This window comes from Rheinheimera tilapiae, from assembly GCF_042432165.1.
GTDB lineage: Bacteria > Pseudomonadota > Gammaproteobacteria > Enterobacterales > Alteromonadaceae > Pararheinheimera > Pararheinheimera tilapiae.
Window position 1 is genome coordinate 1837163 of sequence record NZ_JBHLXP010000001.1, and the last position, 57671, is coordinate 1894833.

Annotated in this window: 50 protein-coding genes, 6 tRNA genes and 1 pseudogene (1 of these 57 cut by a window edge); 27 read left to right on the plus strand and 30 right to left on the minus strand. The window is 50.6% G+C overall.

Annotation, left to right across the window (positions count from 1 at the left end; all coding sequences use genetic code 11):
* The 8 genes and pseudogenes from ACFFJP_RS07935 to ACFFJP_RS07970 form a co-directional block, all read right to left on the minus strand.
* Nucleotides 1-285: pseudogene (locus tag ACFFJP_RS07935) on the minus strand (hypothetical protein); the annotation flags it as partial.
* Nucleotides 282-1484, minus strand: a complete 1203-nt coding sequence (locus ACFFJP_RS07940; RefSeq protein ID WP_377242195.1) for a TIGR04063 family PEP-CTERM/XrtA system glycosyltransferase — start codon at nucleotides 1482-1484, stop codon at nucleotides 282-284. The gene ACFFJP_RS07940 and the pseudogene ACFFJP_RS07935, both read right to left, overlap by 4 nt.
* Nucleotides 1485-1496: 12 nt before the next feature.
* Nucleotides 1497-3383, minus strand: coding sequence for an XrtA/PEP-CTERM system amidotransferase (locus tag ACFFJP_RS07945; protein ID WP_377242197.1), 1887 nt, complete (start codon nucleotides 3381-3383; stop codon nucleotides 1497-1499).
* 9 nt (nucleotides 3384-3392) lie between these two features.
* Nucleotides 3393-4487, minus strand: a complete 1095-nt coding sequence (locus tag ACFFJP_RS07950) for a TIGR03088 family PEP-CTERM/XrtA system glycosyltransferase (RefSeq protein ID WP_377242199.1) — start codon at nucleotides 4485-4487, stop codon at nucleotides 3393-3395.
* On the minus strand, nucleotides 4487-5911 hold the full coding sequence (gene xrtA / locus ACFFJP_RS07955) for an exosortase A (protein ID WP_377242201.1): 1425 nt from the start codon (nucleotides 5909-5911) through the stop codon (nucleotides 4487-4489). Before xrtA ends, ACFFJP_RS07950 begins: the two co-directional genes overlap by 1 nt.
* Nucleotides 5898-7109, minus strand: coding sequence for a TIGR03087 family PEP-CTERM/XrtA system glycosyltransferase (locus tag ACFFJP_RS07960; RefSeq protein WP_377242203.1), 1212 nt, complete (start codon nucleotides 7107-7109; stop codon nucleotides 5898-5900). Before ACFFJP_RS07960 ends, xrtA begins: the two co-directional genes overlap by 14 nt.
* A 157-nt stretch (nucleotides 7110-7266) precedes the next feature.
* Complete coding sequence (locus tag ACFFJP_RS07965; RefSeq protein ID WP_377243405.1) at nucleotides 7267-8127, minus strand: XrtA system polysaccharide deacetylase; 861 nt, start codon at nucleotides 8125-8127, stop codon at nucleotides 7267-7269.
* Between the two features lie 2 nt (nucleotides 8128-8129).
* The gene (locus tag ACFFJP_RS07970) at nucleotides 8130-9536 is read right to left on the minus strand and encodes a TIGR03013 family XrtA/PEP-CTERM system glycosyltransferase (RefSeq protein WP_377242205.1); all 1407 of its coding nucleotides are present in this window, start codon (nucleotides 9534-9536) and stop codon (nucleotides 8130-8132) included.
* A gap of 231 nt (nucleotides 9537-9767) precedes the next feature.
* On the opposite strand from ACFFJP_RS07970, the gene ACFFJP_RS07975 reads away from it, so the two are divergent.
* Genes ACFFJP_RS07975 through ACFFJP_RS07990 form a run of 4 tightly spaced genes read left to right on the plus strand, consistent with a single transcriptional unit; the run spans nucleotide 9768 to nucleotide 14446 of the window.
* Complete coding sequence (locus ACFFJP_RS07975; protein ID WP_377242207.1) at nucleotides 9768-10355, plus strand: XrtA/PEP-CTERM system exopolysaccharide export protein; 588 nt, start codon at nucleotides 9768-9770, stop codon at nucleotides 10353-10355.
* Nucleotides 10356-10378: 23 nt separating this feature from the next.
* A complete protein-coding gene (locus ACFFJP_RS07980; RefSeq protein ID WP_377242209.1) occupies nucleotides 10379-11965 on the plus strand; it encodes an XrtA system polysaccharide chain length determinant in 1587 nt (528 codons plus the stop codon).
* Nucleotides 11962-12825 carry an XrtA-associated tyrosine autokinase gene (locus ACFFJP_RS07985; protein WP_377242211.1) on the plus strand — a complete coding sequence of 288 codons (864 nt, stop codon included), beginning with the start codon at nucleotides 11962-11964 and terminating at the stop codon, nucleotides 12823-12825. Before ACFFJP_RS07980 ends, ACFFJP_RS07985 begins: the two co-directional genes overlap by 4 nt.
* Entirely contained in the window at nucleotides 12815-14446 is a 1632-nt protein-coding gene (locus tag ACFFJP_RS07990) for a hypothetical protein (RefSeq protein WP_377242213.1), read from the plus strand. Before ACFFJP_RS07985 ends, ACFFJP_RS07990 begins: the two co-directional genes overlap by 11 nt.
* Nucleotides 14447-14484: 38 nt before the next feature.
* Here the strand turns inward: ACFFJP_RS07990 and ACFFJP_RS07995 are convergent, their stop codons facing one another.
* Complete coding sequence (locus tag ACFFJP_RS07995) at nucleotides 14485-15549, minus strand: XrtA/PEP-CTERM system-associated ATPase (RefSeq protein WP_377242215.1); 1065 nt, start codon at nucleotides 15547-15549, stop codon at nucleotides 14485-14487.
* A gap of 291 nt (nucleotides 15550-15840) precedes the next feature.
* Here ACFFJP_RS07995 and ACFFJP_RS08000 point away from each other — a divergent pair.
* The 6 genes from ACFFJP_RS08000 (at nucleotide 15841) to ACFFJP_RS08025 (ending at nucleotide 16413) form a co-directional block, all read left to right on the plus strand.
* Nucleotides 15841-15916: transfer RNA gene (locus ACFFJP_RS08000), tRNA-Ala, on the plus strand.
* Nucleotides 15917-15930: 14 nt separating this feature from the next.
* Nucleotides 15931-16006: transfer RNA gene (locus ACFFJP_RS08005), tRNA-Glu, on the plus strand.
* A 29-nt stretch (nucleotides 16007-16035) separates the two neighbouring features.
* A tRNA-Glu gene (locus ACFFJP_RS08010) sits at nucleotides 16036-16111 on the plus strand.
* Nucleotides 16112-16135: 24 nt separating this feature from the next.
* Nucleotides 16136-16211, plus strand: a tRNA-Glu gene (locus ACFFJP_RS08015).
* 25 nt (nucleotides 16212-16236) lie between these two features.
* Nucleotides 16237-16312, plus strand: a tRNA-Glu gene (locus ACFFJP_RS08020).
* A gap of 25 nt (nucleotides 16313-16337) precedes the next feature.
* Nucleotides 16338-16413: transfer RNA gene (locus tag ACFFJP_RS08025), tRNA-Ala, on the plus strand.
* A gap of 127 nt (nucleotides 16414-16540) precedes the next feature.
* Here ACFFJP_RS08025 and ACFFJP_RS08030 read toward each other — a convergent pair.
* Nucleotides 16541-17152: an arylesterase gene (locus tag ACFFJP_RS08030; RefSeq protein WP_377242217.1), complete on the minus strand. Its 612-nt coding sequence runs from the start codon at nucleotides 17150-17152 to the stop codon at nucleotides 16541-16543.
* Between ACFFJP_RS08030 and ACFFJP_RS08035 the strand changes: the two genes are divergently transcribed.
* A complete protein-coding gene (locus tag ACFFJP_RS08035) occupies nucleotides 17151-17873 on the plus strand; it encodes an ABC transporter ATP-binding protein (protein WP_377242219.1) in 723 nt (240 codons plus the stop codon). The two genes, ACFFJP_RS08030 and ACFFJP_RS08035, sit on opposite strands and share 2 nt — an antisense overlap.
* Nucleotides 17863-20388: an ABC transporter permease gene (locus ACFFJP_RS08040; protein WP_377242221.1), complete on the plus strand. Its 2526-nt coding sequence runs from the start codon at nucleotides 17863-17865 to the stop codon at nucleotides 20386-20388. Before ACFFJP_RS08035 ends, ACFFJP_RS08040 begins: the two co-directional genes overlap by 11 nt.
* Nucleotides 20389-20401: 13 nt before the next feature.
* Here the strand turns inward: ACFFJP_RS08040 and ACFFJP_RS08045 are convergent, their stop codons facing one another.
* The 4 genes from ACFFJP_RS08045 to ACFFJP_RS08060 form a co-directional block, all read right to left on the minus strand.
* Nucleotides 20402-21295, minus strand: coding sequence for a TIGR01777 family oxidoreductase (locus tag ACFFJP_RS08045; protein ID WP_377242223.1), 894 nt, complete (start codon nucleotides 21293-21295; stop codon nucleotides 20402-20404).
* A 163-nt stretch (nucleotides 21296-21458) separates the two neighbouring features.
* A complete protein-coding gene (locus ACFFJP_RS08050) occupies nucleotides 21459-22778 on the minus strand; it encodes an ATP-binding protein (RefSeq protein WP_377242226.1) in 1320 nt (439 codons plus the stop codon).
* Nucleotides 22775-23455 carry a response regulator transcription factor gene (locus ACFFJP_RS08055; RefSeq protein WP_377242228.1) on the minus strand — a complete coding sequence of 227 codons (681 nt, stop codon included), beginning with the start codon at nucleotides 23453-23455 and terminating at the stop codon, nucleotides 22775-22777. Before ACFFJP_RS08055 ends, ACFFJP_RS08050 begins: the two co-directional genes overlap by 4 nt.
* A 78-nt stretch (nucleotides 23456-23533) precedes the next feature.
* Entirely contained in the window at nucleotides 23534-24034 is a 501-nt protein-coding gene (locus ACFFJP_RS08060; RefSeq protein WP_377242230.1) for a glycine zipper 2TM domain-containing protein, read from the minus strand.
* A gap of 219 nt (nucleotides 24035-24253) precedes the next feature.
* On the opposite strand from ACFFJP_RS08060, the gene ACFFJP_RS08065 reads away from it, so the two are divergent.
* Nucleotides 24254-24574, plus strand: a complete 321-nt coding sequence (locus tag ACFFJP_RS08065) for a ComEA family DNA-binding protein (protein WP_377242232.1) — start codon at nucleotides 24254-24256, stop codon at nucleotides 24572-24574.
* 126 nt (nucleotides 24575-24700) lie between these two features.
* Here the strand turns inward: ACFFJP_RS08065 and ACFFJP_RS08070 are convergent, their stop codons facing one another.
* From ACFFJP_RS08070 to ACFFJP_RS08115, 10 genes are all read right to left on the minus strand, one after another.
* Complete coding sequence (locus ACFFJP_RS08070; protein WP_377242234.1) at nucleotides 24701-25924, minus strand: EAL and HDOD domain-containing protein; 1224 nt, start codon at nucleotides 25922-25924, stop codon at nucleotides 24701-24703.
* Between the two features lie 130 nt (nucleotides 25925-26054).
* Complete coding sequence (gene putP / locus ACFFJP_RS08075; protein ID WP_377242237.1) at nucleotides 26055-27545, minus strand: sodium/proline symporter PutP; 1491 nt, start codon at nucleotides 27543-27545, stop codon at nucleotides 26055-26057.
* 146 nt (nucleotides 27546-27691) lie between these two features.
* Nucleotides 27692-28387, minus strand: coding sequence for a DUF3379 family protein (locus ACFFJP_RS08080; RefSeq protein ID WP_377242239.1), 696 nt, complete (start codon nucleotides 28385-28387; stop codon nucleotides 27692-27694).
* Nucleotides 28380-28895, minus strand: a complete 516-nt coding sequence (locus tag ACFFJP_RS08085) for a sigma-70 family RNA polymerase sigma factor (protein ID WP_377242241.1) — start codon at nucleotides 28893-28895, stop codon at nucleotides 28380-28382. Before ACFFJP_RS08085 ends, ACFFJP_RS08080 begins: the two co-directional genes overlap by 8 nt.
* 89 nt (nucleotides 28896-28984) lie before the next feature.
* On the minus strand, nucleotides 28985-30667 hold the full coding sequence (locus tag ACFFJP_RS08090; protein WP_377242243.1) for a BatD family protein: 1683 nt from the start codon (nucleotides 30665-30667) through the stop codon (nucleotides 28985-28987).
* A gap of 5 nt (nucleotides 30668-30672) precedes the next feature.
* Complete coding sequence (locus ACFFJP_RS08095; RefSeq protein WP_377242245.1) at nucleotides 30673-32517, minus strand: vWA domain-containing protein; 1845 nt, start codon at nucleotides 32515-32517, stop codon at nucleotides 30673-30675.
* Nucleotides 32507-33481: a vWA domain-containing protein gene (locus tag ACFFJP_RS08100; RefSeq protein WP_377242247.1), complete on the minus strand. Its 975-nt coding sequence runs from the start codon at nucleotides 33479-33481 to the stop codon at nucleotides 32507-32509. Before ACFFJP_RS08100 ends, ACFFJP_RS08095 begins: the two co-directional genes overlap by 11 nt.
* The gene (locus tag ACFFJP_RS08105) at nucleotides 33474-33953 is read right to left on the minus strand and encodes a DUF4381 family protein (RefSeq protein ID WP_377242249.1); all 480 of its coding nucleotides are present in this window, start codon (nucleotides 33951-33953) and stop codon (nucleotides 33474-33476) included. The genes ACFFJP_RS08100 and ACFFJP_RS08105 overlap by 8 nt, the downstream gene beginning before the upstream one ends.
* Nucleotides 33943-34947, minus strand: a complete 1005-nt coding sequence (locus ACFFJP_RS08110; protein WP_377242251.1) for a DUF58 domain-containing protein — start codon at nucleotides 34945-34947, stop codon at nucleotides 33943-33945. The genes ACFFJP_RS08105 and ACFFJP_RS08110 overlap by 11 nt, the downstream gene beginning before the upstream one ends.
* Before the next feature lie 11 nt (nucleotides 34948-34958).
* Nucleotides 34959-35915: an AAA family ATPase gene (locus ACFFJP_RS08115; protein WP_377242253.1), complete on the minus strand. Its 957-nt coding sequence runs from the start codon at nucleotides 35913-35915 to the stop codon at nucleotides 34959-34961.
* Nucleotides 35916-36125: 210 nt separating this feature from the next.
* On the opposite strand from ACFFJP_RS08115, the gene fadI reads away from it, so the two are divergent.
* From fadI to ACFFJP_RS08130, 3 genes are all read left to right on the plus strand, one after another.
* On the plus strand, nucleotides 36126-37436 hold the full coding sequence (gene fadI / locus ACFFJP_RS08120) for an acetyl-CoA C-acyltransferase FadI (protein ID WP_377242255.1): 1311 nt from the start codon (nucleotides 36126-36128) through the stop codon (nucleotides 37434-37436).
* Nucleotides 37436-39562 (plus strand): fatty acid oxidation complex subunit alpha FadJ, encoded by a 2127-nt coding sequence (gene fadJ, locus ACFFJP_RS08125; RefSeq protein ID WP_377242257.1) that lies wholly within the window; start codon nucleotides 37436-37438, stop codon nucleotides 39560-39562. The genes fadI and fadJ overlap by 1 nt, the downstream gene beginning before the upstream one ends.
* Before the next feature lie 82 nt (nucleotides 39563-39644).
* Complete coding sequence (locus ACFFJP_RS08130; RefSeq protein WP_377242259.1) at nucleotides 39645-39839, plus strand: hypothetical protein; 195 nt, start codon at nucleotides 39645-39647, stop codon at nucleotides 39837-39839.
* A gap of 21 nt (nucleotides 39840-39860) precedes the next feature.
* On the opposite strand, the gene ACFFJP_RS08135 is transcribed toward ACFFJP_RS08130, so the two are convergent.
* Nucleotides 39861-40622: a LysR family transcriptional regulator gene (locus ACFFJP_RS08135; RefSeq protein WP_377242261.1), complete on the minus strand. Its 762-nt coding sequence runs from the start codon at nucleotides 40620-40622 to the stop codon at nucleotides 39861-39863.
* Nucleotides 40623-40751: 129 nt separating this feature from the next.
* Between ACFFJP_RS08135 and ACFFJP_RS08140 the strand changes: the two genes are divergently transcribed.
* Together ACFFJP_RS08140 and ACFFJP_RS08145 are read left to right on the plus strand one after the other, a co-directional pair.
* Nucleotides 40752-41099, plus strand: coding sequence for a MaoP family protein (locus tag ACFFJP_RS08140; protein ID WP_208931109.1), 348 nt, complete (start codon nucleotides 40752-40754; stop codon nucleotides 41097-41099).
* 39 nt (nucleotides 41100-41138) lie between these two features.
* A complete protein-coding gene (locus ACFFJP_RS08145; RefSeq protein WP_377242263.1) occupies nucleotides 41139-41297 on the plus strand; it encodes a hypothetical protein in 159 nt (52 codons plus the stop codon).
* Nucleotides 41298-41386: 89 nt separating this feature from the next.
* On the opposite strand, the gene ACFFJP_RS08150 is transcribed toward ACFFJP_RS08145, so the two are convergent.
* Nucleotides 41387-43630 (minus strand): putative bifunctional diguanylate cyclase/phosphodiesterase, encoded by a 2244-nt coding sequence (locus ACFFJP_RS08150; RefSeq protein ID WP_377242265.1) that lies wholly within the window; start codon nucleotides 43628-43630, stop codon nucleotides 41387-41389.
* A 55-nt stretch (nucleotides 43631-43685) separates the two neighbouring features.
* Complete coding sequence (locus ACFFJP_RS08155) at nucleotides 43686-46460, minus strand: insulinase family protein (RefSeq protein ID WP_377242267.1); 2775 nt, start codon at nucleotides 46458-46460, stop codon at nucleotides 43686-43688.
* Nucleotides 46461-46632: 172 nt separating this feature from the next.
* Here ACFFJP_RS08155 and sixA point away from each other — a divergent pair, with 172 nt between their 5' ends.
* Nucleotides 46633-47121, plus strand: a complete 489-nt coding sequence (sixA, locus tag ACFFJP_RS08160) for a phosphohistidine phosphatase SixA (protein WP_377242269.1) — start codon at nucleotides 46633-46635, stop codon at nucleotides 47119-47121.
* A 22-nt stretch (nucleotides 47122-47143) separates the two neighbouring features.
* Here sixA and smrB read toward each other — a convergent pair whose 3' ends face one another.
* Nucleotides 47144-47674, minus strand: a complete 531-nt coding sequence (smrB, locus tag ACFFJP_RS08165; protein ID WP_377242271.1) for an endonuclease SmrB — start codon at nucleotides 47672-47674, stop codon at nucleotides 47144-47146.
* A 34-nt stretch (nucleotides 47675-47708) separates the two neighbouring features.
* Here smrB and prmB point away from each other — a divergent pair, with 34 nt between their 5' ends.
* The 3 genes from prmB (at nucleotide 47709) to ACFFJP_RS08180 (ending at nucleotide 51017) form a co-directional block, all read left to right on the plus strand.
* Entirely contained in the window at nucleotides 47709-48659 is a 951-nt protein-coding gene (prmB, locus tag ACFFJP_RS08170) for a 50S ribosomal protein L3 N(5)-glutamine methyltransferase (RefSeq protein WP_377242273.1), read from the plus strand.
* Nucleotides 48660-48662: 3 nt separating this feature from the next.
* The gene (gene aroC, locus ACFFJP_RS08175) at nucleotides 48663-49775 is read left to right on the plus strand and encodes a chorismate synthase (RefSeq protein WP_377242275.1); all 1113 of its coding nucleotides are present in this window, start codon (nucleotides 48663-48665) and stop codon (nucleotides 49773-49775) included.
* Nucleotides 49776-49847: 72 nt separating this feature from the next.
* Nucleotides 49848-51017 (plus strand): MFS transporter, encoded by a 1170-nt coding sequence (locus tag ACFFJP_RS08180; protein ID WP_377242277.1) that lies wholly within the window; start codon nucleotides 49848-49850, stop codon nucleotides 51015-51017.
* Here the strand turns inward: ACFFJP_RS08180 and ACFFJP_RS08185 are convergent.
* Nucleotides 50943-52403, minus strand: coding sequence for a coniferyl aldehyde dehydrogenase (locus tag ACFFJP_RS08185; protein WP_377242279.1), 1461 nt, complete (start codon nucleotides 52401-52403; stop codon nucleotides 50943-50945). The two genes, ACFFJP_RS08180 and ACFFJP_RS08185, sit on opposite strands and share 75 nt — an antisense overlap.
* Before the next feature lie 133 nt (nucleotides 52404-52536).
* Between ACFFJP_RS08185 and ACFFJP_RS08190 the strand changes: the two genes are divergently transcribed.
* The 3 genes from ACFFJP_RS08190 (at nucleotide 52537) to bamJ (ending at nucleotide 54674) form a co-directional block, all read left to right on the plus strand.
* Nucleotides 52537-53667, plus strand: coding sequence for an ATP-NAD kinase family protein (locus tag ACFFJP_RS08190; RefSeq protein ID WP_377242281.1), 1131 nt, complete (start codon nucleotides 52537-52539; stop codon nucleotides 53665-53667).
* The gene (locus tag ACFFJP_RS08195; RefSeq protein ID WP_377242283.1) at nucleotides 53667-53939 is read left to right on the plus strand and encodes a YfcL family protein; all 273 of its coding nucleotides are present in this window, start codon (nucleotides 53667-53669) and stop codon (nucleotides 53937-53939) included. The genes ACFFJP_RS08190 and ACFFJP_RS08195 overlap by 1 nt, the downstream gene beginning before the upstream one ends.
* A 120-nt stretch (nucleotides 53940-54059) precedes the next feature.
* The gene (bamJ, locus tag ACFFJP_RS08200; RefSeq protein ID WP_377242285.1) at nucleotides 54060-54674 is read left to right on the plus strand and encodes a BamJ family beta-barrel-assembly machinery protein; all 615 of its coding nucleotides are present in this window, start codon (nucleotides 54060-54062) and stop codon (nucleotides 54672-54674) included.
* 60 nt (nucleotides 54675-54734) lie between these two features.
* Here bamJ and dsbB read toward each other — a convergent pair whose 3' ends face one another.
* Nucleotides 54735-55268, minus strand: a complete 534-nt coding sequence (dsbB, locus tag ACFFJP_RS08205; protein ID WP_377242287.1) for a disulfide bond formation protein DsbB — start codon at nucleotides 55266-55268, stop codon at nucleotides 54735-54737.
* A 183-nt stretch (nucleotides 55269-55451) separates the two neighbouring features.
* Between dsbB and fadR the strand changes: the two genes are divergently transcribed.
* Nucleotides 55452-56168 (plus strand): fatty acid metabolism transcriptional regulator FadR, encoded by a 717-nt coding sequence (gene fadR, locus ACFFJP_RS08210; protein ID WP_377242289.1) that lies wholly within the window; start codon nucleotides 55452-55454, stop codon nucleotides 56166-56168.
* 394 nt (nucleotides 56169-56562) lie between these two features.
* Nucleotides 56563-57671 carry the start of an aminotransferase class V-fold PLP-dependent enzyme gene (locus ACFFJP_RS08215; RefSeq protein ID WP_377242291.1) on the plus strand. The gene runs 1147 nt beyond the window's last position, so only the first 1109 of its 2256 coding nucleotides appear in the window; the start codon lies at nucleotides 56563-56565; the stop codon falls past the right edge of the window.

Sequence of the window (57671 nt, forward strand, 5' to 3'; positions counted from 1 at the left end):
ACTCAGCAAGGTAAAGGGATTCAGGTACATACCAAGATACGGGATCGCCAGATAAGTCGGATGATACACGGTGATACCATGCCGTTGGGTTTGTACCGGCACCTGGATGTTTTGATAACGTCCCCGCCACCAATCAACACAGGGGTAGTGGGGTATAGGTGCCACCACTGTTAGCTGATAATCCGGATAATAACGTTGCAGTTCGCGCAGTCGGGTCTCAATAAAGATACCATGGCGAAACTGCTCGTCATTCGGATACAGCGTAGTGATCACCAGAATGTTCATTTCAGCAGGCTCTGGTACAACGGCAGATAGTTGCTGACGCTATTGTGCCAATTACGTTCGGATTCGACATAATGCCGGCCGCGTTGCAACACTTCAGGCCATTGCGCGCGGTTGGATAATAAACTGATGATCTTGTCGGCCATCGCACTGACATTATCCGCCTGAAACAGATAGCCGTTGACACCATCGGTGATCAATTCGTGGTGTCCGCCAACATCAGACGCCAGCACCAGTTTACCTTGGGCCATTGCTTCCAGTGGCTTCAGTGGGGTAACCAGATCGGTTAACCGCATCGATTTGCGTGGATAGACCAATAAATCGACCAGACTGTAGTAGTTGTCAATCTGCTGGTGTGGCACCCGGCCGGTAAAGATCACCTTGTCTGCGACGCCCAGCGTTTGGGCTAACTGGCGCAGCTGTTGTTCCTGTGGGCCACCACCCACCAGCAATAACCGCAGATCCGGCGCTTGCTGCGTGATACTGGCCAGCGCTGCAATGGCCAAGTCCAGACCTTCATACGCATAAAAAGAGCCGAGAAAGCCGAGTACCTGGCAGCCAGTCAGGCCGAGTTCTGCTTCGAGTTGGGTGTTTTTTGGCCCACATAACTGAAAGTGTTCGACATTGACAGCATTTGGGATCACGGTCAGTTTATTTGCCGCAAAACCGCGTCCGACCAGATCTTTGCGCAAACCTTCACAGATAGTCGTTACCGCATTGGCGCGTTTAACAACATAGTTTTCCAGCTGGCGGGTTAATGTGTAGCGTAAATCGCCTTCCTTACAGGTACCGTGGTCTACAGCAGCATCTTCCCAAAAAGCACGGATCTCATAGACCACCGGTAAGCCACATTTTTTACTGGCTTGCAGCGCCGCCAAGCCATTGAGTGCTGGTGAATGCGCATGAAGGATGTCTGGCTTTTCCAGTGCAACGACTTCGAGAATACGTTGTGTCATTGGGCCGACCAGCGCCAGTTGATTAAATCCTGGCAGCTTAGTCATGATGCCGCTTGGCTGTGCGGAGCGATAAAACAGCAGATCGTCTGCAGTTTCAGTACCTGCGACGGCATTACCGTGTTTTGGGCTGGTGACATGGCAGGTTTGAATACCCAAAGCTCGTTGCTGGTTCAGGATCGAACGGCTGCGAAACGTATAGCCGCTGTGCAGCGGGATTGAGTGGTCAAATATATGCAAAACCTTCACGTCACAGTTCCTTTATTGCGATTGGCGCAAAAAATTTTCAAACATTAACAGGGTCCAAAGCGCTGTGCTGTGGTCGCGCTGACCTGACTGATGCTGATCGAGCCAGCGTTCTATCGTATCCATTTGAAACCAGCCGCAATTGCGCATCAGATCACTGAGTAATGCCTGACGCAGCGGCTGTTGCAGTGCGCCGCGAAACCATACTGCCAATGGCACTCGAAAGCCCATTTTGGGCCGGTACAGGATGTCAGCTGGTAAATAGGGTTCCATGGCTTTTTTCAGCACGTATTTCCCTTCGCCTGCACGGAGTTTCTGCTGTGCCGGGATCTTTGCCGTCCATTCAACGAACTTATGGTCAAGGAAAGGCACCCGTACTTCCAGGCTGTTAGCCATACTGGCGCGGTCGACTTTGGTCAGAATATCTCCAACCAGATAGGTACGGATGTCAATGTACTGCAGCAGCGCCAGCTCATCGTGACCATCAAAATCTGCCGCTACTTCGCGAAACAGCTGCAAAGTGTTGTAGCCCGCCAGTTGTTGTTTCAACTGCGGTGAAAATAGCTGGTCGCGTTGTTCTTGTTTTAACAACGACACTGCATGCAAATAACCTTCGACCTGATCCATCGCCAGCGCCTGAAAGGTCGTTTTGGCCCGCAGGAAACGGGGCGCCCAGTCTAATTTCGGATAAAGTTTACCCAGCGGCTTAAAGATGGCTTTACGCAACGTTTCAGGCAGCTTATTGCGGACCTGCTGTTCCGCCATCAACATTTTGTAGCGGCGGTAACCGGCCAGCAGTTCGTCTGCGCCATCGCCGGACATACAAACGGTGACTTTGCTGCGGGCCAGCTCACAGACCCGGTAGGTGGCCAGCGCCGAAGAATCAGCATAAGGCTCGTCGTAAAAATGAGCCAGTTGCGGGATCAGGCTAAAGTCGTCGGATTTGACGATTTTGCTGTCATGCTGGGTATGGTAGCGCTCAGCGATGTGCTGGGCATAACTGGTTTCATCATACGCCGCCACATCAAAACCAATAGAACAAGTTTTGACCGGTTGGTCCGACATGCCGGCAATTAATGCCACGACGGCGCTGGAATCGACACCGCCGGATAAAAACGATCCGAGCGGTACTTCAGTGACCAGGTGGCTGGCAATCGCCTTGTTTAGTTCTGCAACCAGCTGTTGCTGGTAGTCTGCATCAGACAGTTCAATTTGGGTTTTGTAACTCAGATGCCAGTATGTCTGCAGTTCTGGAGTCGCAGCAGACACTGACAATGCCAGCGTCTGCGCCGGACACAGCTTCTGCACAGACTGATAAATAGTGGCGGGTTCTGCAACATAACCAAGGGTAAAATACTGTTCAATCGCGACGGGGTTGATAGTCTTATCGAGGCCTGGGATCAGCTTCAGACTCTTGAGCTCTGATGCAAAATACAAGGTCTGGTCGAACAGAGTGTAAAACAGTGGCTTAATGCCAAGCCGGTCACGGGCAAGCAGCAGTCGCTGCGCAGTCTTATCCCAGAATGCATAAGCAAACATCCCCTGCAATCGCTCGACACAGGCGTCGCCCCATTGCATATGGCCACGCAGGATCACTTCGGTATCACAATGAGTTTTAAACACATGGCCCAATGTTTCTAGCTCAGCGCGCAGCGCCATGAAGTTATATATTTCGCCATTAAAAATCAGCACATAACGACCAGATTCGTCGATCATTGGCTGCTGGCCACTGGCAAGGTCGATAATCGACAGCCGGCGGTGACCCAAGCCAATCTGTTCATCCAAGTACTGGTCGCCCTCATCGGGCCCGCGATGATATTGTGCCTGGTTCATCGCAGCCACTAAGGCTGCGTCTACCGGACGTCCGGCCTGTAACCGAAACATGCCAACGATGCCACACATAACAACTTCCTATCGGTTAATTTGCTGATAAAGCGCCAGATATTGCGATACCATAGCCTGTTCACTGAACTGCCGGCAAACAGTTTCCCTGCATTTAATACTTTCACGCTGCACCCGTTCCGGGTCATGCAAATAGGCCAGCATCATATTGGCCAGCGCCGTCGGATCAGCCACCGGCACCAGACTGCCACGATCAGCGGCCAGCAGCTCAGGCAGGCCTCCCACAGCAGTGGCAATCACCGGTAGCCCAGCTGCCATCGCCTCTAACACAGTCATCGGAATGCCTTCAGCAACGGACGACAAAACAAACACCTGACTTTGCGCCATCAACTCAGCGATATCGTGGCGTTCGCCCAATAACTGTACCTGCTCGGGTGTGAAGCCAAGTCGCTGATATTGTTGTTGCAACCTTTCGCGTTCAGGGCCATCTCCAACCAGCCAAAGCTGACACTGTTGCTCGGTTTGCGCCAGAAGGATGGCCATCGCCTCTAAAAGAGACTGCTGATCTTTGACTGCGGAGAGCCGCGCTACATGGATAAAGGTAAAGGGAGTTGCTTTGACTGACGACGGACAAAATTTTTCCGTATTGACCCCGTTGTAAATCAATTGATTTTTACGTTCAGGGATCCGGACGACCTGATCCATCCAGCGATGCAAATCGGCGCTGACCACAACGTAGGTATGCAAAAACGGACTGACTAGCCGGCGCAGCCATTGATATTTCTTATTCTCGCCGTTTGGATCGGAGATATCGCGACCGTGCTCAGCATGCAAGTGCCCGGTTACACCTGCCAGCCAGGCGATTGGATGATATTCCAGTGTCGCCAGATTATAACTGTGTAGGATGTCTGGCTTAATGTCGCGTAATAAGCGCCATAGTTTCACGTGAATGCCCAAATCTTTGCCTGGCTTTTTATGCAGGCAATACACTGCGACATCTGTGGGTAATTGCTTGGCAAATTCAGTGGCACCAGTCAGGCTGATCACAACGTGGCGGCACTGCGTCGCGGGTAACTGGCGGATACAGTTCAACATGACGCGCTCAAGTCCACCAGTATCCAGACTATAAATCAGATGCGCGATTAACATAGGTGCAGTTTGCATCAATGGATAACTTCCAGTTGCGCCAGCGCCCGTTGTAAATGTGCAGGGGGCAGGTCGGCAAGTCTGCTGGTAAACAGCACGGCGCGAACTTCGGAAAAGCTGCTTTCATTCAGTAACAAAGCCTGAACCTGATACCATTTTGCGGTCAATTCTGAGGTCGTTTGTCTGCTACCGACCCGATAATAGAATGCCAGTGTTTGGAAATCACCGCTGCTGTTTCGAAGCTCTAGCAAAGCAACTGGTTTATCTTGCACCGACATGAGCTGGTCTTGCATTACACGCCATTGCCGGCGCTGGTACAGGTTGTTTTTCCAGCCGATCAGTTCGCCTTTGTCCTGTTTATGGCCAAATTGAGCGAACAGATATTGCACACCCGAGTCGTCCACTGCTTGCAGGCGTTTTAAGCCGTCAAAGAAGCCGGGCTGCCATGATGTTCCTGTCTGTGCAATAAGCCCTGTGGGTACCGCCGCGACAGATGGTTGATCTGGCGTGGCAGTGACACTGATTTGGAAGCGCATACCAAAAGACAAGATTAAAATGGTCATGCCTGCGCTAAACACCATTAATGTTGGTGCCGGGCGTACCGAGTTCACTGAAGGTAACGGTGATGGCTGCGGATCTGCGCATTTCCCACCGAGCCAGAACATTAAAAACATCACTAAGGCAAAGAAAAACCAGCCGTAGATAAAGTGGTCCACGCCAAAGCCATATTGCATCTGGCTGGTTTCACCAATCCAAATCAGGAAAAAGGCCCGAAAGCAATTTGCAACCACTGAAAAAAGCACGATTGAGCACATAAATAGCAGATGTTTCCACCAGCGTTGGTAGGTTAAGTATGAAAAAACCGCACCAATCGCCAGCGACGCGATCAGAAAACGTAAGCCCGAACAGGCCTCTGCCACTTCGAACTGGCCAACAGGTGTTGTTAGGTACAAACCTTCCCGCAATACCGGGATACCGGACCATTGCAACAACAATACGCTGGCATCTGCCGTGATATCCTGCAACGGCGGATTCAGTGCATCACCAAATGGCACCATAAAAATTAAATAAAACAACGGGAAAGCAACCTGATAACCCAATTTCCAACCGAGTAATGACAGCAGCAGTAATTGCAGGCTGACTATTGCACTGAAATGAGTCAGGGTGTTGATATCCGCAATATATCCAACCAGCCAGATGCTGCAGCAAGCGATAACTGCCACTAACGGCAGCAAGGTCGGGCGGGGCATGGCGGTGATCAGTTCTCGCCGGTCGTACAATAGCCAAGCGGAGATCAACGGAATTAAATAGCAATGCGTATAGGTATCAGAGTCCTGCCAGATTTTTTCCATACTCTGCAGCGTCGGCCAGAACACAAAACTCCAGCCGAGCAGCACAGCAGACAGTAACAGATAGAATTGAACCGGCTTAAACTGCGACATTGCCAAGATAACCAGACAGCGGTGCTAAAGTTGCGGGCCATGTAAAGTTCTGTTCGACCCATGTGCGGTTAGTGCAACCATCCTGCGGCTGTTGCAGCATCTGCAAACACAGGCTGGCAAACTCGTTTGCCTCATCGCTGGCTGCCAGCCAGTTGGACGATGGCGCGTTGATTCCTTCCATTGCCATACAGCTGGCAACAACTTTTTTGTTCATCGCCATCGCTTCAAGCACCTTATTTTGGATCCCTCGGGCGATACGTAGTGGGGCAACAACTAAGTCTGCGCTTGCCAGATATGGACGGACATCATCGACCCGGCCGGTAACCCATACCTGGTCTTTGCCGTGTAACGCTAAGACTTGGGACGACGGATTACCACCGACAATATAAAAATGTAAATCTGGCTGTGTTGCTCTGATCAGCGGCCAGACATGACGGCAAAACCAAGCGACAGCATCTATATTCGCCCAATAATCCATGGCGCCGGTAAACACCAGATAACGACCATGCAAAGGATATTCTGCAGCTGACAGCGCTTGTTCCGGGTTAAAAAATTTAGTATCGACGCCATTGAGTACTGCGTGGATTTTGCTGCCAAGTGCTACTGGCATTAATTGCCGGAACAACGCAGCTTCGTCCGGTGACACGAATAAACTGTAATTAAAGCGTTCACAATACTGCTGTTCATATCGCTGTAGCTGAATATGTTCGCGGCGATAGACCCATCGCATCAGACCGCTTTGGTGTTCAGCGTACTGGCGCCATTTCTCTGAATCGATATCAATATAATCAATGACCCGATGCAAGTGCGCGAATTCCGGGTGGTCGACGTATTGCGCCATGGACGATGAAAACACAAACACGTTTTCAATATTGTGTTTCTGAATGGTTTGCTTGACCCAGTACTGCAATTCTGCGTCATAAAAGTAGGGGAGTGTGATTGGTTTATTGGTCAGAAAAGCACTCAGGCCTTTGATCTTTGATACAAGTTTGCGTTGACGGCGGCATTTGAACTCGACACACCAATCAGCCAGTTTATCGATGTATTGGAAATCGTATTCGTCATCGATAAAACAGCCCAGATAGACTTCATAGTGTTCAGATAAATCTTTTAATAAATTAAAAGAGCGAATTTTATCGCCTTTATTCGGCGGGTATGGAATTCGATGGCAAAGATACAACAGTTTGGGCTTAGCCATGCTGAGCACCTGCCTGACCTGCGAAGTCGATTGTGGGATCTGAATTGTGCACTACTGCACTTATACCGGAGGATCCAGCGGATAAAGCCAGAACAGCAGCGCGCTGGTGATTTGCAGGCAATGGATGGTACATCTAAATCCCTTAGTTGTTATTTTTTTACTTAAATCGTTGCAGTTCGCTCTGATAGACCTGATCCAGACTACCCCAGTTGAACTGGGTCAGCAATTGCGCCAGTTTATTTTCCATCCGGTTTAAATTGACGTAATGACGGAAGCGCGACTTTAATGGTGCGCCTTCTACCCGCGGTTGGTCCGGATCTATTTCCCAGGGATGGAAATAAAACATGTACGGCATTTTATCTTCGCGCAGAAAACGTGAAATCAGCCGGCTACTCAGCCAATATGGCATTAGCCGGAAGTAGCCACCACCTGCGATCGGCAGTTGCCGACCATTCATCACTAATGTCGGCATTGGGATTTCTAACAGGCCTTCCGGGCGCAGATAAGGCTGTTGTGGCCAGTCAGGGACGCCATAAAGGTCGTGCTTGACCGGATAGGTACTAGAACTGTAGCTGTGGCCGATTTCCTTGAGGATCTCAAACGCCCACTCACTTTGTTTATTGATGGAGAAACTTGGCGCCCGATAGCCGACAACTTCGTGTCCGGTCAATTGCTCCAGCATATCCTTCGCACGCAATGCATCGGCTTTAAACTCAGCCGGTGTTTGCTGATGTACCTTGGTGTGGGCGTAACCGTGGCTGGCGACTTCGTGGCCGCGCCGCTGAACTTCTTTGACTAAATCGGGAAACTTCTCTGCTACCCAACCCAAAAAGAAAAACGTAGATTTGGCGTTGTGCTGATCAAACAAATCGAGCAGTCGACGGGTATTGATATCAACGCGTGGCACCAGACCATTCCAGTCTGCCGGCTGAATTTGTTTTTCAAACGCAGCAACGTGGAAATAGTCTTCCACGTCGACGGTCATCGCATTGAGTTTTGTTAACGCAGCTGACATCAGAATTAACGGCCCTTGCCAAAGATTACTATTTCAACTGTTCTGATCAAAATGACCAAATCTAACAACAAGGTACGATGTTTGATGTAATACAGGTCAAACTTCAGTTTTTCTTGTGCATCTTCAGTCGTTGAGCCATATGGATACTTCAGTTGCGCCCAGCCCGTCAAGCCAGGTTTTACATTATGGCGTTGATTATAATACGGAATTTCTTTAACCAGTTTCTCAACAAATTCAGGACGCTCTGGCCGGGGACCGACAAACCCCATATCGCCTTTGATGATATTAAACAATTGTGGCAGTTCGTCGATGCGGTATTTGCGGATAAATCCACCGATTTTAGTCACCCGTGAATCATTCAGTGTTGCCCACTGCGCACCACCAGCTTCAGCGTCTGGCCGCATACTGCGGAACTTCAGGATCTGAAATGGCTTGCCATCGATGCCAATCTGGATCTGCCGGTAAAAGACCGATGCGCCGGTACGACGACCATCATCAAAATAAATTACCAAGGCAGTGATCAGCATCAGTGGCCACAAAGCGGCTAACACAAACAGCGCTAACACTGCATTTAACCGATGATCCAGACTGGTTTTAAACCGATGATTCATTTCAAAACCATTCGAATAAATCACCCAGCTTGGGTATATAAGGTTTACTGCGATCTGCCCGGTTTCCTGCTCAATAAAGTCGAGGATTTCGATCACATCGACACCGCGGGTTTTACACTTAAACAAATGTTCAACTGGCAGCATATTGCGCCGTTCATCACAGGCAATGACTAACTGCTCGATTTCGTGCTCGACAGCGTATTCGTAGAGGCTGGTTTTATAATCGAACTGGATAACTTTTGAATCCGGGATATGGCCTTCCTGGTCGCCGTCGATTTTCACGAACCCGTGGATCTCAAAGTTTTTCCGGTCGACATTACGACGCATGCGGCGCTCGATAATCGACGCGCGCTCACCCGAACCAAGCACTAAAACGCGCCGGCGGCTGATTTTGGTAATATCGTGATAGTGGAACAACATCCGGAATGAGGTGAGCGTGATTAACGAAATCAGCGACGAAACCAGATTAAAGATAAAGCCGAGATGTAAAGAGGGGATCAGGCTGAAGATGAATACTTCGAGCAGAATACCTGCCAAAAACAAGGTGATTAGTACTCGTTTAAGCACTCCACCTGTATCTTCACGCAGTTTCTGGTCATACAGACCTACTGACAATGCACACAACATGACGCAGCCGGTATATAACACCGCGTTAATAGCAGCCAGTTCCTGATCTATCGGTTGATAGAACGATAGAATAAAGGAAGCCGCAAAACTTGACGCCAGTAGTAATAGCATTTCGCCCAGCAGAAAGAGTTTCTCTGCAAGCGTGTTTCCCCCGTAACGAACAGCCTTATTCATTAATTACTTCTTCCCGGAACGTTCTGAATTAAGTGCAAATTTCCGCACAGTGATCTTGACATAGTTAAGCAGAGGCAGAAGTATACGCCGATGGTCTGGAAACTGGAATTAAATTTTTATGATAGCCGTCACAGCTATGTAAAATTCAGTTATATTAAAATCGCATCAGTAACAAAGGACGTATAAGAAATGAAAGCAAGTTCTGCTATTGCCGTGGTCGTTGGATCTGTGATGTTGCTTGGGTTGCAGGCTTGCAGCACCAACGAATTACCAGGCGCTACCGTTCAACCAGCACGCACCACCGCGGTTGATCAATACAGCTACCTGATCGGTCCAAATGATTCAGTGACAATTTTCGTTTGGCGGAATCCTGAATTATCAGGTTCATTTGTTGTCCGCCCGGATGGGAAAATCAGCACTTCGCTGGTTGAAGACGTTCCGGTTGCTGGCAGAACGCCGACTCAGTTTGCCCGCGACATGGAAAAAATCCTCGCTAAATATATCCGTGACCCAGTCGTAACAGTTTCCGTTTCAGGTTTTGTTGGCCCATTCAGCGAACAGGTTCGCGTTATCGGCGCGGCGGCAAAACCACAGTCTTACCCTTATCGCCAATATATGACCGTTCTGGATCTGATGATCGCTTCAGGTGGGCTGACCGAATTTGCCAGCGGCAACGGTGCCAAGCTGGTTCGCGTTAAAAATGGCAAACAAATGACCTACGACGTTCGTCTTGACGATCTGATTCGCGAAGGCGATATCTCTGCAAACGTTGATATTTTACCTGGTGACATCGTCATTATCCCTGAAGCTTGGTTTTAAGATCGCGTCTGCGGAGTAGTTAGATGAAGGAATTAAACCTTGCGCTAGAGATGTTGCTGGTTTATCTGCAAGGGATCTGGCTTCGACGCCGTTATATTATTTTAACGGCGTGGTTGATTTGTCCTCTGGGGTGGTTATTTGTCTTTAACATGCCACCGACCTATCAGGCCGAGGCAAAGTTATTTGTCGAAACCCGTTCTGTTCTGGCTCCGGTCCTGCAAGGGCTGACGATTCGGGATAATCCTCAACAGGAAATCGAGCTCATGGCGCGGACTTTATTAAGCCGGCCGAATCTTGAGAAAATCGCCAAAGCAACCGACATGGACATTTACGCGTCGGACAGTGCCGCTTATGAAAAACTGATTGATGCGCTGAAAAATGACATCAAGCTTGGGTCTTCAGGCCGCGAAAACATCTACGTCATTTCTTATTCAAATGCCTCGCCGAAAATGGCCTTAAAGGTCGTGCAGGAAACCTTAAATACCTTTATTGAAAACCGGGTGGGTGATTCCGTCGCCAGCTCGAAAAAGGCATCTGAATTTCTTGATACCCAAATTACGGATTATGAAAACCGCTTAGTTGAAGCCGAGCGCCGATTATCCGAGTTCAAAAAAGAGCAAATTGCCCTGGGACCTTTGTCTGACAGCAATTTTTACGGTCGGATTGAAGGTGAAAAGGAGCGACTGGAAGAGGCTCGCTTAACGCTGAGGGAATTACAGAGCAAACTCGATTCTTCCCGCCGTCAGTTGCGTGGCGAGGACCCGTTGGCTTTAGATCAGTCGGGTAGCAGTTCAAGCCTGACAACTCAATACGACGATCGGATCAAAGCTCTTCAAAATCAATTAGATGCGTTATTGATCCGCTACACTGATCAGCACCCGGATGTGGCCGAAACCAAACGGTTGCTTGACTCGTTGCAGGTAATGCGTAAGCAAGAAATTGAAGCATTACAACAAGCTGCGCGTGGCAATCCAAGTGCAAGCAGTGGTTCTCAGAATGAGGTTTACCAGAATCTGAAGATCATTACTTCAAATCTGGAAAATGATGTCGAGTCGGCCAAAGTCCGGGTTAAAAGCTTTGAAGAAAAGCTGGAAACTCTGGAACGTCAGCGCAACGTCATCCCTGATATTGAGGCGAAGTTTGCCGGTTTAAATCGTGATTATGAGCTGACAAAATCTAAGTACGAAGAACTGTTAAGTCGTCGAGATGCTTTAAGTCTGAGCCAAAAAGCCGACGAGTCTCAACAAGACGTACAATTCCGCGAAATCGAACCACCACGAGTGCCGATGAAACCGTCAGGTCCGCCACGCATTGTGTTCTACACCTTAGTATTACTGGTTGGTGTGATAGGTGGTTTGGCGATGGCGTTAGTGCGTAGTCAGTTGCAACCAGTGGTTACTTCTGCACTGCAATTAAAGACAATTTCGGATTTTCCGGTTTTTGGTCTGGTTTCTCATACAGCCAAGGATGTGTTGTTGCGTCAAAGCAAAAAACATCTGTTGTATTTCCTTGCACTCTCCGGAGTACTGATGCTCTGTTATACCTTGCTGGTCACCAATGAGCTGGTATTTGGTATTACAGCGAAACAGATTTTAGGATGGTTGATATGAGCACGATAGAAAAAGCACTGGATAAACTGGGGCAAGCAAATTCAACGCCCACAGAGACTGCAAGTGCGGACCTACCGGTACCGACCATTGCCAGGTCTGTTACTGAGTCAGTTGACCAAAAAGCTAGCAACCAGTTTATCGATATCGATTTGGAAAGCTTATCCAAACGTAACTTTGTAGCCAAAGCGACGGAACGGAAGCTGATATATGAAGAGTACCGGGTGATCAAACGCAAGTTAATCAACAATGCGTTCGGTCCTTTGAGCAGTACGTTGCGTAACCCGAACCTGATACTTGTTTCTAGTAGCAGACCCGGAGAAGGCAAGACGTTCACGTCGGTTAATCTGGCGTTGAGTATTGCGCTTGAACAAGACAAAACTGTGTTGTTGGTTGATGCCGATGTGTTACGGCCAAACGTATCGCGTACCCTGGAGATCAGTGTGCCGCGTGGCCTGACTGACTATCTGAGCTCTGATACCGTCGATGTTTCAGACATCATGTACAGTACGAATGTGGAACGGCTCAAACTTATTGCGGCGGGTAAGCCGCATCATTTATCTACAGAACTACTCGCCAGTGACAAGATGGCGGCGTTGGTAAATGAGTTTGCGTCACGCTACCCGGACCGGATTGTTATTTTTGACGCACCGCCTTTATTGGGCGTCAACGAAACTTCAGTTTTGGCCGGTATGTGTGGTCAGGCTGTGATTGTGCTTGAAGAGAACAAAACCAAACTGAATGAGCTGGAAAAGGCCATCAGCATGTTGCCGCCTGATTTAGCTACAGGTTTTGTGATCAACAAAGCGCATTACAGCAGAGACAAGGGTTATGGTTACGGATATGGATATTATGCAGAGTAATAGAGTCCCGACACTGCGTTTCGCCACCTTGTTGCTGGCGATGCTGCCAGCTTTGGCACAGGCTGACATTGATATTAAACCGTCTCTTTCCAGTACTATTTATGCATATGGTATTAAAAATCAAACCGTTGAAGCAGATAAGGGGATGGCCTACGAGGTCTTACCAGAATTAGATTTGTCTTTCCGTGGTAGCTGGTTGACGACAAGTCTAAATCTGCAAAGCCAGAGCTTGGTTTTCGATGATGCCCAGCGCGATAACGAAAACCTATTCAGTTATCGTTGGTCTGGTAGCGGTAGTTTTCTGAACGAAGCACTGGATTTGCAGGCAGGTGCCCGACAAAGTAACAGAACGGCTTCAGACTCAACTGCCCGTTATCAGGATGAGATCAGTGCCACCGGTGATTTGGCGAAAGTTGAATCACAGTTTGCGTCATTATCATTTTCTCATGACCGTTTTGATTGGGCCATGATGGACTTTGGCCTTAATGCTGTACGCACCAAATCCGATCAATCGATTTCTGTATTCGACGACCAAACCGGCGAGCAGGTTAGTTTAGAAAACACTAGTCTGGCGGGGAATTTTGGCCTAAAAACGCGGGATCGCAACAGGAAGTTTTTCTGGGGTATTGAAGGGAACGCGACCAAAACCGAGCGCGATGTGCGTGAATCGCAATACAACCGCCGCGCACAAGGCGTTATCGGGGTACCGTTTTTCTGGCGGGTTTCGATGATTGCTACCGGGTCTGTGGAAAGCAATAGTAATGTCGAAGGCGCGACGTCGGTTTTCAGCCAATATCGCAATCACCATTCCGTTGGTGGTGGTCTCGAATGGAAAATTACTGATAGGTCCTGGTGGAACATCACCTATAACAAGGTGAATAACGCTAAAGAATCGAAGGAATATATCGGTACGTCGTTTGAACTGGCGCCATCGCGTCGGACAAAACTCAGTGGCTCTTTGGATAAACGTTTTTTCGGCCGGACAGCGCAGGCCAAAGGCACTTATAGTCTGAAGCACTTGCGGATGGAGCTGAGTGTCAGCGATACGGTCGGCTCGTTGCTCGGATTTAATGATGGCGATATGGAGAGCTCATTATTTGTCTGCCCACCCGGTGTAACGCCAGGTCTGGACAGTTGCTTTCAGCCGCCAACGGCGTCTTACATTCCGGGGCAGGGAGAGCGTTTGTATAACATGACTAATCCGGCCTCTGATCTGAGTGAGTTCCTGGTTGTCCGTCGTAATGTCTCGTATTTGCTGGGTTATGACTTCAACCGTTTAAAACTCAGCAGCAGAATTGGTCAGCGCAAAGACCAGTTAATAGAGCGGAATGCGGTACGTGAAGACAAATTTGTTAATGTGTCGGCAAACTGGCAGTTGAATGCGCGTAACAGTCTGACATTGTCAGCGGATTATTCTGATTTGATCTACCAGGTTGATGGTAAAGATAGTTTTGGCGAGATGACCGGGATCGTCCAGTCAGTCAGTCTGAGCCTGAATCGAGAAATTAATAAAGACCTGTCTGCCAACGCTAACCTGAAACGGATTAATGTTGATTATCGCTCTGACAGTCGCGATTATCAGGAAAATCGCGCTTGGGTTGGGATCGAATATAAGTTCTGATAAAAAAACCGCAAATTTTGCGGTTTTTTTTATTGGATTCAACTGTTTTTGTTATCAACTTCGTCTTGATTCAAGTGCTGATTTTGTTTCAAGACTTGTTGCTGCTGCTGCGTGAGCAACTCATCCAGTTGCTGTGCCATCCGAATCTTATGTTGTAACGAATTATCGAGCAAACCAGACAGTTCAGTTAGCATGGCATGATAAGGATTTGCTACAGGCTGTTCCGCAATAGCACTTGCTTCGACGTGTTGCGCAGCAGCAACGGGAACCTGATTATTCACCGGAGTATGGTTAGCAACTTCACCACTGATCTCCTGAATTACCTGTTGCACATCGTGCGGAGTGAACGTTTTAATTTCTTCCAGAAACCCGTATAACAAAACTCGGTCCATCAGATTGTTAATTTTACGCGGGATCCCTGAGCTGAACTGATGGATCATCGCAAAACATGCATTGTCCAATAATGCGGCTGGGCCGCCGGCGGCCTGGATCCGATACTCAATATAAGCCTGACAGTCTTCAACACTCAGTGCCGACAAATTAGACGATGCAATAATACGTTGCCGGAACTGCTCCATGTGCGGAGATTGGATCACAGCGTTGAGCTCATTCTGGCCAAGTAAGAAGCTTTGTAACAGCGGTTTACCGGCTAATTGAAAATTGGACAACATGCGTAATTCTTCAATCGATTCTAACGGCAAATTCTGCGCTTCATCGACCAACAGCAGGGCACGTTTTTTTTGCTGCGCTAATGCCTGTAGATAAGCCGAGATGGCTTCCAGATAAGTCGCTTTATTGTGTTCTTTGACCTGTAGCTGAAACACTGAGCAAATCATCCGCAATAAATCGTCAGGGTTGAGTTTTGAGGTGACGATTTGTCGGGCGATGATCTGGTGTGGGTCCAGTTTGGCCAGCAGTTGGTTAGCGATGGTTGTTTTACCAGTGCCGACATCGCCGGTGATCACAATAAATCCTTCGCCTTGACTCAGACCATATTGCAGGTAAGCCAAAGCGCGTTTATGCAGTTTGCTGGCGAAAAACCATTGTGGATTTGGCGTAAGCTGAAAGGGTCTGTCCTTTAATCCATAATATGCTTCGTACATAACATCTGATCCTGAATGCAAATGGACAACCAGCAGCCGTCCGGGACCGTTAGGGTAGCACAGCCAGGCCTCTCAGGGTATATCAACACTATTTCTGCTGCTTCGGAAACACCGCGCTAGCACATTGTTTTTTCAATATTTAGTGCATATTTGTATTGTTTTCACCCGGTCAGATTAATTTTTACCCGATCAGATCTCCACGCCGAAAAAATTGTTGACACTCCTAGGGCAGGCCCATAGAATGCGCCTCGTTCTGTAACGCAAAGCTTATATAGCCAGCGTTGTTGATGTGGGGCTATAGCTCAGCTGGGAGAGCGCTTGCATGGCATGCAAGAGGTCAGCGGTTCGATCCCGCTTAGCTCCACCAAAATTTCTGTATGTGTCCCTTTCGTCTAGAGGCCTAGGACACCGCCCTTTCACGGCGGTAACAGGGGTTCGAATCCCCTAAGGGACGCCACTTCAGAAACAGAACATGCATATCAGTCCGTCCCTTTCGTCTAGAGGCCTAGGACACCGCCCTTTCACGGCGGTAACAGGGGTTCGAATCCCCTAAGGGACGCCAATGATATGCTCGACAGTCTACTGTGTCCCTTTCGTCTAGAGGCCTAGGACACCGCCCTTTCACGGCGGTAACAGGGGTTCGAATCCCCTAAGGGACGCCACAGATTGTCACCGTTATTTCCAGATGTCCCTTTCGTCTAGAGGCCTAGGACACCGCCCTTTCACGGCGGTAACAGGGGTTCGAATCCCCTAAGGGACGCCATCTTTTGAACACGCGTTCAGCCGATGGGGCTATAGCTCAGCTGGGAGAGCGCTTGCATGGCATGCAAGAGGTCAGCGGTTCGATCCCGCTTAGCTCCACCAAATCTCCTGTTGAAATCGCTATACAGTCGCCAATCAGTCGTCTGGCTGTTATTGCCTTTTTCAAACCTATTCCCAAAAAAACAGCGCGCTGCATTGTCAGCGTTGTGTCAACGCGCTTTATATCTGATTACATTTCTTCGATGAACGGAAGCATAAAATCCCGGATAATGGGCTGTGCCTTGGCGTTCGGATGAATACCATCTGCTTGCATCAGTTCTGGCCGTACGGCAATGTTGTCCATAAAAAACGGCCAGAGTTTTAACCGATGCTGTTCAGCAAGTTCGGCATAGACAGCAACAAACTGCTCGGTGTAGCGTGGTCCGTAATTCGGTGGAATACGTATTTGCATCAGCACAGGTGTGGCGCCCGCAGCTTTACTCAGTTCAATCAACTGTTGTAGGTTTTGCCGCAGCCGATTGACCGGAAAACCACGCAGGCCGTCATTGCCGCCGATTTCGATCAGCACAGCTGTAGGTTTATGTTGTTGGAGTAAAGCCGGCAGACGTGCCAGCGCGCCGCCACTGGTTTCTCCGCTGATACTGGCGTTTTGAATACGCCAGACTGAGTTTTTTTGTTCGAGGCTGTCCTGCAGTAATGCGGGCCAGCTTTGAGGCTGTTGCAGGCCATAACCGGCACTTAAGCTGTCGCCAACAATCATTAATGTTTTTGTTGCTGCATTCGCCGAAACCGGCAGATAGGCAGAGATCCACAGAGCACAAATAAGGAAATAGAATCGCATGTCAGTTACACCAGAGTTGTTTATTCAGACCCGCGCGCTTTGCAAACAAGTCGCGCTACCGGGTAATACGCTGAATATCCTGACGGATATCAATCTGACAATCAATAAGGGCGACAGTGTAGCTATTGTTGGCGCATCAGGATCTGGCAAATCTACTTTGTTAGGCTTATTGGCTGGACTAGATGTGCCGAGCAGTGGCGAAATTATTCTGGCCGGTAAACGGATTGATCTGCTCAGTGACGATGCGCGAGCTGAACTTCGCGCCAAAGCAGTTGGTTTTGTGTTCCAGTCATTTTTGTTGCTGCCAGCTTTGACGGCGCTGGAGAATGTCACCTTGCCGGCAGAACTTGCCGGACAACCTCAGGCCGTAGAGCGGGGCAAACAATTACTGGAACTGGTTGGCCTCAGTGCACGTATGCATTTTTTCCCCGCCCAGCTCTCTGGTGGCGAGCAGCAACGTGTAGCGATCGCCCGGGCATTTATCACGCAGCCTGCGATTCTATTTGCGGATGAGCCTTCAGCAAATCTGGACAGTGCAACTGGCCGAAAAGTCGAGGATTTGCTGTTTGAGCTCAACCAGAGTCAGGGAACCACCTTGGTTTTGGTAACTCACAATTCACAACTAGCGGCACGTTGCCAGCGTCAATTCAATATGGATGCCGGCCGATTGGTCGAAGCACATGCTGCGGCCCGCACACAGGAGCTTAGTTATGCTGGTTAAGATCGCCTGGCGACTGTTCTGGCGTGAGCTGAAAAACGGTGAACTCTGGGTCGTCGCCTTTGCACTGATGCTGGCAGTACTCACCGTGGTCAGTTTGAGTGGGATTACTGACAGCGTCCGAAGTGCATTGATGCAGCGTAGCAGTAACTTTACCGCTGCTGACAAAGTGTTGCGTTCCAGCTCGCCGTTTCAAAACGAGATCTTTACCCAAGCGCAAGCTCTGGGGTTAAAAACTGCGGAGCAAATTCAGTTTAATACCATGGTGTTTGCCGGCGACAATATGCAGCTGGTCAATGTCAAAGCTGTTTCAGCCGAATACCCGTTACGAGGGAAATTGCTGCTTGATACCGCTGAAGGACAGGTGTCGCAGTTACAACGAGGTATGTTGTATCTGGAACCGCGGTTGGCGCAGATACTCAATGTGCAGACTGGCGCTCAGTTGGATGTTGGTGCTGCCACATTAACCGTCGGTGGCTTCATTGTGGAAGAACCAGACGCACCGCTGAATCTATTTGGTGGGCAACCGCGAGTGCTGATGCACCTGGCCGATGTTGCAGCCACTCAGGTCGTGCAACCCGGTAGTCGTATTTCGTATCGCTATATGTTTGCCGGGGACGGACCTGCTCTAAAACAACTAGTGGACGATTCGGCCGATTTGTTGACAGCCAACGACCGCTGGCAGCAATTGGATCGGCAAAGTGCAGTGGGCAGTGCCCTCGACCGTGCTGAACGGTTTTTGTTGTTAGCAGGATTGCTCGGGATTGTGTTGGCAGCCGCCGCCGCCGCAGTTGCGGCAAATCGTTATAGCCAGCGCCACCAAATGGCGGTTGCAGTCATTAAAGCGCTCGGCATGACCTCTGCGCAGGCCAGGCAGATTTACTTCAGCCATCTGTTGCTGGTGACTTGTTTTGCCAGCGTGCTTGGTTTGTTATTGGGGTTGGCAGCCAACTTTGCGGTACAAGGTTTCCTGAGCCAATGGATTGATGGTTATCAGGCTATGTTCAGCGCCAAAGCGCTTTGGCTTGGCATAGCCACAGCCTTGATTTGTTCTTTGTTGTTTTCGTTGCGCCCGGTCTGGCGCCTGACGGCAGTTCCCGCTATTCAGGTGCTGCGTCAGCAAAGCGCGCCGTGGCAGATGGATTATTGGCAATTGGCCAGTGGGTCAGCAGCGGTCTTACTGTTGATGTGGTTGTTTAGTGGCGACCTGTGGTTATCCGGTATGCTATTTTTGGCCTGTGCCGGATTTGGGCTCTGTTTGCTGGGCTTTGCCGCGTTGTTGGTTCGTTTTGCGAAACCAATGGCCGCAGGGCAAAGTAGTGCATTAAAACTGGCGCTGGCCAATTTGCGCCGTCGGTTGTGGCAAAACAGTTTTCAGTTGATGACCTTTAGTCTGGCGTTGTTTTTGACGCTGGTGCTGTATTTCCTGCGTGCTGAATTGCTGGAACAGTGGAAACAACAAGTCCCTGAAAATGCGCCAAATCAGTTCCTGGTGAACATGACTGCGGTGGAAAAAGATCAGATCGCTTCGCAGTTACAGACGGCAGGATTAAGCACAGGTATTTTCTATCCGATGGTGTCAGGCAGAGTAGTGGCGGTCAATGGCGAAGCGCTGGAGGAACCTGAGCAGGATGCGGCGGAGCAGGCCAGCAGCAAAGCGGAAGAGCCACAGCAGGCCGGCGGCAAAAAGCCCGAGCAAAAAGCCAGACGTGAGGGTTTTGGTCGTGAGCTGAATCTCAGTTGGTTAGAAGAACTTCCGGCTAATAATCAACTGACAGAAGGACGCTGGTTTTCCGGCAAGGCGGAAGTTTCAGTGGAGCAGCAACAAGCGGAGCGCTTGCAGTTAAAACTGGGCGATACGCTGAGCTTCGCCATTGGTGGCCAGCAGTTTGATGCCACTGTGACCAGTTTCCGTAAAGTCGACTGGAACAGTCTGCAACCGAACTTCTTTATGCTGTTAAGTCCGGATCTGATGGCTGCGTTTCCGGCGACATATCTGACAGCGTTCCATTTGCCCACCAGTAAACAGCAGGTGCTGACCACATTGTTAAAACAATATCCAACGGTTTCCGTGATCTCGGTCGATGCGATATTGCTGCAGGTCAGCCAGATTATCGACCAGGTGTCGCTGGCGCTGACGTTGATTCTGATCCTGGTCTTTACCGCTGCGGTACTGGTGCTGGTGGCTCAGGTACAGGCGACGGTCGAGCAGCGTGAACAGGAGCTGGCGATCTTACGGACGCTGGGTGCTAGAGGCCGATTCCTGCAACAAGCCGTGTTGTTCGAGTTTGCTGCGCTTGGACTATTAGCGGGCGTATTTGCTACCTTACTGGCAGAGATCCTATTGTCGGTGGTACAACTACGGATGTTCCAGTTGCCATTTACTCCACACTATAGCTTGTGGGGCATCGGGCCTGCCGCCGGCCTACTGCTGCTGACCGGACTCGGCACTATATTACTGCGAGGCATATTAAAACCGACACCGGCCAGTCTGATCCGTCGGGCTTTGCATAGTTAAATTGGCGCTGTTGTTACAGCGCCAGCGACGCCAGCGCTTGTCGCAACTGAGTGTATTGAAACTGAAAACCTGCGTCTAACAGGCGCTTTGGATAGACTTGCTGGCCAAACAGCAGCAAGTCTGCCATTTCGCCAAACAGCAAGCGTAAAGCAAAAGCTGGTAATGGCATTAGCTCAGGTTTATTCAGCCGTTCTGCCAGTAGCTTACTGAATTGCTGGTTGGTGACTGCCATTGGTGCGGTGGCATTGTAGATACCTTGACACTCGCTGTGTAATAACATGTAGTCAATGATATTGACCATGTCATCAAGATGGATCCAGGACATATATTGCTGGCCGTCAGCCAATTTCCCTCCCAGTCCGAGCCGGTAAGCTGGCACCATCCGGCTCAGCGCGCCACCCTGTTCGGACAACACTACACCAGTGCGCAGGATACAGACTCTGGTTTTCTCGGTCTGAGCACGCATTGCCAGATTCTCCCAACGGGCACAGATATCGTGGCTAAAGTCTGGATAAAAAGTCTGACAGTTTTCGTCAATACTACCGCTGTCTTGACGGCCATAAAAGCCAATGGCTGAACCACTGATCAGTACTGCGGGTGGGGTGTTAGCCTGCAGAATAGCGCCGGCGATTTGCTCGGTCAGTTGCCAGCGACTCTGGCAGATACGGTTTTTTTGGTTCTCAGTCCAGCGTTTGGCTGCAATCGGTTCGCCGGCGAGATTCACTACAGCGTCAAGCTGATTAAAATCAACGCTGGCCAGGCTGTCTATCCAGTGTACGGCAAGGTTTGACTTACGTTGTGCTTTTGTTACGTCACGGCTTAAACAGATCAGTTGATGCTGATGTTGCCAGCGCTGACACAATGCCTGACCGATAAGACCGGTCGCGCCGGTGAGCAGGATCCGCATAGAAGATCTCCTGAAATGAAGGCTTAAACAGTGTAGTACGTTGACAAGCCTGCTGTCAGATCAAGCGCTTATTAGCAGAACGGCCAGGCGCAACTCTGGAAACATGGACGCCGTAGTATGCGGTGCATACAGCACAGCCAAGCCACTGTGCCTGAAATGGACATTAATATTGATGCTGAGCAAAAATCAAACTGAAGCTGGCGCCGCCCAAAGTGCTTTGACTAATTTCGAGTTGTCCCTGATAAGACTGACAAAGTTCATCGACGATGGACAAACCAACACCATGGCCATCGGTATAGGTGTCCAGACGGGTTCCACGGCTTAACAACTGCGCTTTTTTATCCATTGGCACACCAGGGCCGTCATCTTCGATCGTCAATTGCAGTGGTTTACATTGCACAGACAGTCTGACCCTTTGTTGACAGGCTTTGCAGGCGTTATCAAGCAAATTACCCAGCATTTCCATCAAATCTGTTTCATCGCCACGAAACATCATCTGTGGCGGACAATTGACTTCAAAACGGATTTGTTTGTCGCGATAGATTTTTTGCAGCGCATTTTTTAACTGTTCGGCCACTGGGCTGATTGGGATCTGCTTCAACCAGATATCCTGACCTGAACTGCTGGCGCGTTTGAGCTGATGTTCGATCATCGCGGTGATCCGGTCAATCTGGTCGCGCAATTCGGGCTGCTCTGCCAGTGCCGAAGTTTTCAGTACGGCAACTGGTGTTTTCAATGCATGGGCGAGGTCACTCAGGTGATGCCGATAGCGTTGTTTTTGCCGGTTTTGATTGTCAAGCAGCAGGTTCAGGTCTTCTTTGATGGTTTGTAGCTCGGCAGGATAGCGTTGGGTGAGTTGCTGCTGTTGGCCACTCTCAACTTCACGGATCTCGTGATCAAGCGCTGATAGCGGCTGTGTGGTCCAGTAATAGGCCAGCAGCATGATGAGTGCCAACACCAGACCTATACCGATAAACCAACGCAGCAGTGTTTTACGGAAGCTTTGCATTGGTGCTTCAAGCAGTCGGTCGTCCTGCAGAATATGGATAGTCAGCGGCATGCTGCGTTCACCCATATCAAACAGCAGCGCAAATGATAAAACCCAATAGGTCTTGCCATCTTGTTCTAATGCAACGAACTCATGTTTTCCAGGTAGCATTTCATGCACTGGCGGTGTAAATGTCTGATTAAGCGAGGAATCTGATTGCCAGATCAACTTATCGTCCGACACGATATACGCGCTGGTACCTGAGTCAGTGCGCAAAAAATCTGCAGGCAAAATACTGTTATTTATTTCAACCACATCATTTTTGCTGGAGAGTTCGGATAAAAACGAGTACAGATGCACTTCGAGCTTTTGCTCGGTACTAGTCAGTAACTGGGCGAAAAATGCCCGCTCAATGGCAAGGAATGAAGCGGGCAGGATAAAAATAAGCAGCACCAGGCAGACAATGGCCTGACGCAGCTTTAACGACAATGTCATGCGCCAACCGCCAGATTAAAGCGGTAGCCCCGGCCGCGTAGAGTTTCGATTGGTTTGAGTTCACCGTCCGGGTCGAGTTTTTTGCGCAGTCGCAGTACAAACACTTCAATGACGTTACTGTCGAGATCAAAATCCTGATCATAGATATGTTCGGTTAACTCGGTCTTGGAAATCACTTTGGTCGGATTGAGCATAAAGTACTCCAGCACTTTATATTCATAGGCGGTCAGTGACACTTCGGCGCCGTGAGACCAGACTTGCTGAGTGCGGCTGTTCAGGCTGACCGGGCCAGCACTAAGGGTTGGGTCCGGTTGGCCGGCGGCGCGGCGGATCAGAGCATTACATCGGGCCAACAATTCTTCCATATGGAAAGGTTTGGTCAGGTAATCGTCGGCTCCGGCGTCAAGGCCTTGCACTTTTTCCTGCCAGCTGCCGCGGGCGGTCAGCAGAATGATTGGCGTTTTAATATCTTGCTGACGGGCTTTTCTAATCAAAGACAAACCATCCAGCTTTGGTAAACCAATATCAACGATGGCGAGATCATAAGGGTACTCGCTGATCTTAAAAAAACCATCAGAGCCATCATGGGACAAGTCCACTGAGAATTGTTGCTGCATCAGGTGGTTTTTCACTTGTTCGGCGAGTAAGGTTTCATCTTCAACAACCAGCACGCGCATGGCATTTCCTTTTCAGTGGCGACATTCAATGGGGAGTGTAAAACAGTCGGGGTCAGGCGGGAAGCCTGACCATTAAGCTTATCGATTTCTCGGTGGTTCAACGACCACCGGCATTTGCGCTCCAGGATCTCGATCGAGCATCGTCGTATATTCGCGGCCATTCAGTTGGTAGGTCACGCGGTAGCCGTCCACCACACTTTGGTATTCGACTTCAGTGCCAGCCTGATAACAGACGGTTTGCAGATGCACGACGTCAGAACCATTCTGTTTGCCGACATCATGACCAATGGAACCACCTAATACCGCACCTGCGGCCATCCCAACTTTTTTATTCGAGCTGTTGTGACCAATGGCATTGCCTAGTGCACCACCGATAATAGCGCCAACGATAGTGGGGGTTGCTGAATCAGATTCACGTTGGACAACCTGCCGCTCTTCGCAGACTCGTTTGGGTTTATGGATTTCAATGGTTTTGTAGACGGGTTCGGATTTTGTCACGTTGGCCATCACATAGTGTTTCTTACCATAGTGGCTGGAACAGGCGGTTAATAATGGTAGTAACAACAACATGTAACGCATCTTTGATCCTCCGAAACTGATTCAGACCGACATTAGCAACAACGAGCTTAACTTTGGCTGAATTAAAAATAATGCAAAAATATATACGATAAGTTGCATAAATGTAATTTTTAACTAATTTGAATAAACCTGATGAAAAAATGTACTAGTCAGGTATCAAGCGCCAGCCGCTGGATGGCTGGCACCTTTTAACATGCTCTGAATAGCAAGGAAAGTCCGATGAACATGAAAGCACTATGGTTTGCGCTCTGTGCAACAATCGCCTGTATGGGGGCTCAAAGCGCCAGCGCCGCCTTAAACAATCCAAGTAATGCTGACAATAAAACTGTTGGCGCGGTATCTCAGTCCAAACTGTCGTTGAATAAAGCTGATCAGCAACAGCTTGAAGCGATCCCGGGTATTGGCGCAAAAAAGGCGCAGGCAATCCTCGAGTACATCAAGTTAAACGGTCCAATCAAGGACAAAAAGCAGCTGATGGAAGTGAAGGGCATTGGCGAGAAAATGGCAGATCGTATCGCCGGTTTCGTCAGCTTCGGTTAAAGCTGTCGGCTTATGACGGCACTGACTAGTCGGGGGGCTGTTAGTGCCGTATTTGCTGTTAAACAGTGCGCCGCAACACCTGAATTGCGGCGACTGTTCCACCGGAGAAGGACGCGTGATTGGTGATTAAGCATCACCCAGGGCGCGCATTTGTTCGTTGGCCCATTGTACTGCCTCGTGGTATTTGTCCGGCAATACTTTTGGATCCAGCTTCAGCTTGGCAATCGCGATGTTGGCGTCTTGCCATTCGGCCCGTTCATAATGTTTGACTAGCGCCAAATATTCACTTAAGAAACCAGGTTCGCCAACCAATGCATCTTTAATATCTTTAGCCAGAGGTAATTTAGTCAGCACCGACGACATCGGTTCGTCCAAAATAGCGTCCATCAGTGACATCATGCCGGTCAGAAATGCTTTGGCTGTGTCCGTTTGTCGATGCAATGAAGCAATCCCTTCAGCAAATTTCGCCCGGGTCATCGCTAAACGCATCAGTTCTGCAGGTTTCTCGCTGGACACTTGGGCAGTGAACAACACTGACAGGAATTTTTTCAGTTCAACCTGACCTAAAACAACTAAGGCTTGTTTGATGGTTTCGATTTCAGAACGTCGCTTAAATACTGCGCTATTTGAATAGCGCAGTAATTTATAAGATAAATTAACGTCACGCTCGAAAATACTGGTGATTTGGGCAAGGTCCATTTCGGACTTTGACGTTTCGTACAGTAACTCAGCCAGTGTCATCTGTGCTGGAGACAAAGCTTTACTTTGCAGCATTTCAGGTTTCGAGAAGAAATAACCCTGAAAATAACTGAAACCCATATCCAGCGCGTTCTGAAACTCAGCATTGGTTTCGACTTTTTCGGCCAATAATTTGATATGCGGAAAGGGTGCAACTGCAAGCAGGATTTGGTCAATTGTTGCCGCGTCAGTGCTGCGAAAATCAATCTTAATAATGTCGATAAAGGGATAAAAATGGCGCCAGACCGGCTGATGAATATAGTCATCTAACGCGATGATATATCCGTCATCTTTTAGCTGTTGTACTTCAGCCAGCAATTTTTTGCCCGGCTGCACAGTCTCTAAGATCTCAACTACAACCTGCTCTTTCGGCAGCATGCTGGGGAATTTTTTTAACAGCGTATCGAGAGTAAAATTGATAAAGCCCGGTTTATCGCCAAGGAAATCATCGAGACCAAAATTAAACTGACTGCCAGCAATCATTTTTGACGTCGCTTCATCGCCGTCAATATCAGGGAATACGTTATCCAGCCCGTCTCTGAACAATAGCTCATAGGCGTACAGGTTTTTTTCCCGATCTAAGATAGGTTGGCGGGCGGCGTAGAAATACATAACAGCTAGGGTCCTCGGCGTTTGCTCTTCAAGCAATGTAGCAAAGAACATCAGGCAGTGGCTAATAAAATTTGTCGCTTTTTGTCAGGGAGATAGGCGCTCAGCCAAGCTTGACTGAGCGCCAGAACAACTAAGATTTGAGCTGTTTTTCCATTGCGTCGAAATGTTGGTTTACCACGTTATCCGGCGCTTTGGTCAGCAGACTGACCAGAACTATTGCAATGATAGAAAATGCAACGCCCGGCACCATGGCATAGAGGAAGTCATTTAATTGTTGTCCGTCGATCTGTAGTGGCGAGAACACCCAGAACAACACGGTCAGCGCTCCCACCACCATACCTGCCAGAGCGCCAGGCATCGTCATTTTGCGCCAGTACAGACTGATTAGGATCACTGGACCAAAGGCTGCACCGAAGCCTGCCCAGGCGTTACCGACTAAATCCAGAATAGAACTGCTGCGATCCAGTGCAATCCAAATCGCAACTACAGCGACCAGCATGACCGACAATCGTCCGACCAACACCTGGGTTTTATCCGATGCATGCTGATTCAGGAACGTCTTATAAAAGTCCTGCGTCAGGGCACTGGAAGTGACTAACAATTGACTGGAGATCGTACTCATCACCGCCGCCAGCAGTGCCGCCAACAGAAAGCCGGTAATAAACGGGTGGAACAGCACCTGCGACAACATGATAAAAATAGTTTCTGGATCAGCCAGCGGTTGTTTGGTCTGATGGACGTAAGCGATCCCGATAAAACCGGTAGCGACAGCTCCGCCCAAAGAAATAATCATCCACGACATGCCGACACGACGTGCGACCGGGAAGTCTTTTACCGAACGGATCGCCATAAAACGTACGATAATATGTGGCTGACCAAAATAGCCCAATCCCCAGGCCAGCAGAGAAATAATTCCCAGCACACTGGTTCCTGTGAAGAGATCGAGGTGATTCGGATTTAATGTTTCAACAATACTGAGGGTTGTGCCGAGATCTCCGACCACATTCAGCGCGACCAATGGGACTAAGACCAGCGCCAAAAACATAATAATGCCCTGGACAAAATCGGTCATGCTCACAGCGAGAAAACCGCCTAATAACGTGTAGGCAATCACAACTGAGACGGTCAGCGCTAAGCCGTAGACATAATCGAGTTGGAATACGCTTTCAAACAGTTTGCCACCAGCAACCACGCCGGAAGCCGTGTATAAAGTGAAAAACACCACAATCACCACAGCTGAGATTAAGCGCAATAAACGGGTGCGATCGGCGAAACGGTGTTCAAAATAGTCGGGCAGCGTGATCGAATCATTGGCGATTTCGGTGTAGATGCGAAAGCGGGGGGCTAAAAATAAATAATTGGCCCAGGCGCCGAGAATTAAACCGACAGCAAGCCAAATCTGCGAAATGCCGGCGGTATAAAGTGCGCCTGGTAAGCCCATCAGTAACCAGCCACTCATATCCGACGCGCCGGCCGATAGCGCAGTGATGCCTGGGCCAAGTTTGCGCCCGCCTAACATGTATTCAGATAAGTTACTGCTGGACTGTCGGTATGCGTAAAGTCCGATGGCCAGCATTGCGATAAAATAAATCGCAAGCGCCAGAATAGTGCCTGTTTCCACTGGGATCCCTCGACCTGTTGGTTATAGTTATGTTGCCGGGGCTGGCGCAACGAGACCAGCCATTATGACGGGGCAATGCTAACAATAGTCACTGGCAAGGACCAGCAGTTTTCCACGAACTGCGTTCAGGCTGCTACCAGTCGCAGTTAAATGTTAAATTTAAGTGACTTTGCCAGTAGTGGTCCGGCCTTTACCAGCAGCTGCGGTTGTTGCGCCACCAATACCAGCAAATGCTTGGCAGTTTTCAGGCTCTGGCCAAAAAAACGTGCATCAGCAAACTGGCTTGTATTAGCCTGCGGAAAATCGTTCTGATCCGGCACCACAAAAACAGTCAACGGTTGTCCATCGACTTCGAGGACCAGATGCAAGGAACGTACACCTTCAAAATCACAAAAACGTGCATAGCGGACCGGGACGGGCAGCTCGGCACTCAGGCCAAGTTCGGCAAATAGCGGCTGCAGACTTGGTTGGTCCAAAGTGCTGATCGCGCCTAATGCCGCCAGTTCATGGTAGACATGACTTAGTGCATGTTGACCCAGATCGGCACTGACTTGCGGGGCGGGATCCTGATAGAACCAAACTGACAACAGCAGCGCTGCAGCAGTGGCATAGGGCAGTGGACGCTGCCACCAGTGACGTACAACCGGCAACATTTGCTGGCGTAACAAAATCTGTTCGACCAGTTGAGGTGGCACATCAATTTCAAGCTGTTGTTTCAATTGATGATCCAATTGCAACAACTCCTGTTGTAGTTGCAATAACTGCGTATCGTCATTGAGCTGCTGCGGTGCAATGCTGGCCGGATCCTGATACAGCGCCCGGCGTAAAGAAAGATTATCCATGCTGGGAAACTCCATCTGAATGGTCAGGCTGCAGCCGGGCACGAAGTTGTGCACGGCCGCGAAATAAGCGGGTATTGACAGTGTTTAGATTCAGTTGCAGTACTGTGGCAATTTCATCGCCGGTCATGCCGAGTAATAGTTGCATCACTAATGGCTCGCGGTATTCCTGTGGCATTTCCAGCATCAGACGGTGTAACCGGTCCGTTGCAACCCAGTGTTCCGGCGAGGCATGAGCAGTATCTTCCAGACTGTCTTGTTCCACGTCGCTGTAGTCAAACTGCTTGCGCTCAAATCGCCGTGCATTTTCGTGGCGCAAAATCGTTAGAAGCCAGGATTTCGCGGCGCCGGCTTCTTGCAGCTGCGCCAGATTTTTCCAGGCGCGCAGTAAAGTGTCCTGCACCAGATCTTCGGCAATACTTTTTGACCGGCACAGCCAATAGGCGTAGCGGTAGAGATCCGGGGTATAAGCGCGGACCAGTGCCTCGTAACGTTGTTGTGCGCTGTTCATCTGAACTCCGCGCTCCTTGACTGTAATTATTCGACATAACAGCACAGACCGGCAAGCCTGCACTTTATGTGCAGGCGAAGTGAAAAAAATTAGCCGCGCGGGTATAAAGGAGCCAGGCCTTCAGCGGTTGTGCCTGGCTGATGATGAAAATGCGCCCAGGCTTCCAGTAAGGCCTGACCTTGCCACTGCACACCTGCGGGTTGATAACCCTGATAACTCAGTTGTTGAATTTGCGTTTTTAAAGCGCCATCTGGCAGATGCTGCACCAGATCGGCCAGTGATTCAATGTTTGCATCAATCAGTTGCTGTGCCCAGCGCAATAATTGCTCCCGCGCCAAAGCGGCATCATGCTGCTGACAGGCATGTTTTAGTTTGCGCGAATTAAACCGCAGTTCGCTGGCGCTGGTTGCGCGAGGCTCTGAAGTTTTGTCATTGCTGACGGCATGTGGCGCCGAGATCGCCCACCAGCCCCAAGCGACCAGAGTTAACAGCCATAAACCCAGTAACAACCAGCTGCTATAACTAAAGTGCCAGTCGGAGATTTTCGCGGACGGCAGGCTGTCCGTAACCGCTGTGGTGGAGGTTGCCGCAGGTTCCGGCTGTTGTACCTGCTGAGGATTGGGCGCAACCTGCAGTGTCACAGCGCTCAACACTGCTTCGTCGGGCTGGTTAGTTTTGGTATTCCACCAGCGTACGCGAACTTCTGGTAAGGTCAGACTGCCAGCTTTGTCGGCTATAATGGCATAGCTGAACACTTTTTGTGCAACGATCCGACCTTTGCGTTCCGCCTTGCGACTTTGGGGTTGCTCCGGATAGATTTTGGCGCCGGCGACGGTGCCAAGTTGTAAATCTGGCAACTGATTGTCGGCTAAATCAAGCGCAGTCAGCGTAATGGTCCGGGTTACCGGTTCGCCTTGTATCAATTGGTCACCGGCCGGGTTCCATTCATCGCTGAGCGCAACCAACTCGGACGCCAACCAGTTTTGTTGCTGGCCGTCTGGGATGGGTTTCACCTGCAGTGTTAAAGGTTGCCCTTCCGCTGACACGGCTTTAGTCCGGGCAAAATAGTCGTACCTTGAGTTGTCACGGTCGATCATTTCACCATTAAAAAACGGCGGATTCAGCGTCAGAGTGCCACTTTTTTGCGGGATCACACTATAGCGGCGTGTGATGGTCTGGTAGCGTTCACCGTTGACAATTTCACTGTTTTCAATGTCTTTACCGACTTGCTCCACATCCGCTCCGGCTAGCTCCGGCTGGCTTAGATTGCCGCGTTGCAGCTCCCCTTTAAAGTAAATTTTGATTTCGTAATACAGCATTTGCTGAACGTGCACGCTCTCGCTGCTAAAACTGTTTTGCAAAAATAATTCGGCACCTTGACCGGATGCCTGGCTGGCCGGTTGCACTTCCAGACTGATCGGTTCGCTGCTCAGCGCTCCTATCTGAAATGCCGGAATGGTCAGCGTGCCAGTGCGGCGCGGATACAGACTGAGTTGCCAACTGGTGCTTTGGCTCGACTGGCCGTTGACGATTTGCATGCTTTGGCTGACGGAAGGGCCGGTCACCCGAAAATCTGCTTCAAGGCTGGCAAAGTCGATGGCGCCAGCATCGACTTTTTCATCCAGCACCAATTGCAACATGATAGCTTCGCCGTACATCGCGGGATTTTTATCGACACTGGCCTTAAGCTGGGTAGCGGCCTGTACCTGACTGCTCAGGCAAAGCATTAACACCAGCAGGCGGCCAGCAAATTTGACCATCTGATTAACCATCTGATTTACCATTCTTGTTGAACACCGCGTGGTATTGCCTGTTGCTGACGTTTTTGATACTCAAGCAACATTTTGTTTTTCAATAATAAACTGGGTTCATCCTGCACTTTACGCAGCAGGTTTTCCAATTGCTGGCTTTCTTCAGCACTAGCGTTAGGCCAAGCCTGTTCTATCGCTTTTTGTTGTTCTGCCGCGGCTGGTTCTTTGTCCTGCTGTTCGGCCTGCTGTGCTTGCTGCTGCGCCTGTTGTTGCTGCTGCTGTTGCGTCGGATCTGCCTTTGCATCATCAGTAGATTGTTGCTCATTCTGCGACTGTTCGTTTTGTTGCTCGGAGTCCTGCTGAGATTGCTGGTTTTGTTGTTCCTGCTGCTGATCCTTGCCATCTTTGGAATTGTTTTGCTGATCAGGTTCGCCATTCTGCTGCTGATCCTGCTCAGATTGCTGTTGCTGCTGTTCGAGCATTTTCTTCATCAGTTCGATATTTTCTTTGACGCCAGGCAGGCCTGGTTGCTGTTTTTCTGCGTTTTGAAATGCGGCGAGTGCCTGCTGATATTGTTGCTGCAGGGCCAGGCTGTTACCGAGATTAAACTGACCGGCCGCAGAGCTGTCTTGACTAAACAGATCGGCCGCAGCGGCATAATCACCAGCGCGATATGCGGCATTACCTTGCCACAGCGGATCGGCGAATTGTTGGCGGGCCCGGGCATAATCGCCACTGTCATAAGCCTGTTTTGCTTGTTCAGTTTTACTGTGCCATAAATCCTGCCAGCTAAATGCTGATGCCGGTGCTGCCGCTTCGGTCGTTGTCGGCTCAGTCGTCTGAAGGGCAGGGACAGGTTGTGGCCAGGCTAACAGTAATAACGGCAAGACAAACAGTTGGGGCTTGCGCAAATACCAGAGCCCCAGAGCCAATAGCAGATAACACAGGTAAATGCCGGCATCCTGCCATTGATCGCCTTGCATCTGAGTTTGCTCAGCAGCATCGTTGAGTTTTAATTCAGGCAGTGCCAATAGTTTTTGCACGTCACTATCATCAAAAGTGCTTGATGCAAAAACACCGCCGGTCAGGTTGCTGATCTCTTTTAATTGGGTCAGCGGTACTTTCGGCAACACGATGCTGCCACGCGCGTCTTTGAGCAGTTCGCCATTTTCCAGTTGAACCGGTGCGCCGTCGGAACTACCAAACGCCAACACTGACACGCGATGGGCAAAGCCATTCAGCTGATCCCGGATCTGCATAAACTGCTGACTGTCAAAACCGTCGGTGAAAAATACGATGTCACCTTTTACATAACCGGCTTGTTGCAACAGCTGATCAGCCATTTTCAGTGCGCTGGCAAAATCAGAACCCTGCACCGGCATAATTTCCGGTTTTAAATCAGGTAACAACAAACTGATATTATTGTGATCGGGCGTCAGCGGCGAGATCACATAAGCATCGCCGGCAAAAGCCAATAAGGCCATTTCGCCTTCCAGCTGCTCGCGGGCAAAATCCAGCGCTTTAAAGCGAGCTTGTGTTACCCGGTTCGGTTTGATGTCAGTGGCGCGCATCGACATCGACATATCCAGCACCAGCACGGTGGCGCGTTTTAACTGGAATGCCGGTTGCGGGAGCTTTTGCCAGCTTGGACCGGCACCGGCCAGAATGCCGAGTAACAGCATCAGCGGTAACAACCAAGGTTGTTTGCGTGCAGTAGGCTGTTGCGCCAGCAGCTGGCGATATAAATGCGGTGCCAGTAATTGTTGCCAGGCATCAGTCGAAGGCAAGCGGCGCAATAGCAGCCAACAGAGCGGTACGAGCGGCAACAGCACTAACACCCAAGGCCGTAAAAAGTGGATATCAACGGGCATAACGACTCCGGCGCCAAAATGCGAGACCCAGCAGCACTAATGCGCTAGCTAAGGGCCAATGCAGCAGGCTTTGCTGCGGGCGGTAATTCAGCTGATCACGTTCAATCGGCTCCAGCTGGTCCAGTAACTGATAAATCTCACTAAGTTCCTGTAGGTTGCGGGCACGGAAATAACGGCCACCGGTTTCACTGGCAAGTTCGGTCAGCAATTTTTCGTCCAGATCGGCTGAAGGATTCACTACCTGTGGGCCAAAAATACCTTGTTGGACCATTTGCTCAGCACCAACCCCGACCGCGTAAATTTTAACGCCGGCGGCTTTGGCGAGCGCCAATGCTTCCCGCGGCTGAATATTGCCTGCGGTATTGGCGCCATCACTGAGTAAAATCAGTACTTTATTTGAGCTCTGATAGGTATTAAAACGTTTGACGGTCAGACCTATCGCCTCGCCAATAGCAGTGCGTTGACCCACCAAGCCAAGGACGGCGTCATCGAGCATTTTTTGCACTGTGGTGCGGTCAAAGGTCAGTGGTGTTTGTTGGTATGCGGCATCGGCAAACAAAATTAACCCCAGCCGATCGCCCTGACGTTTGTCGATAAACTGACTCAGCACGTGTTTGACTGCGTCCAGCCGGTTGTAGGACTGGCCTTCGATGACCATGTCATTGATATTCATTGAGCCGGACAAATCGACTGCCAGCATCATGTCGCGACCCTGTTGCGGCAGCGTGACGGGTTCACCGAGCCAGCGTGGCCCAGCCGCTGCTGTCACCAGAGATGCCCAGAATAGGAAGGGTAACAGTGCCGGCATGCGCCAGCGCTGATGCTGCGCGCTGTGTTGCTCTGCTGCAGCCAGCCGGGCTAGAGGAGGGAAAAACAGCGGTTGTCCGGCAACGGACTGACGGGCGCGCAACAGCCAAGGCACTGGCAACAACACAAATAACCATGGCAATGCAAACTCAAACATCTAAACGGCGCTCCTGATGCTGTTCTAACCAGAGGCCGGCAAATCGCTGCCAGGCCTTTAATTGCTCAGGATCCGACGTCGGGCTATACAGCAGCAGATCTAAATCAGGCAGCTGCTCCGACAAATTGCCACTGCGCTGCAAAAAAGCGACGAATGTGGCACTTTTTTCTGCCAGTGCCGGATGACCTGGCCGTTTGGTCTGCAGATACTGTTTAAGCAATTGCAGGATGGCATTGGCAGCTTCAGGCTGTTCTAACTGAATTTTATCCAGCGATTGCAGGGCAATGCGTCTGGCGCTATCACGCTGATAACGCCGGTATAATGTGCGAGCCAGCCAGACCAACGCGAACAGGACGGGCAGCGCCAATAACAGCAGGCCAGGCGCCAGATAAAATTCATCCGGCAGCGCAGGCTGCTGAATATCGGCCAGTGCCGTTTTTAACGTGTCGGTGATGTTCGGATCATTGGCCATGGACGGTTCCGGAAGTATTAACAGGTGCCGAATGGGCCTGCGCCAAGGTGGGTTGTTGGATCGCAACAAGCTGGCTGCGCAGTGACGACGCATTACTGATTTGCATATGGCGCAGGCCCAGACTGCGCCAGAACTGAATGCGTTCAGTTTGCTGCTGCTGTTGTTGGACCGCGTAACGTTGTTTCAAAGCGGCCGGTGTTAAATCTAACTGCAACACGGCAGCGTTGGTCTGTAATGCCAGTTGACCCGATGCAGTAGCTGGGATCTGCAGCTCAAGCGGGTCAGAAATTTGACAAAGCCTGATTTCATTATGCATTCGCATCGATTGCAGATGGCGCATCACATTGGCATCCAGTGCACTGAAGTCAGAAATGACATAAACCAGACTGCCGGGCCGCACCAGCCGGCGTAATTGGCCAACGGCGTCCGCCAGACCAATCGACTGTAACTCTGGTGCTACCGGTTTGTTGTTGAGATCTATCAGTTGCTGCAGATACCGCAATACAGAGACACTGCGGCTGGCCGGTTTCAATTCCCTGATTTGCTGGCCATTAAATAAAATGCCGCCAAATTTATCGCCGCGCTCACGCGCATGCCAGCCAACCAGCGCCGCCAAGTGTGACGCTTGTACCGCTTTGGTTAGCAACACAGAGCCAAAATGCATCGACGGACTCAAGTCAGTCAGCACAAACACCGGCCGTTCTTTTTCCTCGCGAAATAACTTGGTATGCACCTTGCCGGTACGTGCCGTGACACGCCAGTCGATGGTGCGGACATCATCACCGAGCTGGTAATGACGGACTTCGTCAAACTCCATGCCCCGGCCTTTACTGCGCGCCAGATAACTACCAGCCAGTTTGCTTTGGATCACTTGTTGTGGCGCTAAGTCCAGCACGTAAGTATGGTGCTGATACTTCAGCAATTGCGGTAAGTCTAGCTGGACACCGTCGGCGCCCAGTGCGGCCAGCTGTTGTGCGACTGTTTGTGCTTGCACTGCTTGGCTCATCAGGCGATCGGCACTCGTTTTAACAATTCGCTGAGGACCTGATCAGTACTAACCCCTTCGGCCTCAGCTTCATAACTTAAGATCAACCGGTGACGCAATACGTTATGGAATACGGCCTGTACATCGTCAGGCGTGACAAAATCACGGCCACTGAGCCATGCCTTGGCACGGGCACAGCGTTCTAAGGCGATAGTCGCGCGCGGGCTGGCGCCATAAGCGATATAACGGCCCAGTTCAGCACCATAATTGCCCGCATGGCGGGTTGCCATCACCAACTGCACAATATAGTGCTCCAGACTTTCAGCCATATGTAACTGCAAAATGGTCTGGCGGGCGGCGAAGATATCGGCCTGACTCATCCGAACCGGTGTTTCCGCTTGTTGAGCTAGTGCTTCGCCGCGGGTTAAACGCAGAATTTTCAGCTCAGTGTCAGAGTCCGGATAATCCACTTTTAAATGCAGTAGGAATCGGTCGAGCTGGGCTTCCGGCAGCGGATAGGTGCCTTCCTGTTCCAGCGGGTTTTGCGTTGCCATGACCAGAAACAATTCGGGCAACTTATAGCTGTGGCGGCCGACCGTAATTTGTTTTTCTGCCATCGCTTCCAGCAAAGCCGACTGTACTTTCGCCGGTGCACGGTTAATTTCATCCGCGAGGATAATGTGGTGGAATAACGGACCACTCTGGAATTCAAATTTACCGGTTTCCGGCCGGTAAATATCGGTACCGGTTAAATCGGCAGGTAATAAATCAGGGGTAAACTGAATGCGATGAAAACTGCCTTCCACGCCATGTGCCAGGGCGTTGACGGCCCTGGTTTTTGCCAGACCCGGTGGGCCCTCAACCAGTAAATGGCCATTGGCCAGCAGTGCCAGCAGAATACCTTCGGTCAGGGCCGGCTGCCCGATCACCTGGCTGTCGAGATAGGATTTTAACCGGTTAAATGCATTCACAAACAATACTCTCAGGCTTCGGTTTAAGTGCGTTATTTATATGAAATCACGGGAGATTTCATATGCGTATCCGATGAAAAGCGGCTAGGCTAAGACCAACTCCGCGGATCTGGGGGCGGCGGCGATTAAAACAAGTGTTTTAATTTCGTCGGAGTCTCGCTACAATCGGGAAAAATCACAGGTCAGACCTGTAACGACCAGCAAAAGAGGACTTCTATGGCCAATCCCATTCAACTCAGAACCCGGCAGGGCGACCGTATCGCCATTGTCCGCGGTTTACGTACACCATTTGCCAAACAGGCGACCGAATTTCACGGTGTTTCGGCACTGGAGCTTGGCAAGCTGGTCGTCAACGAACTGCTGATCCGCAGTGAGCTGGACCCCAAGTTAATTGATCAGGTCGTTTACGGTCAAGTTGTGCAGATGCCTGAAGCGCCGAATATTGCCCGTGAAATCGTGCTTGGCACCGGTATGAATGTACACACAGACGCATTTAGCGTGACCCGGGCTTGCGCAACCAGCTTCCAGTCCGTCGTAAGCGTGACAGAAAGTATGATGGCCGGCATTACAGAGATCGCCATTGCCGGTGGTGCCGATTCCAGTTCAGTGCTGCCGATTGGTGTCAGCAAAAATCTGGCGCGGGCTTTAGTTGACGTCAACAAAGCCAGAACATTTGGTCAGAAACTGGCGATTTTCCGCCGCTTGGGATTAAAAGATTTAATGCCGGTACCACCGGCGGTTGCTGAGTACACCACAGGGTTATCTATGGGTGACACTGCAGAACAAATGGCAAAAAGCCACGGTATTAGCCGCGCTGATCAGGACGCGATGGCACACCGGTCACACACATTGGCTGCGCAGGCCTGGCAAAATGGCCTGATGAAAGACGAAGTCATGGCGGCGCACGTCGAGCCTTACAATAAATTCCTCGAGATCGATAACAACGTCCGGCTCGATTCCAAGCTGGAATCTTATGCCAAATTAAAACCAGTGTTTGATCGTACTTACGGCACTGTGACGGCCGCAACCTCGACGCCGCTGACTGATGGTGCATCGGCAGTGCTAATGATGACCGAAAGCCGCGCTAAAGCCATGGGCTATGAAATTCTTGGTTATGTGCGTAGCTACGCTTTTGCCGCCATCGACGTCTGGGAAGATATGTTGATGGGGCCGTCCTATGCCACACCACTGGCCTTAGACCGCGCCGGAATGAAGCTGTCTGATTTGACTCTGATTGAGATGCACGAAGCATTTGCCGCCCAGGCATTGGCCAACATGAAAATGTTTGGTTCGAAAAAATTTGCCGAAGAAAAACTGGGTCGTACAGAAGCCATTGGTGACATTGATATGGCGAAATTTAACGTCAACGGTGGATCGCTGGCCTATGGCCACCCATTTGCTGCGACAGGTACTCGTCTGATCACTCAAACCTTAAACGAATTAAAACGCCGCGGCGGCGGTATCGGCCTGACGACAGCCTGTGCGGCTGGTGGCCTTGGCGCCGCGATGATTGTGGAGACTGAATAATGCAGCCAACTTTTAGCTTAAGCCTGCGTGATGACGGCGTAGGTGTGATCACGATGGATATCTTTGGCGAGAGCATGAATGTGCTCAAAGCCGAGTTTGCTGACGAGATCGCGGCGGTGCTGGATGAAGTGCGGACCAATAAAAGTATCAAAGGTCTGGTCATTATCAGCGGTAAACCGGATTCGTTTATCGCTGGCGCAGATATCAGCATGCTGGATAAATGCAAAACGGCCGCGGAAGCAACCGCGATCGCCAGCATGGGTCAGCGTATGTTTAACGAGCTGGAAAAACTGCATATACCGCTGATCGCGGCCATTCATGGTCCATGCCTGGGCGGTGGTCTGGAATTGGCGATGGCCTGTCACGGCCGTGTTGCGACTGATGACAACAAAACCGTATTAGGTCTGCCGGAAGTGCAGCTGGGTCTGTTACCAGGCAGCGGCGGCACGCAGCGTCTGCCAAAACTGGTCGGTTTGCAAAAAGCCCTGGATATGATGCTGACTGGCAAACAGTTGCGCGCAGTTCAGGCAAAAAAAGCGGGTTTGGTCGATGTGGTAGTACCGCGTAGCATTTTATTAGAGGCTGCGGTGAAAATGGCGCTGGCGGGCAAGCCAGACCGCTCAAAACCAGTGAAGTTGCCATTAGTAGGTCAGTTACTGGAATTTACGTCGATTGGTCGCGGCATTTTGTTTAGTCAGGCGGAAAAGCAAACACTGGCAAAAACGCAGGGCCATTACCCGGCACCGCTGAAAATCATCGATGCGATCAAAGCTGGTGTGCATTCAGGTATGCAAAAAGGCCTCGAAGTTGAAGCGACACATTTTGGCGAGTTATGCATGACGCCTGTTTCGGCCAACCTGCGCAATTTGTTTTTCGCGACCACGCAGATGAAAAAAGAAAGCGGCGCCGGTGATGCCAAGCCCCGCAAGGTGAAAAAAGCTGCCGTATTAGGTGGTGGTCTGATGGGCGGCGGCATTGCCAACGTCACAGCCGGAAAAGCTGGTGTGCCAGTGCGGATCAAAGATATTAACCAGACTGGCATTGGTAATGCGCTGAAGTACAGCTTCAGCCTGCTGAATAAAAAGTATAAAAAACGCTTTATCAGTAAAACTGAACTGCAAAAGCAAATGGCGTTGTTGACCGGTACTACTGATTATTCTGGTTTCCATGATGTGGATCTAGTTATCGAAGCGGTGTTTGAAGATCTGGCGTTAAAGCAGCAGATGGTGGCAGATATTGAACAGCATTGCAGTGAACATACTGTTTTTGCTTCGAATACCAGCTCATTGCCGATTGGTCAGATCGCAGCGAAAGCGGCGCGGCCGGAAAACGTCATCGGTCTGCACTATTTCTCTCCGGTCGACAAAATGCCGTTGGTTGAAGTGATTGCGCATGACAAAACTTCCGCTGAGACCATTGCGACAACAGTCGCTTTTGCCCGTAAACAGGGTAAAACACCGATTGTGGTGAAAGACGGCGCAGGTTTTTATGTCAACCGAATTTTGGCGCTGTATATGAACGAAGCGGCGAATTTGCTGTTGGAAGGTGAGTCAGTTGAAAAGCTCGATAAAGCCTTGACCCGGTTTGGCTTCCCGGTCGGTCCTATCACGTTACTGGATGAGGTTGGCATCGACGTTGGCGCTAAAATTTCGCCTATTTTGCAAAAAGAACTGGGCGAGCGTTTTCAGGCGCCGGCTGCTTTTGACAAGTTGATCGCCGATGGCCGTAAAGGGAAAAAAGTCGAAAAAGGCTTTTACCTCTACGGTAAAAACGCGAAAAAAGGCCGCAAAGAGGTCGACACCAGCGTGTATAGCCTGTTGGGTGTGCAGCCTAATGGCCGCTTAAGTACGGAGCAAATCAGCAAACGTTGTATGGTGCAGATGCTGAACGAAGCGGTGCGTTGTCTGGAAGAGGGTATTATTGCTTCGGCCCGTGACGGCGATATCGGTGCTATTTTTGGTATAGGTTTTCCACCATTCCTCGGCGGGCCGTTCCGATATATTGATAGTCTGGGTGCTGGTAATCTGGTAGCAGATTTGCGCCGCTATGAAACGCAGTTTGGTAGTCGTTTTGCACCGGCAAAGATGTTGCTGGAGCTGGCTGAACAGGAAAAGACTTTTTATTGAGTTTTGCCTAAGTGCCGAAAAAAACCGCAGCTTGCTGCGGTTTTTTGTATAATGCCGCTTTTTTTGCTGCCGGAGTATGATCGTGCTGTGGTTATTCCTTCATCCACTGGTGAGTGTGTGGTGTTATTTGCAAGCAAAAAAAGCCGGTTTACGCAGTTGGCCCTGGGTACTGCTGGCGCTGTTGACCGGACCGGTGTCAGTGCCGTTGTTTCTAAATCACCGCCGTATGGCGCGCCGGCGGGTGATGGGGCCAGAGCTGAGTTGGTTCCGCCCATAGCCCTGTTGTTTCACGACCTATTTAATCCTGCCAGCGGATCGGTGCGCCATCACGTAGCCATAACTGGACACTGATTTGTTGTTCCGGCATTGCCAGCAACTTATATAAACCGGTGTGACATAGCTCCTGTGCCAGCATCTGAGGCAAGAATGCTGTGCCATTGCTGCGGGCCAGCCATTGACGTAACAATCTCGGATCGCTGCAACAAAAAGCCAGCGGTGCTTTACTCAGCTGCGGCAATCGGCCGGCCCAGTCCAGACGGCCTTCAGCCTGCGCAGTGCTGCCAACTGGCCCCACAGCTGTCAGCACAACAGATCGCCACACTATTGTTTTATATGCGGCATCGGCGGTGCTGTCCGGATTTGCGCAGAGCACCACGTCTGCCTGCCGACTACAGGCCGTCGCAGCATCAAGCACCTGCAAATGCACTGCAGTCTCAATATTCACGACTAACGCCTCAAGTAATTCTGCGGCAAGATATTGCAAACCTGGTTCGACCGCCACGGTCAATCTCTGCGGCAAGCTACTTTGTTGCTGTAATTGCGTCCTGGCAGCTTGTAGTGCGCTGATCACGGCCTCGGCATGGGGTAGCAGCAGCTCGCCGGCTTCGGTCAGCTGGATGTTATTACGGTGGCGACTAAACAATGCAACGCCCAGACTTTGTTCCAGTTGCCGGATGCGAAAACTGACAGCGGACTGGGTTAAATACAGATTCTCGGCGGCTTTGCCAAAATGACGGGTTTTTTGTACTTCCAGGAAGGTTTTCAGTAGTTCGGTGTCCAAGCATTAGCCTTATTTTATTTTATGGTCACGATAAAAAACATTTGTTTTACGTGCGGAATTTTGTTTACCATACTCCGCACAGTTTAATTGGGATAGCTTTAGATTCAACGAGATCAGGGGAAAAAAGTGATGCAGCAAAGTTTTGTGGCTAAACGTCGCTTTTTTGATGACCGCAACTTCCCGAAAGGGTTTACCCGGTCAGGACGCTTCACGTTAGCAGAGGGCAATCTGCTCGAGAAGCACGGTGCATCGATGCAGGAGCTGGAAGAAGGCCAGCGCCAGCCGGTGAACGAAGAAGAGCAACGCTTCTTACAGGTCATGCGCGGCGAAGCCGAAGCAGAAACTGTTTATGAAAAGGCCTGGCTGAAATACAAGCAACGTATTCAGGAAAAACGTAAGTTTCATACCGTGTTTGGTAAGAAACGTATTGCCGATGGCAGTGACGATTTTTCTTACGTCGAAACAGACAACGATTAACAGAGCCGGAGTAACCGGTCGCAGCAGAAGGATTTTTGTGTGGACGGATTTTTGAAGAGCTTATTAAACCCGGCTGTGCTGGTGTTTTTAATCCCGCTGGCGGCTATCGCGATTGGTGGCCTCAAAGTGTGGTTTAATCACCAGGAGCGGATGGAAAAGATCCGTCAGGGCATTGATCCTGATGCACGTCGCGACTGAATTTGCATAAAGTGTGCACTGTATAAAAACAAAAAAGAGCCTCCTGGCTCTTTTTTGTTTTTGCAATCAGCGTTGCCAGCTCAATGGGTTCAGATCGAGACCGGAACAGCCGCAAGACGCGGTTTATTTTGCTTCTGGTCCAGCAGGAACTGGGTGAAATCGGCGGCAGATAACGGCTTGCTATAAAAATAGCCCTGAATGATCTCGCAACGCAGTTGCTTCAGTTGTGCCAGCTGTTCGGCTTGTTCAACCCCTTCGGCGACCACGGTCAGGCTTAGGTTGTGCGCGATAGTGACGATAGTATCCACCATATTGCGGCCACGCGCCGTATTCATATCGTCGATAAACGCTTTATCAATTTTCAGCGTATTGAGCGGAAATTGCTTTAAATAAGCCAGCGATGAATAACCAGTACCAAAATCGTCCATCGCCAGATGGATGCCGCGCGCCCGCAGTTTTTTCATCGTATCTATCGCCATTTTGGGCGATTGCATCACTGTGCCTTCGGTGATTTCTAGTTCCAGATGATAAGAGGGCAGTTCGGTCTGCTGCAGCACATCGTCAATCTGTTCACACAAATACGGCAACATAAACTGTTTGACTGACAGGTTGACCGCGACGCGGCCATGAAACAGCCCCTGATCAATCCAGCGCTTCACGTCCAGGCAGGCTTTGCGTAAAACCACTTCACCAATTTCGACGATTTGGCCAGTTTCTTCGGACACCGGAATGAACGAAGCCGGGCTAATCAGACCGCGTTTAGGTGTGATAAATCGCACCAACGCTTCCATGCCGACTAACTGCCCACTGAGAATATCCATTTTTGGCTGATAATAGACGGTAAAGAAATCTTCTTTCAGGCCATGGCGGATCAGGTTTTCCAGCTGCAACCGTTTGACTGCCAGTTTGTTCATGCTGTCGTTAAAAAACAGATAGCGGTTCGCGCCGTCATTTTTGGCATGATACATCGCCGTGTCAGCGTTACGCAGCAATGCTTCCGGATCACGGCCATCTTCTGGATACAACACTATGCCGATACTGCTGGTGACTGCCAGTTCATGCTGACTAATAAAAAATGGCTGATTAATTTGTTTAATCAGCTCTTTTGCCATCGTTGTGATGGTATGAATGTCGTTGGTATTTTCCAGCAAAATGGCAAATTCATCGCCACCAAGCCGGTAAAGCCGTTCTTTTTGCCGTGTCATCTGGCTGAGTCGTTCTGCCAGTTTGACTAACAACGAATCTCCTAGTTGGTGGCCGAGTGAATCGTTGATTTTTTTAAAGTTATCAAGGTCAAATACCAGCAAGGCGTGTTTGACTTCCCGTTCCACCAGCCGGCCCAGTTCTGCCGAAAACATTGCCCGGTTTGGCAGGCCCGTCAGGGTGTCAGAGTTCGCCAGCCGGCTTAATTCTGCTTCGCGTTTTTTACGCTCAGAAATGTCGGAGAATACCGCGACAAACTGCGTCAGTACGCCATGATCATCCCGGACGATGTCAAAATTAAGTTCGGCCTGATAAACCTCACCGTTGATGCGCTGATCTTGCACTTCGCCTTGCCAGCTACCGGTGGTCTGTAGCGTGTGACCGATATCCTGTACAAACCGACTTGGGTACATCGCCAGATCAAACGGCTTTTTGATCACCTGTTCGCGACTTTTACCAGTGATAGTGCTGAAAGAGTGGTTGACTTCCAACACGATAAAATTGGTATCGCAAATCACCACGGCATCAGAGATATTTTCCAGACAGCGGGCAAATAACTCGAGGCGCTCTTCGGTCTGCTTCAGCAATTGAATATTTTTCAGCGTTCCGGTCATCCGCGTCGCGACGCCTTCAGCGTCGGTCGACACGACTTTGCCGCGATCTAAAACCCAGACCCAGCCACCGTCGGATGCTCTGAGGCGGTACGCAGCCTCAAAATACGGTGTTTCACCAGCAAGGTGTTGATAAAGCTGTTCGGTGACACGTTCAATATCGCGTGGATGGATCTGATCACGATTCGGAGGGAACTGGTTGGTTTCTGGTTTTAATTCAACCGGATGCTGCCACGAACTGGAACGATATAAACTGCCGGAGGCAATATTCCAGTCCCACAGTTCATCGCCACTGCCCCATAAAGACAACCGCAGCCGCTCTTCACTTTGTTCAAGTCGGCTTTGGTAACGACGCATTTTCAGAATGGATAAGTGGGCTAATAACAGCGCACCAAAAGAGAACAACAGGATCGATGACAATACATAAGGCATTGCATGGTCCAGGTCTACCGCAAAAGCCGGCATTGTAATAAAGGCCGGCAACCACAACAGAGATAGTTTTTTATTATTATTTTTCACACATCTACGCAGCTTACGGGCATTTTGGGTAACTTATAGAAAATCTCTGATCCTGTCAAAGCCAATCTGTCCGTAGCTCCAGCTCGCCCGCCAGTTCAGCGGCTGTTTTGCTCCGCATCAAACTATGCGTCGGCGCAGGCCCTGTAGCCAGAAAGACTGCGTCATATTCCGGCGCCAATAATGTGTAACAAAAATCGCAGAAATCGCAGAGAGTCAGTGCCGCCAGTTCATCCTGGATCCGTTGCGACAGCGAACATTGATAATCGCCCTGACCAATCGCCAGCCACAGCCGCTTTGCCCGGCTTGCCAGGCTGGTATCCCGCTCGCGGATTTGTGCGATCAGGCTGGTTTTAATTTGTTCGAATTCCGACAACGGGATCTCAGGTAGCTCTTCAAGAAACTTGCGGTAAAAAATTACCGTCGCGTAATACAAGTCTGCTGCAGCTGTTTTGGGAGATTGCACATAAAACGCCATACCCGGTTTTTGGTTCATCGGCACATAACCAGTCCCGACCAGATAACCCAGCTGCTGTTCAGTGCGCAGGGCATGAAAGTACTCCGGTGAAATCAGGTGATTCGCCAGCATGAATTTAGCCATTGATGCCGCGCTGCGATCTTTTGCCGGCAAATAGATCACCAGCGCCTGGTCATCGTGTTGCAGCTGTTGTTCCAGCCAGACCGGCCCACTATTTTGTGTGCTGTAACTTTGTCGAGGCAAACGACTACCTGGCGAATTGATTTGCTGTTGCCACTGGCGCAACATTTTTTCCAGCAGGCTCGCATCTGTGGCATGCCAGTTCCCAAGCATTAGGGCCTCAACATGCACCTTTTGCATGATTTGCTGACAAAACGTATTGAACTGGGCAAAACTACTTTGTTCCAGCAATTGTGCCAACTGCTGCGTTTCGGGGTTTAAAGGCTGTAATAATGACGACAATTGACTGAACAGTTGGCTGATTGGCTTGCCACTGATCTGTCCACGCCAATGTCGCACCAACTGAAACTGCAGTTCAACGAAGCGCTCTTCTGCAAAGGTCAGATCGCCAATTTCGGTCAGCAAATCCTGTAATAAAGCAATTTGATTGGCGGATAAGCCACTGCTATGCAAAGTCAGACCATGTTGCTGCACATACAAGTTGTAACTGAGGCCTGCAGTCGTCGCTGGGTAAAATTGCTCGTTTATCCGGTCAAGGAATAGCTCGAGCCACAGTTTAGTTAAGGCCAGTTGGGTCAAATTCTGCACCGTATTGGGCAGGGTTAACTGCACAAAAATATGGCCCTTTGGCGAATGAAAATCAGTATCTGCTTTAAACCACAATGATAAGTCGGCTGAATTGACCAGTTGCACAGGCTGCGCCTGATGCGCATTCAGCGCAATCAGCTGCAGCTGTCCCACCAGATAGGGATTGGGGGCAGGTAGCTGGTAACCCGGCATCGGCTGTTTCTCTGCCAGGTTTGCCAGTAATGCTGTTGCCAGCGGCTCGACGCTATAAGGTGTATGGTACCAACGTGCTTGTTGGCTGACGCTGACTTCCGGAGCGATCAGCATGACACGCAGGTTGTCGGCGCGGAAATAACTCAGCAACTGCCGGTACAGTGACTCCGGTGGCGTTTCCATCCGGTAATCACCAAAAATATAATCGTGTTGCGGATAATGTTGCAGATTCACCGCCAGATCACTCGCCAGTTGCAAGCTGGCACGAGGTTCCTGATAGGTAAAGCTCCACTGGATTAAGCGTTGCCGTTCCTGAAACAACTGCAGCGGGAATGGTTGCTGACGCAATAACGCAAAAAAAGCGAAACAAGTTTGCAAGATCAGATCGCGTTGTCCCATACCGGCATGGGTTAGTTCAAAAGCAAGCGTAAAGTCTTTGTAATTGCTGCCGTCAATCCCACCACCAGCGCTGAGTGCGTTGACCAGCCCTTGCTGTTTCAGGCCGCTCAGGAGCGAACCTGGGCCTTCATCGCCAATCAGATGTGCGAGAAAACTGACGACTTTAAACGGGTACCAAGGTTGAATGTCGGGTAGAGCAAAACTCAATACCAGCCGTTGTGTTGGCTTATGTGGTTGAATATTGAGTTGAATGCCCAGATGTTCGCGTTGGTAGAGCGGGGCGGTTAAGGCGGCCTTTGCCGGCAAATGTGCTGGCAGTTGCTGAAAATACTGTTCTGCCAGCGCCTGTTGATGCTCGATTGGAAACGCCGACACCAGCACTAAACACATACGGCTGGCGCTATATTGCTGCTGATAAAATTGTTGCACCGCTTGCTGCGCGCTTTGATGGGGCCGGTCGTCCAGCGTTTGCAGATTACCGACCGAAAATTTGGCAAAGGGATGGTCCGGATTAATCGTTTCTTTGTGCGCCTGGTAGATGCGCCGGCCATCATCCTTCAGCTTCATCGAAAACTCAGCCTCAATGGCCTGCCGTTCTTTCTGCACAGACGCTTCGGCAAACAGTGGCGCGCCCAGCATATCGGCAAAGCGTTCTAAACCGGCAGCAAAGGCATCATCTTCGATATCAAAATAGAAACAGCTGTGTTCGGTGCCGGTCCAGGCGTTATGGCTGCCGCCATGCGCGCTGATAAACTGGGCATAATCACCGGGCTCGGGAAATTGCCGGGAACCCAGAAAGACCAGGTGCTCGAGGAAATGTGCCAAACCTTCCCGATCCGCCGGATCGTCAAAATGGCCCACATTCACCGACATAGCGGCAGCGCTTTTTTCGGCGTCTGCCTGTTCGACGAGAAGTACCCGCAAACCATTATTCAGAGTCAATGCATGATAACGGCGATGGTCGGCTGGGCTTTGTACGAGTTGCGTTTTTTTCAAATCAGGCCTCATTGTCAGGCTAAATGCGACGAGTCATACGGCAGCTCATCATACTATTAAGGAATATAAAGACTTAAATCTATGCTTTATTATCAGTTACTGTCGCAATGAACTTTCATTATCATAGCGCACTCTTTTCGCGTTGGGCGCGAAGTTGTTGATGGTGTATACAATGGTCAATCTGGTTATCATGCGACACGGTGAAGCTGTGGCGCAAAGCAGTCAGGATAGTCAACGGCAACTCAATGCCAGAGGCGAAGCCGAAGTCGGTCAGATGGCACAGTGGTTGACTCAAGTCTATCCACAGTTTGATTACGTGCTGGCAAGCCCGTATGTGCGAACCCAACAAACCGCAGAGCTGATGTTGGCACAGCAAGGGAACACAACGCAATTGCAGACTTTACCCGAGCTTGTACCCGATGGCGACTGTCATCAGGTGCAATTGTATGTCGATGCATTGCTCAGCCAGAAACCAGAAGCGCGGATCTTACTGGTTTCGCACATGCCACTGGTGAGTTTTCTGGTTGAAACTTTCACCAAATCTGGCAACACGCCGATTTTTGACACTGCATCGTTGGCATGTATCGAATACAGCGCTGGCGGGCAAGGCTCTTTGCTGGAAAAAATGACGCCGGCTGATTTGACCCTGCTGCGTTCCTGATCCGCGCCGGCATCCTTTCCTGTTATTTATCCGGCGTTTTAAGCAACACCAGTAAAGCGCCGTCCCGTCCCCAGTGGGTCGGTGCGGTGTGAAAAGCCCGTACATTTGGATGCTGGATCAGCCAGTTTGGTACGCGCCGCGCTAACAATCCACTGCCTTTGCCATGCACAACACAAGCGCAATTCAGATGCTCCTGCTGACAATAATCTAACAGGCCTGCGAGCTCATGCTTGGCGTCATGCTGGCTAAGACCATGCAGGTCTAACACCACACCGGGCTGGAACTCACCGCGTTTTAAATTTTTTGCCAGGTGCGGATCTTCGCCTGGCTGGACATAGCTGACTGTACTGCCGTCAAACTGATAACCTTCGTATTCATCAGAAAAATAGAATAAACTGGCGGCCGGCTGACTTTCAGACGTCTTGATGGCGGATTTTTTCTTGCTGCGTGGCGGGGTCAGCGTTATCTTGTCCTGCGCCATAGGGCGGGCACCCGAGATCGCATCACGGAACAGCTGAATATCCTGGTCGGTTAAAGAAGGTGTTTTTCGCATCGCGCAAGTCTATCCAAAGAGCACACGTAAAGAAATGACTGAACTACAAACTTCACCACTGACCGCGGAATTAATCGACGAAGCGATCACTGATTTACACAGTATTCACGACTGGCTGCGTTTTGCCGTCAGCCAGTTTAATGCAGCAGATCTGTATTTTGGTCATGGCACCGACAATCCGTGGGATGAGGCGGGTATGTTGATGGCTTTCACGCTGCATCTGACCCATATTGCCGATCCTGTGCTTTTAACGACAAGACTGACTCGCACGGAAAAACGTCAGTTTGCATTGTTAGTGCAACAACGGATTGAACGCCGGGTGCCGGCAGCTTACCTGACCCAGCATGCTTATTTTGCCGACCTGCCATTTTTTGTTGACGAGCGGGTGTTGGTGCCACGCTCGCCGATTGCTGAGCTGATTAAACAACAATTTTCGCGTTGGTTCCCGCTCAATCCGCCAAGCCGCATCCTCGATCTATGTACCGGCTCCGGTTGCATCGCTATTGCCAGTGCACATTATTTGCCCGATGCAGAAGTCGATGCGATTGATATCAGTGAAGATGCCCTGACAGTCGCAGACATCAATATTGACCAGCATGGTCTGTATCAGCGGGTGTTTCCGATTTTATCCGACTGCTACGACGCTATTCCGGGCCAAACCTACGATTTAATAGTCACCAATCCGCCTTATGTTGATGCCGAAGATATGGCCGATCTGCCAGATGAGTTCCGGCATGAACCAGAGCTTGGCCTTGCCTCCGGTGACGATGGTCTGGAGTTAACGCGCCGTATTCTGGCAGATGCCGCTGCGCATCTGAACGATGATGGCGTGTTAATCTGTGAAGTCGGTAACAGCATGGTGGCATTAGCGGAGCGTTTTCCGCAGGTGCCGTTTGACTGGATTGAATTTGCCAATGGTGGACATGGCGTGTTTGCGCTGACCAAAGCACAGTTACAGCAATATCAGGCTTTTTTTAAGGAGTAAGCCATGGCCGGCAACAGTATCGGTGAGTTGTTTCGTTTAACTACATTTGGCGAGAGCCATGGGCCGGCTATCGGTGGTATCGTTGATGGTTGTCCGCCTGGACTGGTACTGGATCTCGATGCTATCCAGCACGATTTAGACCGGCGCAAGCCTGGTACTTCACGATATACCACACAGCGACGTGAAGATGATGTAGTGAAGTTCCTGTCTGGGGTATTTGAAGGCGTGACGACCGGAGCTTCGATTGGCCTGTTGATTGAAAACACCGACCAGCGTTCGCAGGACTATTCGAATATCAAAGACTTATTCCGGCCAGGGCACGCCGATTACACTTATCACCATAAGTTTGGTATCCGCGATTACCGCGGCGGCGGCCGTTCGTCAGCACGGGAAACGGCGGTGCGTGTGGCTGCAGGTGCTATCGCTAAACAATATCTGAAACAACGGTTTGGTATCGAAGTGCGCGGTTATTTAGCGCAGCTTGGACCGGTCAAAGCGGAAAAGCTCGATTGGACACAGGTTGAACAAAACGACTTTTTTTGCCCGGATCCGGACAAAATCGAAGCACTCGACAGCTTTATGCGTGATCTGAAAAAATCTGGTGATTCAGTGGGTGCCCGCGTCAATGTGGTTGCCACTAATGTGCCGGTGGGCTGGGGCGAGCCGGTATTTGACCGCCTCGATGCTGATATCGCCCATGCGATGATGAGTATTAATGCGGTAAAAGCAGTCGAGATCGGTGATGGTTTTGCTGTGGTGGAACAACAAGGCTCAACGCATCGTGATGCGCTGACGCCGCAAGGCTTTACTGCCAATCACGCTGGTGGTGTGCTGGGTGGTATCTCATCCGGGCAAGACATCCGCGTCAGTATGGCGTTAAAGCCGACGTCCAGTATCAGCATTCCGGGCCAGAGTATCAATACCAGCGGCGAGCCAGTGGAACTAGTGACCAAAGGTCGGCATGACCCTTGTGTCGGCATTCGTGCAGTGCCGATTGCCGAAGCGATGCTGGCTATTGTGTTGATGGACCATTTCCTGCGTCATCATGCGCAGAATCATCAGGTGCAGGTCAGTACGCCGGATATTGCGGCCATTGCGCGGCAACAGGCGGAATAGACTCCGCGTGTATTTTAGTCAATACAACGGCTGCTCTGACAGCCGTTGTCGTTGATGCTCTTCAGGAACAGTATGCAACCGACTCAAAGTCTCAGTCTGGCCTATCTGGCATATTTTGCCGTACTGGGCGTGTTTGTGCCGTATGTCGGCATTTTCCTTGACCATCGTGGTCTCAATTCGCAACAAATCGGAACATTGCTGGCCATAGTGACGGCGATGCGGATTGTCGGTCCCAATTTGTGGAGTCTGCTGGCAGCCAAACGCGGTGATCCGGTTGGCGTGATGCGCCTTGGCGCTGTATTGGCGGCGTTTGGTTGGTGCAGTACTTTTGTTGATGCCGGTTACAGCATGCTGCTGTTAGGGCTGGCGCTATACAGTCTGTGCTGGACCGCAATTTTGCCACAACTAGAATCCGCTGCATTTCACTACCTGAATAACGATACCGGCCGCTACAGCAAAGTTCGCTCCAGCGGCAGTGTTGGCTACATTTTGTTAGTGGTCGGCAGCGGCATGGCATTGGAACAACTGGGCCCTGGCTTTTTACCCGGCGGCGCCTTGTTGTTTTTAGTGCTGATGTTATTGGCGCTCTGGCAATTGCCGGCATTTTCGCTGCAGGCAACCAGCACAGAGGTGGCGATAAAATTCCGCACCTTGTGGCTGCACCGGCCTTTTGTGTTGTTTATGTTCGCGGCGTTTTTACTACAGCTAAGTTTTGCCCCCTTTTATAGTTTTTTTACTTTGTATTGCCGGGATTTAGGCTATAGCGGTACTGCTTCAGGCCTGCTGATTGCACTGGCTGTGGCGGCTGAAGTGGTCGCGTTTTTTTATGCCGGTAAAATTTTAGGTCAGCGCAGTTATACGCTGTTGCTTGGCGTCTGTTATCTGCTGACCGCGCTGCGCTGGGCGGTGGTGGGATGGTTTGGTCATTTGCCTTATGTGCTGGCGGCCTCGATGCTACTGCACGCATTCAGCTTTGCGGTGGCACACAGTTGCGCTATGCAATTTATTCAGCAATTTTTCCCGCCGGCGCAACGTGGCCGCGGGCAAGCGCTGTATGCCGGGCTGATTTATGGCGGTGGCGGAGCGCTTGGCGCTTATATCGCGGGCTGGACATGGCAGGATGGTGCCGGCAGTCAGCTCAGTTTTGGCTGGGCTGCCGGCGCTTGTTTATTGGCTTTTTTGCTGGTGCTCGGCTTGCCGCGTATCATCCGGCCGATCGGCGTCGCTGATACGGTATCCTAACCACAGATCCAGCACTTTATCGAGCCATTTGGCTCGCAGCTGCGGATAAGCAAAGCTGCCACTGGATAAACGGCCTTTTTGATGCACGGCTTTGGCATGGCTGAAGGTCAGAAAACCTTCTTTGCCGTGATAATGTCCGATGCCGGATGGGCCGACGCCGCCAAATGGCAAATCGTCCTGGCCAACATGCACAAGCGTATCGTTAATGCAGACGCCGCCGGCATGAATTTGTTCCCGGCAGCGTTGTTGTAGTTCTTTGTCCTGGCTAAACAGATAAAACGCCAGCGGGCGTGGCCGTGCTCGGATAAATTCAATTGCTTCTTTGGTACTGCGATAGCCGTAAATGGGCAGTACAGGCCCAAAGATCTCTTGCTGCCAAAGTGGCGTGTCGAGCGGAGCATTAAGCACCAGATGCAAGTCCATCCGGCGTAGTGGATCGTTCGGATTGACCGGCTGACCACAGGAAACAATTTGGGCCCCGGCGACGGCGGCATCCTGTAGCCCTTGTTGCAGGCGTTGCCATTGGCGCGTATTGATCACGGAAGTCCAGTCTGTGCTTTGGCAGCCTTGTGGATACATCTTCTGATAATGAGCGCGTAATTTTTCTGCAGCACGTTGTTCCTTGCCTGCTGGCACCAGCAAGTAATCCGGTGCCACACAAGTCTGACCGCCATTGGCACATTTACCAAAAATCACCCGATCGGCATAATCATTAAAATGGATATCCGGCCCGATCAACACCGGCGACTTTCCGCCCAGTTCCAGTGTCACTGGTGTCAGGTGTTGTGCGGCCGCCTGCATCACATGATGGCCGACCGCAGTGGAACCGGTAAATAACAAATGGTCAAATGGCAGCTGGCTGAATTCGGCAGCTACCGCAGCATCACCTTCAATCACCACCACATGCTCAGCTAATGCTGTCTCACAGATTTGCCGCAAGACTTTATTGATCTCTGGCGTATATTCAGACAATTTCAGCATCACTTTATTACCAGCGCTGATCGCGGCCACTAAAGGACCGAGTGCCAGAAAAACCGGATAATTCCATGGCACAATGATGCCGACAACTCCCAGCGGCTGGTACTCGACGCGGTTGCTGGCCGGCCAAAACAACATGCTGACATGGCGCCGTTGTGGTTTCATCCAACCTTTAAGCCGACGCAGGCTGTAATCGATACTGTTGATACTAGGTAATACTTCAAGCAGACGTGTTTCCGAAGCGCTGCGCTGACCGAAATCATTTGCCGCTGCTTGATACAGCTCAGCCTGAGCGGCGAGCAGCTGAGCACGCAATGCTTTCAGGCTGAGCTTTCGCGCGGCAAAAGCAGGGCTTGGATTGTGATAAAAATTTTTACGCAGCTGTGCGAATTGGGTTTGAAGTAACATCAGGACTGGTCCGGCCAATAAACGAATAGGCACTAATCTACTGGAGCGCAGCGACAAACTCAATCAGATGCTGGGCAAGCTAACAAGCCACAGTTACAATGCCGCATTTTTTCTGGCTGAAGAGGGGAGCCTGATGGATAGGTTACCGATATTTCGACTCGGTTTAATCGTCAATCCTTACGCCGGATTAGGCGGTGCTGTCGCGCTGAAAGGCAGCGATGATATGGCTGTAGAAGCCTTAGCGCGTGGTGCAATCCCTATGGCGCAGCAGCGTGCTAGCCTTGCGCTGGCGGAGTTATTGCCATGGCAGGCGCAGATCCAGATTAAAACTGTGGCGGGCGCCATGGGCGAAGATGTGGCGCTGGCACTTGGTTTTTCGACAGAGGTGCTGTGCCAAGCCGCGCAGGAACCGTCGACGGCACAGGACAGCGAGCGGGCGGCGCAGTTGTTAGCCCAAGCTGGTGTTGATTTGTTGCTGTTTGCCGGTGGCGATGGCACGGCACGGAATATCTGTCATGCAATTGGCGATAGTACGACCGTCCTTGGTATTCCGGCCGGTTGTAAAATTCACTCTGGTGTTTATGCCATCACGCCAGCGGCGGCCGGTAAAGTAGTCGCGCAAATGGTACGTGGTGAGCTGTTGTCGGTGCAGGATGCACTAGTGATGGATATTGACGAAGTCGCGTTTCGCGAAGGTACGGTGCGGGCCAAGCGCTACGGTGAGATGCAAATTCCCACAGCGCTGCGTTATGTGCAAAGTGTCAAAACGGCGGGTAAAGAATCAGAAGAACTGGTCCTTGATGATTTGGCTGCATTTTTTGTCGCGCAAATGGAACCCGATGTCCGTTATGTGATGGGATCCGGCTCCACTGTTGCGGCCGTGATGCAGGAGCTGGGCTTGCCCAATACTTTACTGGGCGTTGATGTGGTAGAGAATGGCACAGTGATCGCCGCTGATGTCACTGCCGCGCAGCTGCTGGAGCTGGTTAAAGATGCGCCCGCGCAGCTGGTGATCACGCTGATTGGCGGGCAAGGGCATATATTTGGTCGTGGCAATCAACAGCTATCACCGGCCGTGATCCGAGCGATCGGACGCAGTAATATCCGGCTGCTTGCGACCAAAAGCAAAATTCAGCAGCTCGATGGGCGACCGCTTGTTAGTGACTCTGGCGACCCGATGCTTGATCAGCAGCTCAGTGGCATGGTGCGCGTGCTTTGTGGTTATAACGATTATGTGATGTACCGGCTGGGGGCCGAAGACTAATGCAACAGACTCTCGATTTTATCAGCCGCTGTGCGGTTTTTTTTGATGGTGCGGTGGCAACTGCCAGCGACGATGAATTATTTGCGCAAGGCTATTTACGTGGCCACGTTGATTTAGCCGTTGGCCGGTTGCAACTGGATGAACAACCTTTTAGCGTCGAACAGATCGTGCAGGCTGTCGACGCCAGCCTGCACAGTGCGATTGTTGGCGGGGAGCTCAATGACGCGGATGCTGCGTTGGTACAGCAGATCTGGCGGCAATTGTCAGTTTGAGGCAAGACAACTGCGGTTGATTGCGTTAGCATACCGTTTTTTCTGGCGGCAGCAGCTGCCTTGAACCCTGCGGATAGCGCCAGTATACCGGCCATTCCGCCTCAACAATAAGTGAACCTTATGTCAGATCTGACCACTTTAGAACAACATGCCAGTTATGGCATCGGCCTGCAAATGGGCCAACAACTGGCCGACAATCCGTTTGATGGCCTCGATATCGCAGCCGTTGCTGCAGGTCTTGCCGCGGCATTTTACGGTGATGAGCCGGAAGTCAGTGAAGATCAGATCCGTGCTGCGTTCCAGGTGATCAGCGGTCGGATGCAGGAAGCTGAATCGGCCAAAGCGCAGGTAGCTGCCGCAGTTGGCGAAGCTTTCCTCGCTGAAAATGCGACCAAAGCCGGTATCGTTGTTACTGAATCAGGTTTACAGTACGAAGTGCTGACTGCCGGTTCAGGTGCAAAACCAACGCGCTCAGACAAAGTTCGCACGCATTACCATGGCACACTGATCGATGGCACTGTGTTTGATAGTTCATACAATCGTGGTCAGCCAGCAGAGTTTCCGGTATCAGGCGTCATCGCCGGTTGGACCGAAGCGCTGCAACTGATGCCGGTTGGCGCGAAATACCGTCTGTATATTCCACACAATCTGGCCTACGGTGAGCGTGGTGCCGGTGGTGCGATCAAGCCATACAGCGCGCTGATTTTTGATGTAGAGTTGCTGGAAATCCTGTAATTTCTGCCGCAATAAAAAAACCGCCAGCAGGCGGTTTTTTTATATCCCATGGCAAATGTGCTAATCGTATGGGTTGTATTTGTGTTTCTTCAGTTGGCTGGCGATCACCACTAAGCCGGCGATAAAGAACAACGCAAAGGTGATACGCATCCAAAAAGGCATTGAATAGCCGAATAAAGTCCACAGAATTTCACCGCACATACCGGTTGGTTTAAATACTTCTGGGATCCACTCGTGCAGCGGCAGCCAGGTTGGAAAATCCGGGAAAATACCGCAACTGGAGAATCCGCCACTTAACACCAATTGCTCTTCGAGCACCTGGTCGTGGGCTATTTTTAAACCCCAGCCACTACTAAGCAACCAACCGGTGTATGCCAGCCAGCGTACCAACGAATATTGGCAACCGAAGGCACCAACGAGTCCGCTGAGTAAAATGCCGACAATAGCAAAACGCTGATAAACACACATAATGCAGGGCGCCAGCCCCATCACGTACTGAAAATACAAAGCAGTAATTAACAAGGCGCCGGCAAAAGCCGACATCAGTAGCCAGGGCCAGGCTTTAAAAGGCAAGCGTGAAACAGCGGCAAACATCTGATTTCCTTTATCCAGAAGGACTTATTTCCAGCGCACAATCTAAGGCAAATCGCTTTTGAACACAACCTTTGCATCCTTTGCAGTGCTTGCAATTTTCGGTCGATGGCTTGTTAACTGAATCGCCTCTGGTACAATCAGTGCCAATTTTCCATTCATTACAACTATAACGGACAAATCCGGATGACAAACCTGATCAAAGCCCAGAGCCCCGCAGGCTTCGCTGAAGAGTATATCGTTGAATCGATCTGGAACGGCAAGTTTGCGCCTGGTTCCATTTTGCCAGCCGAACGTGAGCTATCTGAGCTGATTGGCGTCACCCGGACGACGTTACGGGAAGTATTGCAACGTTTGGCGCGGGACGGCTGGCTGACAATTCAGCATGGCAAACCGACCCGGGTGAACAATTTCTGGGAGACGTCGGGCCTGAATATTCTTGAGACCTTAGCCCGGCTTGATCAGGATCGGATGCCGGAACTGGTTGATGAATTGTTATCTGCCCGTACCAATATCAGTGCTATTTATATTCGCGGCGCCATTAAAAATCATCAGGCAGAAGCTACCGCAGCGTTTGCCGGCGCTGAACAACTCGAAGATACCCCGGAAGCCTTTGCTGATTTCGATTACAACCTTAATCATGAACTGGCGCTGCACTCTGCGAACCGGATTTATGTGTTGATCCTCAACGGTTTCCGCGGTTTGTACCGTCGTATTGCTACTTTCTACTTCTCTCAGCCGGAATCGCGTGAATTGGCGCGGCGTTATTACCATCAGCTGAAACTGTACGCTGAAGCCGGTAAGCATGACGAAGTGGTGCTGGCGGTACGCAAATATGGTAAAGAATCCGGCAAAGTCTGGTCGGCATTGCGTCCGGACATTCCAAAAGATCTGGTCGAATAATTTTAAACGCCGCTTAATGCGGCGTTTTTTTTATCCGAGGATGGATGGTATACCGGAAATGCAGGTACGCGGTACCCGGTACCCGGTACCCGGAGCTTTTCGGTGCTATCCAGAGATGGATAGTACAGTGGACCCGGAATTTTGACAGGCCGACAATTTGGCCCGTTGCCGGTTGAATGTCACTTGCTCCGTCAATGACCGTGGCATACGCGGTAGATGGCGCTTCGCACTGATGCACAGAAACTATATCCAGCGCTTTACGGGAACCGTTGCAGAGATTTCGAGCAGGCGTAGCAATCCGCACTTGTCGGGCCAATAATGTCTTGTCAGTTATGGCTGAACTCCATATCATTATCGAATATAAGATATTCCATCTGGTTATATAGGTCTCATCATGTTGCAACATCGCGATAGCCGCTGTCAGGCGGAAGTTTATCTGGATAACAATGCGACAACGGCTGTGCTACCTTGTGCCGCCCAAGCGGTGTTGCATCATATGCAGACCTGTTTTGGCAACCCAAGCAGCAGCCACAGTACCGGTATTAAAGCTAAAGTTGAGCTGGAGTTGACCCGGCAGCTGGCGCGTCAGGTGATTGGTGCCAGCAGCGGGCAAATTGTGTTTACCTCTGGTGCGACCGAGGGCATTCAGACGTCGATTGTGTCAGCGCTGCTTGATGCGCGCAGTCGTGGTCTGCACGGCCCTGAGACTTTGTTGCTGTATGGTGCGACTGAACATAAAGCGGTGCCGGAAAGCCTGAAGCACTGGAATCATGTCTTACAGCTTGGCGCGACTGTACAAGCGATACCTGTCGACAGCCACGGTATCCTTGATACGCAGGCATTGACCTTGTTATTACCCAAAGCTGCCATGATCTGTACCATGGCAGCCAATAATGAAACCGGTGTGAAACAAGATTTGCTGAAGCTGGAGCAGTTGATCCGCAGCGTGAATCCACAAGTTCGCTGGATGGTCGATTGTGTGCAGGCACTGGGCAAAATGAGCTTAGATATCGCCAATACCAGTATTGACTATGCGCCGTTCAGTGGTCACAAGTTATATGCGCCTAAAGGTATCGGCTTTTTGTATGTTCGCCAGAACACCCCGTATCAGCCATTTATTGCCGGCGGCGGTCAGGAGAGCGGCGCGCGTTCCGGGACTGAAAACCTGCCGGGAATCGCGGCACTGCATGCCATTTTCACTGAGTTGTTAAAGTCTGTCGGTTCGGTGTTTCAGAGCGAAGCGACACTATGGCAGTATCGCCAGCAACTGCTCAGCGCGCTGACTGAATTATTTCCGCAACTGGTGTTGAATAGTGATGTTCCTCATATCGTGCCGACGACGATCAATTTCTCCGTGCCTGGGTTTTTGAGCAAAGACATTCTGGACTTGTTTGATGCCGGTAGTATTCGCGTCAGTGCTGGTTCTGCCTGCAGTTCTAAAGCCACCGGCAGTTTTGTACTTGATGCGATGGGACTGGCTTCCTGGCGTAGTGAAGGTGCTGT

Excerpts from the sequence above, each read along its gene's own strand:
- ACFFJP_RS08095 (WP_377242245.1), bottom strand. The coding sequence starts at position 32,517 with ATGCCCGTTGATATCCACTTTTTACGGCCTTGGGTGTTAGTGCTGTTG.
- ACFFJP_RS08055 (WP_377242228.1), bottom strand. The coding sequence starts at position 23,455 with ATGCGCGTGCTGGTTGTTGAAGATGAAACCTTACTCGCCGAACAAGTG.
- bamJ (WP_377242285.1), top strand. The coding sequence starts at position 54,060 with ATGTCAGATCTGACCACTTTAGAACAACATGCCAGTTATGGCATCGGC.
- ACFFJP_RS08070 (WP_377242234.1), bottom strand. The coding sequence starts at position 25,924 with ATGTATTTCTACGCCGCCCGCCAACCTATCTTAGATCGGGAAAAAAAC.
- xrtA (WP_377242201.1), bottom strand. The coding sequence starts at position 5,911 with ATGTCGCAGTTTAAGCCGGTTCAATTCTATCTGTTACTGTCTGCTGTG.
- smrB (WP_377242271.1), bottom strand. The coding sequence starts at position 47,674 with ATGCGAAAAACACCTTCTTTAACCGACCAGGATATTCAGCTGTTCCGT.
- ACFFJP_RS08040 (WP_377242221.1), top strand. The coding sequence starts at position 17,863 with ATGCTGGTTAAGATCGCCTGGCGACTGTTCTGGCGTGAGCTGAAAAAC.
- ACFFJP_RS08140 (WP_208931109.1), top strand. The coding sequence starts at position 40,752 with ATGCAGCAAAGTTTTGTGGCTAAACGTCGCTTTTTTGATGACCGCAAC.
- ACFFJP_RS08050 (WP_377242226.1), bottom strand. The coding sequence starts at position 22,778 with ATGACATTGTCGTTAAAGCTGCGTCAGGCCATTGTCTGCCTGGTGCTG.
- ACFFJP_RS07950 (WP_377242199.1), bottom strand. The coding sequence starts at position 4,487 with ATGCAAACTGCACCTATGTTAATCGCGCATCTGATTTATAGTCTGGAT.
- ACFFJP_RS07960 (WP_377242203.1), bottom strand. The coding sequence starts at position 7,109 with ATGGCTAAGCCCAAACTGTTGTATCTTTGCCATCGAATTCCATACCCG.
- ACFFJP_RS08065 (WP_377242232.1), top strand. The coding sequence starts at position 24,254 with ATGAACATGAAAGCACTATGGTTTGCGCTCTGTGCAACAATCGCCTGT.
- ACFFJP_RS07975 (WP_377242207.1), top strand. The coding sequence starts at position 9,768 with ATGTTGCTTGGGTTGCAGGCTTGCAGCACCAACGAATTACCAGGCGCT.
- ACFFJP_RS07995 (WP_377242215.1), bottom strand. The coding sequence starts at position 15,549 with ATGTACGAAGCATATTATGGATTAAAGGACAGACCCTTTCAGCTTACG.
- ACFFJP_RS08090 (WP_377242243.1), bottom strand. The coding sequence starts at position 30,667 with ATGGTTAATCAGATGGTCAAATTTGCTGGCCGCCTGCTGGTGTTAATG.
- dsbB (WP_377242287.1), bottom strand. The coding sequence starts at position 55,268 with ATGTTTGCCGCTGTTTCACGCTTGCCTTTTAAAGCCTGGCCCTGGCTA.
- aroC (WP_377242275.1), top strand. The coding sequence starts at position 48,663 with ATGGCCGGCAACAGTATCGGTGAGTTGTTTCGTTTAACTACATTTGGC.
- ACFFJP_RS08100 (WP_377242247.1), bottom strand. The coding sequence starts at position 33,481 with ATGTTTGAGTTTGCATTGCCATGGTTATTTGTGTTGTTGCCAGTGCCT.
- sixA (WP_377242269.1), top strand. The coding sequence starts at position 46,633 with ATGGTCAATCTGGTTATCATGCGACACGGTGAAGCTGTGGCGCAAAGC.
- fadR (WP_377242289.1), top strand. The coding sequence starts at position 55,452 with ATGACAAACCTGATCAAAGCCCAGAGCCCCGCAGGCTTCGCTGAAGAG.
- ACFFJP_RS08035 (WP_377242219.1), top strand. The coding sequence starts at position 17,151 with ATGTCAGTTACACCAGAGTTGTTTATTCAGACCCGCGCGCTTTGCAAA.
- ACFFJP_RS08195 (WP_377242283.1), top strand. The coding sequence starts at position 53,667 with ATGCAACAGACTCTCGATTTTATCAGCCGCTGTGCGGTTTTTTTTGAT.
- fadI (WP_377242255.1), top strand. The coding sequence starts at position 36,126 with ATGGCCAATCCCATTCAACTCAGAACCCGGCAGGGCGACCGTATCGCC.
- ACFFJP_RS07970 (WP_377242205.1), bottom strand. The coding sequence starts at position 9,536 with ATGAATAAGGCTGTTCGTTACGGGGGAAACACGCTTGCAGAGAAACTC.
- ACFFJP_RS08180 (WP_377242277.1), top strand. The coding sequence starts at position 49,848 with ATGCAACCGACTCAAAGTCTCAGTCTGGCCTATCTGGCATATTTTGCC.
- ACFFJP_RS07990 (WP_377242213.1), top strand. The coding sequence starts at position 12,815 with ATGCAGAGTAATAGAGTCCCGACACTGCGTTTCGCCACCTTGTTGCTG.
- ACFFJP_RS07945 (WP_377242197.1), bottom strand. The coding sequence starts at position 3,383 with ATGTGTGGCATCGTTGGCATGTTTCGGTTACAGGCCGGACGTCCGGTA.
- ACFFJP_RS08105 (WP_377242249.1), bottom strand. The coding sequence starts at position 33,953 with ATGGCCAATGATCCGAACATCACCGACACGTTAAAAACGGCACTGGCC.
- prmB (WP_377242273.1), top strand. The coding sequence starts at position 47,709 with ATGACTGAACTACAAACTTCACCACTGACCGCGGAATTAATCGACGAA.
- fadJ (WP_377242257.1), top strand. The coding sequence starts at position 37,436 with ATGCAGCCAACTTTTAGCTTAAGCCTGCGTGATGACGGCGTAGGTGTG.
- ACFFJP_RS08185 (WP_377242279.1), bottom strand. The coding sequence starts at position 52,403 with ATGTTACTTCAAACCCAATTCGCACAGCTGCGTAAAAATTTTTATCAC.
- ACFFJP_RS08045 (WP_377242223.1), bottom strand. The coding sequence starts at position 21,295 with ATGCGGATCCTGCTCACCGGCGCGACCGGTCTTATCGGTCAGGCATTG.
- ACFFJP_RS08085 (WP_377242241.1), bottom strand. The coding sequence starts at position 28,895 with ATGAACAGCGCACAACAACGTTACGAGGCACTGGTCCGCGCTTATACC.
- ACFFJP_RS08190 (WP_377242281.1), top strand. The coding sequence starts at position 52,537 with ATGGATAGGTTACCGATATTTCGACTCGGTTTAATCGTCAATCCTTAC.
- ACFFJP_RS07980 (WP_377242209.1), top strand. The coding sequence starts at position 10,379 with ATGAAGGAATTAAACCTTGCGCTAGAGATGTTGCTGGTTTATCTGCAA.
- ACFFJP_RS08080 (WP_377242239.1), bottom strand. The coding sequence starts at position 28,387 with ATGGATAATCTTTCTTTACGCCGGGCGCTGTATCAGGATCCGGCCAGC.
- ACFFJP_RS08060 (WP_377242230.1), bottom strand. The coding sequence starts at position 24,034 with ATGCGTTACATGTTGTTGTTACTACCATTATTAACCGCCTGTTCCAGC.
- ACFFJP_RS07985 (WP_377242211.1), top strand. The coding sequence starts at position 11,962 with ATGAGCACGATAGAAAAAGCACTGGATAAACTGGGGCAAGCAAATTCA.
- ACFFJP_RS08030 (WP_377242217.1), bottom strand. The coding sequence starts at position 17,152 with ATGCGATTCTATTTCCTTATTTGTGCTCTGTGGATCTCTGCCTATCTG.